At 53.8% G+C, this 57,671-nt stretch carries 49 protein-coding genes and 1 other annotated feature (2 of these 50 cut by a window edge); of the genes, 16 read left to right on the top strand and 33 right to left on the bottom strand.

The genetic code is table 11. The annotated features are described in order from the left end of the window. Positions 1–2,161, top strand: the 3' portion of a protein-coding gene (gene pflB / locus AB1500_04790) for a formate C-acetyltransferase (protein MEW6182481.1). The gene continues 68 nt to the left of window position 1, outside the view; the window shows 2,161 of its 2,229 coding nt (coding positions 69–2,229); its start codon lies beyond the left edge, outside the window; the stop codon is at positions 2,159–2,161. Between the two features lie 151 nt (positions 2,162–2,312). Here the strand turns inward: pflB and AB1500_04785 are convergent, their stop codons facing one another. Next, a complete protein-coding gene (locus AB1500_04785) occupies positions 2,313–5,657 on the bottom strand; it encodes a cytochrome c3 family protein (GenBank protein MEW6182480.1) in 3,345 nt (1,114 codons plus the stop codon). Positions 5,658–5,831: 174 nt separating this feature from the next. Beyond that, entirely contained in the window at positions 5,832–9,458 is a 3,627-nt protein-coding gene (locus AB1500_04780) for a cytochrome c3 family protein (GenBank protein ID MEW6182479.1), read from the bottom strand. Between the two features lie 288 nt (positions 9,459–9,746). On the opposite strand from AB1500_04780, the gene pflA reads away from it, so the two are divergent. Next, entirely contained in the window at positions 9,747–10,508 is a 762-nt protein-coding gene (gene pflA / locus AB1500_04775; protein ID MEW6182478.1) for a pyruvate formate-lyase-activating protein, read from the top strand. A 370-nt stretch (positions 10,509–10,878) separates the two neighbouring features. Here the strand turns inward: pflA and AB1500_04770 are convergent, their stop codons facing one another. Together AB1500_04770 and AB1500_04765 are read right to left on the bottom strand one after the other, a co-directional pair. Next, a complete protein-coding gene (locus AB1500_04770; protein MEW6182477.1) occupies positions 10,879–12,297 on the bottom strand; it encodes an FMN-binding glutamate synthase family protein in 1,419 nt (472 codons plus the stop codon). Positions 12,298–12,317: 20 nt separating this feature from the next. Continuing rightward, on the bottom strand, positions 12,318–13,415 hold the full coding sequence (locus AB1500_04765) for a Gfo/Idh/MocA family oxidoreductase (GenBank protein ID MEW6182476.1): 1,098 nt from the start codon (positions 13,413–13,415) through the stop codon (positions 12,318–12,320). Positions 13,416–13,637: 222 nt separating this feature from the next. Here AB1500_04765 and AB1500_04760 point away from each other — a divergent pair, with 222 nt between their 5' ends. Further along, a complete protein-coding gene (locus tag AB1500_04760; GenBank protein ID MEW6182475.1) occupies positions 13,638–15,245 on the top strand; it encodes a thiamine pyrophosphate-binding protein in 1,608 nt (535 codons plus the stop codon). A gap of 17 nt (positions 15,246–15,262) precedes the next feature. On the opposite strand, the gene AB1500_04755 is transcribed toward AB1500_04760, so the two are convergent. Beyond that, a complete protein-coding gene (locus tag AB1500_04755; GenBank protein ID MEW6182474.1) occupies positions 15,263–15,457 on the bottom strand; it encodes a hypothetical protein in 195 nt (64 codons plus the stop codon). A gap of 392 nt (positions 15,458–15,849) precedes the next feature. Further along, the gene (locus tag AB1500_04750) at positions 15,850–18,258 is read right to left on the bottom strand and encodes a heavy metal translocating P-type ATPase (protein ID MEW6182473.1); all 2,409 of its coding nucleotides are present in this window, start codon (positions 18,256–18,258) and stop codon (positions 15,850–15,852) included. Positions 18,259–18,584: 326 nt separating this feature from the next. Between AB1500_04750 and AB1500_04745 the strand changes: the two genes are divergently transcribed. Next, the gene (locus AB1500_04745) at positions 18,585–19,856 is read left to right on the top strand and encodes a stalk domain-containing protein (protein ID MEW6182472.1); all 1,272 of its coding nucleotides are present in this window, start codon (positions 18,585–18,587) and stop codon (positions 19,854–19,856) included. A gap of 44 nt (positions 19,857–19,900) precedes the next feature. On the opposite strand, the gene AB1500_04740 is transcribed toward AB1500_04745, so the two are convergent. Both AB1500_04740 and AB1500_04735 read right to left on the bottom strand, forming a co-directional pair. Next, complete coding sequence (locus AB1500_04740) at positions 19,901–20,236, bottom strand: hypothetical protein (GenBank protein MEW6182471.1); 336 nt, start codon at positions 20,234–20,236, stop codon at positions 19,901–19,903. A 74-nt stretch (positions 20,237–20,310) separates the two neighbouring features. Continuing rightward, entirely contained in the window at positions 20,311–20,604 is a 294-nt protein-coding gene (locus AB1500_04735) for a hypothetical protein (GenBank protein ID MEW6182470.1), read from the bottom strand. A gap of 46 nt (positions 20,605–20,650) precedes the next feature. Between AB1500_04735 and AB1500_04730 the strand changes: the two genes are divergently transcribed. From AB1500_04730 to AB1500_04720, 3 genes are read left to right on the top strand one after another with little or no spacing between them, the layout of a single operon-like run. Then, positions 20,651–21,064 carry a hypothetical protein gene (locus AB1500_04730; GenBank protein ID MEW6182469.1) on the top strand — a complete coding sequence of 138 codons (414 nt, stop codon included), beginning with the start codon at positions 20,651–20,653 and terminating at the stop codon, positions 21,062–21,064. Positions 21,065–21,110: 46 nt separating this feature from the next. Then, positions 21,111–21,596, top strand: coding sequence for a sigma-70 family RNA polymerase sigma factor (locus tag AB1500_04725; protein MEW6182468.1), 486 nt, complete (start codon positions 21,111–21,113; stop codon positions 21,594–21,596). After that, complete coding sequence (locus tag AB1500_04720) at positions 21,568–22,488, top strand: anti sigma factor C-terminal domain-containing protein (protein ID MEW6182467.1); 921 nt, start codon at positions 21,568–21,570, stop codon at positions 22,486–22,488. Before AB1500_04725 ends, AB1500_04720 begins: the two co-directional genes overlap by 29 nt. 290 nt (positions 22,489–22,778) lie before the next feature. Here AB1500_04720 and AB1500_04715 read toward each other — a convergent pair whose 3' ends face one another. The 8 genes from AB1500_04715 to AB1500_04680 all read right to left on the bottom strand — a co-directional run bounded on the left by AB1500_04715 (position 22,779) and on the right by AB1500_04680 (position 29,895). Beyond that, positions 22,779–23,441, bottom strand: a complete 663-nt coding sequence (locus AB1500_04715; protein ID MEW6182466.1) for a hypothetical protein — start codon at positions 23,439–23,441, stop codon at positions 22,779–22,781. After that, positions 23,429–23,764: a helix-turn-helix transcriptional regulator gene (locus AB1500_04710; protein MEW6182465.1), complete on the bottom strand. Its 336-nt coding sequence runs from the start codon at positions 23,762–23,764 to the stop codon at positions 23,429–23,431. Before AB1500_04710 ends, AB1500_04715 begins: the two co-directional genes overlap by 13 nt. A 273-nt stretch (positions 23,765–24,037) precedes the next feature. After that, positions 24,038–24,700, bottom strand: a complete 663-nt coding sequence (locus tag AB1500_04705) for a hypothetical protein (GenBank protein MEW6182464.1) — start codon at positions 24,698–24,700, stop codon at positions 24,038–24,040. Then, a complete protein-coding gene (locus AB1500_04700) occupies positions 24,676–25,524 on the bottom strand; it encodes an ATP-binding cassette domain-containing protein (protein ID MEW6182463.1) in 849 nt (282 codons plus the stop codon). Before AB1500_04700 ends, AB1500_04705 begins: the two co-directional genes overlap by 25 nt. Then, positions 25,511–27,646 (bottom strand): hypothetical protein, encoded by a 2,136-nt coding sequence (locus AB1500_04695; protein MEW6182462.1) that lies wholly within the window; start codon positions 27,644–27,646, stop codon positions 25,511–25,513. Before AB1500_04695 ends, AB1500_04700 begins: the two co-directional genes overlap by 14 nt. 74 nt (positions 27,647–27,720) lie before the next feature. Continuing rightward, positions 27,721–28,104, bottom strand: a complete 384-nt coding sequence (locus AB1500_04690) for a hypothetical protein (GenBank protein MEW6182461.1) — start codon at positions 28,102–28,104, stop codon at positions 27,721–27,723. Positions 28,105–28,645: 541 nt separating this feature from the next. Then, complete coding sequence (locus AB1500_04685) at positions 28,646–29,380, bottom strand: DUF4367 domain-containing protein (protein MEW6182460.1); 735 nt, start codon at positions 29,378–29,380, stop codon at positions 28,646–28,648. 23 nt (positions 29,381–29,403) lie between these two features. Next, positions 29,404–29,895 carry a sigma-70 family RNA polymerase sigma factor gene (locus AB1500_04680; GenBank protein MEW6182459.1) on the bottom strand — a complete coding sequence of 164 codons (492 nt, stop codon included), beginning with the start codon at positions 29,893–29,895 and terminating at the stop codon, positions 29,404–29,406. Between the two features lie 355 nt (positions 29,896–30,250). On the opposite strand from AB1500_04680, the gene AB1500_04675 reads away from it, so the two are divergent. Both AB1500_04675 and AB1500_04670 read left to right on the top strand, forming a co-directional pair. After that, a complete protein-coding gene (locus AB1500_04675; GenBank protein ID MEW6182458.1) occupies positions 30,251–30,802 on the top strand; it encodes a papain-like cysteine protease family protein in 552 nt (183 codons plus the stop codon). 15 nt (positions 30,803–30,817) lie between these two features. Then, the gene (locus tag AB1500_04670) at positions 30,818–31,576 is read left to right on the top strand and encodes a hypothetical protein (protein ID MEW6182457.1); all 759 of its coding nucleotides are present in this window, start codon (positions 30,818–30,820) and stop codon (positions 31,574–31,576) included. 147 nt (positions 31,577–31,723) lie between these two features. Here AB1500_04670 and AB1500_04665 read toward each other — a convergent pair whose 3' ends face one another. The 14 genes from AB1500_04665 to AB1500_04600 form a co-directional block, all read right to left on the bottom strand. Then, complete coding sequence (locus AB1500_04665) at positions 31,724–32,563, bottom strand: M23 family metallopeptidase (protein MEW6182456.1); 840 nt, start codon at positions 32,561–32,563, stop codon at positions 31,724–31,726. Positions 32,564–33,131: 568 nt separating this feature from the next. Next, complete coding sequence (gene rho / locus AB1500_04660; GenBank protein MEW6182455.1) at positions 33,132–34,454, bottom strand: transcription termination factor Rho; 1,323 nt, start codon at positions 34,452–34,454, stop codon at positions 33,132–33,134. A gap of 589 nt (positions 34,455–35,043) precedes the next feature. Beyond that, positions 35,044–35,688, bottom strand: coding sequence for a fructose-6-phosphate aldolase (gene fsa / locus AB1500_04655; GenBank protein MEW6182454.1), 645 nt, complete (start codon positions 35,686–35,688; stop codon positions 35,044–35,046). A 321-nt stretch (positions 35,689–36,009) separates the two neighbouring features. Continuing rightward, positions 36,010–36,873, bottom strand: coding sequence for a class II fructose-1,6-bisphosphate aldolase (locus tag AB1500_04650; GenBank protein MEW6182453.1), 864 nt, complete (start codon positions 36,871–36,873; stop codon positions 36,010–36,012). A gap of 146 nt (positions 36,874–37,019) precedes the next feature. Continuing rightward, complete coding sequence (locus AB1500_04645) at positions 37,020–37,694, bottom strand: hypothetical protein (GenBank protein ID MEW6182452.1); 675 nt, start codon at positions 37,692–37,694, stop codon at positions 37,020–37,022. A 193-nt stretch (positions 37,695–37,887) separates the two neighbouring features. Beyond that, positions 37,888–38,247, bottom strand: a complete 360-nt coding sequence (locus AB1500_04640; GenBank protein ID MEW6182451.1) for a response regulator — start codon at positions 38,245–38,247, stop codon at positions 37,888–37,890. Between the two features lie 155 nt (positions 38,248–38,402). Further along, positions 38,403–39,065 carry a Yip1 family protein gene (locus tag AB1500_04635; GenBank protein ID MEW6182450.1) on the bottom strand — a complete coding sequence of 221 codons (663 nt, stop codon included), beginning with the start codon at positions 39,063–39,065 and terminating at the stop codon, positions 38,403–38,405. 16 nt (positions 39,066–39,081) lie between these two features. After that, entirely contained in the window at positions 39,082–39,999 is a 918-nt protein-coding gene (gene sppA / locus AB1500_04630; protein ID MEW6182449.1) for a signal peptide peptidase SppA, read from the bottom strand. Positions 40,000–40,349: 350 nt separating this feature from the next. Next, positions 40,350–41,963, bottom strand: a complete 1,614-nt coding sequence (locus AB1500_04625; GenBank protein ID MEW6182448.1) for a CTP synthase — start codon at positions 41,961–41,963, stop codon at positions 40,350–40,352. Positions 41,964–42,029: 66 nt separating this feature from the next. Further along, the gene (gene argS / locus AB1500_04620) at positions 42,030–43,721 is read right to left on the bottom strand and encodes an arginine--tRNA ligase (GenBank protein ID MEW6182447.1); all 1,692 of its coding nucleotides are present in this window, start codon (positions 43,719–43,721) and stop codon (positions 42,030–42,032) included. Between the two features lies 1 nt (position 43,722). Next, complete coding sequence (locus AB1500_04615; GenBank protein ID MEW6182446.1) at positions 43,723–44,127, bottom strand: DUF1934 domain-containing protein; 405 nt, start codon at positions 44,125–44,127, stop codon at positions 43,723–43,725. A 163-nt stretch (positions 44,128–44,290) separates the two neighbouring features. After that, entirely contained in the window at positions 44,291–45,520 is a 1,230-nt protein-coding gene (locus AB1500_04610; protein MEW6182445.1) for an aminotransferase class I/II-fold pyridoxal phosphate-dependent enzyme, read from the bottom strand. Further along, complete coding sequence (locus tag AB1500_04605; protein MEW6182444.1) at positions 45,517–46,014, bottom strand: Lrp/AsnC family transcriptional regulator; 498 nt, start codon at positions 46,012–46,014, stop codon at positions 45,517–45,519. Before AB1500_04605 ends, AB1500_04610 begins: the two co-directional genes overlap by 4 nt. A gap of 104 nt (positions 46,015–46,118) precedes the next feature. Further along, positions 46,119–46,339 (bottom strand) — a binding site (T-box leader). A 108-nt stretch (positions 46,340–46,447) separates the two neighbouring features. Next, positions 46,448–47,242: a sulfide-dependent adenosine diphosphate thiazole synthase gene (locus AB1500_04600; protein ID MEW6182443.1), complete on the bottom strand. Its 795-nt coding sequence runs from the start codon at positions 47,240–47,242 to the stop codon at positions 46,448–46,450. A 651-nt stretch (positions 47,243–47,893) separates the two neighbouring features. On the opposite strand from AB1500_04600, the gene AB1500_04595 reads away from it, so the two are divergent. The 3 genes from AB1500_04595 (at position 47,894) to AB1500_04585 (ending at position 50,907) form a co-directional block, all read left to right on the top strand. Further along, on the top strand, positions 47,894–48,961 hold the full coding sequence (locus tag AB1500_04595) for a hypothetical protein (GenBank protein ID MEW6182442.1): 1,068 nt from the start codon (positions 47,894–47,896) through the stop codon (positions 48,959–48,961). Positions 48,962–49,343: 382 nt separating this feature from the next. After that, positions 49,344–49,772, top strand: a complete 429-nt coding sequence (lspA, locus tag AB1500_04590; GenBank protein MEW6182441.1) for a signal peptidase II — start codon at positions 49,344–49,346, stop codon at positions 49,770–49,772. 220 nt (positions 49,773–49,992) lie between these two features. Next, positions 49,993–50,907: an RluA family pseudouridine synthase gene (locus AB1500_04585; protein MEW6182440.1), complete on the top strand. Its 915-nt coding sequence runs from the start codon at positions 49,993–49,995 to the stop codon at positions 50,905–50,907. 269 nt (positions 50,908–51,176) lie between these two features. Here the strand turns inward: AB1500_04585 and AB1500_04580 are convergent, their stop codons facing one another. Further along, complete coding sequence (locus tag AB1500_04580) at positions 51,177–52,058, bottom strand: phosphosulfolactate synthase (GenBank protein MEW6182439.1); 882 nt, start codon at positions 52,056–52,058, stop codon at positions 51,177–51,179. 162 nt (positions 52,059–52,220) lie between these two features. Continuing rightward, positions 52,221–53,450 (bottom strand): MFS transporter, encoded by a 1,230-nt coding sequence (locus tag AB1500_04575; GenBank protein MEW6182438.1) that lies wholly within the window; start codon positions 53,448–53,450, stop codon positions 52,221–52,223. A gap of 366 nt (positions 53,451–53,816) precedes the next feature. On the opposite strand from AB1500_04575, the gene AB1500_04570 reads away from it, so the two are divergent. Beyond that, positions 53,817–54,086, top strand: a complete 270-nt coding sequence (locus AB1500_04570) for a YqhV family protein (protein MEW6182437.1) — start codon at positions 53,817–53,819, stop codon at positions 54,084–54,086. A gap of 171 nt (positions 54,087–54,257) precedes the next feature. On the opposite strand, the gene cdaA is transcribed toward AB1500_04570, so the two are convergent. Continuing rightward, positions 54,258–55,070, bottom strand: coding sequence for a diadenylate cyclase CdaA (gene cdaA / locus AB1500_04565; protein MEW6182436.1), 813 nt, complete (start codon positions 55,068–55,070; stop codon positions 54,258–54,260). Between the two features lie 440 nt (positions 55,071–55,510). Here cdaA and AB1500_04560 point away from each other — a divergent pair, with 440 nt between their 5' ends. The 3 genes in view from AB1500_04560 to AB1500_04550 are tightly spaced (at most 15 nt apart) and all read left to right on the top strand, a layout consistent with a single transcriptional unit that may run on beyond the window. Continuing rightward, positions 55,511–55,945 (top strand): helix-turn-helix transcriptional regulator, encoded by a 435-nt coding sequence (locus tag AB1500_04560; GenBank protein MEW6182435.1) that lies wholly within the window; start codon positions 55,511–55,513, stop codon positions 55,943–55,945. Next, complete coding sequence (locus AB1500_04555; protein ID MEW6182434.1) at positions 55,942–56,760, top strand: extracellular solute-binding protein; 819 nt, start codon at positions 55,942–55,944, stop codon at positions 56,758–56,760. Before AB1500_04560 ends, AB1500_04555 begins: the two co-directional genes overlap by 4 nt. Before the next feature lie 15 nt (positions 56,761–56,775). Beyond that, positions 56,776–57,671, top strand: the 5' portion of a protein-coding gene (locus AB1500_04550; GenBank protein ID MEW6182433.1) for a sulfite exporter TauE/SafE family protein. 73 nt of this gene lie beyond the right edge of the window; the window shows 896 of its 969 coding nt (coding positions 1–896); the start codon lies at positions 56,776–56,778; the stop codon falls past the right edge of the window.

Below are 57,671 nucleotides of genomic sequence, written 5' to 3'. Positions count from 1 at the left end.
CCAGAAAAACTATGAGCCTTACACGGGCGACGGGTCTTTCCTTTTGGGACCGACCGGAAGGACCGAAAAGCTCTGGGCGAAATGTCAATTCCTTCTCGCCGAGGAGTTAAGACGCGGCGGAGTGCTGGCAGTCGACGCCGCCACCGCAGCAGGAATCACAACCCATCCCCCGGGATACCTGGATAAGGAACTGGAGATCATCGTCGGGCTCCAGACGGACGAACCTTTGAAAAGGGCGGTAAACCCCTGGGGCGGTATCCGTATGGCGGAGATGGCCTGCAACGAATACGGGGCGAACCTTGAGCCGAAGGTGTGCGAGATATTCCATAAATATCGCAGAACGCACAATGAAGGGGTATTCTCGGTCTATACCGACGAGATGCGCGCCCTGAGAAAATGCGGCATCATCACCGGTCTGCCCGACGCGTACGGCAGGGGCCGCATCATCGGCGACTACCGGCGCGTGGCGCTTTACGGCGTGGACCACCTGATCGAGGAAAAGCGAAGCGACCTAAGAAGCCCGGAACTAACCACGATAACCGTCGACACCATAAGGCTGCGCGAGGAAGTTCACGACCAGATCGCGGCGCTGGAAGAATTGAAGGAAATGGCCCGCGCGTACGGCTTCGACATCTCGCAGCCCGCCGCGAACGCCCGCGAAGCCTTTCAATGGCTTTATTTCGGCTATCTGGGCGCCATAAAGCAGCAGAACGGCGCCGCCATGTCCCTGGGAAGGACAAGCACCTTCCTCGACATATACATCAGCCGGGACATACGCGACGGAACACTGACCGAGGAAAAGGCGCAGGAACTGGTAGACGACTTCGTGATAAAGTTGAGGCTGGCCAGGCAGTTGCGGACCCGCGCGTACGACGAGCTTTTTGCGGGAGACCCTTTATGGATTACAGAGGCCCTCGGCGGAATGGGGCAGGACGGCCGGACGCTCGTGACCAGGACCAGTTTCAGGTATCTTCAGACGCTTTACAACCTGGGCCCGGCGCCGGAACCCAACCTCTCCGTCCTGTGGGCGCGGGCGTTGCCGGAGCCTTTCAAGCGGTTCGCAGCCGGGGTTTCGTACGATACCAGCTCCATCCAGTACGAGAACGACGACCTTATGCGGCCGATTTTCGGCGACGACTACGCCATCGCCTGCTGCGTCTCCGCGATGAAGGTCGGCCGGGACATGCAGTTTTTCGGCGCCCGTTCCAATTTGCCGAAGGCGCTGTTGCTGACGCTGAACGGGGGCCGGGACGAGATCTCGGGCGCCGGAGTCGCGCCCGAATTCTACCGTGTCCGGGAGGAACCGCTGGCGTTCGAGGCGGTTTGGGACGCGTTTCAAAAGACGCTGACATGGCTTGCGGGCAAGTACGTCGATACCATGAACGTCATCCACTACATGCACGACAGGTACGCTTACGAAAGCCTCCAGATGGCGCTTCACGACACGCACGTCAGGCGGTTTATGGCCTTCGGCATGGCCGGCCTGTCGGTACTGGCGGACTCGCTCTCGGCCATTAAGTACGCGAAGGTGACCCCGAAACTCGACGACCGGGGTATCGCCGCCGAATTCCAGCTCGAGGGGCAAGCCCCGTGGTTCGGCAACAACGACGAGCGGGTGGACTCGATCGCGCGCGAGTGCGTGGTACTCTTCGATGAGAAACTCAAGGAACGCCCGGCATACCGCGACGCCGTCCATACGCTGTCCATTCTCACGATCACCAGCAACGTCGTTTACGGCAAGATGACCGGCGCCACACCCGACGGGCGTCGCCGCGGCGAGCCGTTCGCGCCGGGGGCCAATCCGATGCACGGCAGAGACACCCACGGCGCGGTGGCCTCGCTGGCATCAGTGGCCAAGATCCCTTACGAGCATGCGCTGGACGGCATCTCATACACCTTTTCTATCGCGCCGAAGGCGCTTGGCAAGACCCTGGACGAGGCGATCGGAAATCTTGCCGGTTTGATCGACGGGTACTTCGCCAAGGGCGGACATCACATGAATGTCAACGTCTTCAGCCGCGAAACCCTCCTGGACGCCATGGACCACCCGGAGAAGTACCCGCAACTGACCGTACGCGTCTCCGGCTACGCCGTCAACTTCGTGCGGCTCACACGCGAGCAGCAGGAAGAAGTCGTCGCGCGGACGATTTTCGAGCGGTGAATAAGATAGAAGCCAATAGTCAATAGTCAGAATATAGAAGATAGAAGATAGATGTAGAATTCAGAATTGAAGAAGCAGATACAAAAAGCAGTAACGGAAACCGCTGCGACGGTTAATGCAAAGTTTATTTCAATAATTGTTCTCCGATCAGCTACGGCTGTGGCACCCATTTCACGGCGTCGGCGCATATATTAGTGCCTCCGACGACGTTATTGGAAAGCACCACGGAGTATGAAGAACCCGCGGTAAAACCATATGTCCCCAATAAGCGCCATGTGCCGCCGTTCAGCTGCTGATTGACCGATACTGTCTGAAAACCGCCGTCATAGTAGACCGTGTACGGCACGCTGGTACCTCTGGAAGAATGTGAAGTCCACCTGGCATACACGTCGTAATTCCCGGATGAAGGTATATCCGACACCCAGGTTGTGGTTAGGCTTCCGTCTCTGGCCCCCAGGGCGGTAAGGTAGTGGGCATTGGCACCCCACAACTGGGCCGGCAAGCCGGTCGAAATAATCCAGGCACCGGCAAAGGTTGCCTCAAGGTTGTCGACGATCACCGCCCCGGTCTCATTATGGACAACTATGGTCACCTGCCCCGTATCTGTATGTCCCAGGCTGTCCTCGGCGGTAATAGTCAAGTTATAGTTGCCTATAGCGGCGCCGGTTCCCGAGAAACGGTAGCTGTATGTTCCGTCACCCGCCAACGCGTCCCCGTTCGTCCCGTTGTCGTACATCGTCTGGGTTGCGCTGCCGCCGAGAGACAGTAGGTTAATAGTGACGCCGTTCAGATCCGCGTTGGGATCCGTCGCCAGGGCGGTGAACAGCACGGGGCTTGTACCGTTGTTCAGCACGCTGACGGGTTCTGCCTTTGTGTTTGAAACCTCGGGATTAACCGGCGCTGAAATATCCTTCGGCGTGCGGTAATAGTAAACGTAACCGCCGTGGCAATCACCGCATACGTAGTTACCGTTCGGTCTTTCCGCATAGCCGTTGAATCTCAAATTGCCGCCGACGCTGTCCGGGTACGCGGACGTTATCGTGCTGTCCCGCACGCCCACTTCCCGGGCGTAGGCAAAGTCAAAAGACGGGACCTTGTTCGTGGTGCCCGGGGAACTGATCAACTCGCCGTGGCGGATCATGGTCGGGGTCGGCGAGCCGTGCACATTATGGCAGGTGGTACAGCCGGCCATGGAGTCCAGGCTGTCGCCCCACGTGCTTTGTGTGTCACTTATTACGGCGTCCCAGTCGGAATCCCAAATTTGTTGCTGCATGGAAAGATGGTACCAGTGGAAGTTGCGGTTATATGGGTCAGTGTCACGATGGAAATTCGTATTCTCGGGCGTCGTGGACAGGACGGGCCCGGAAACATGACACTTAAAGCACAGTGCGAACTCATCGGGATCCAGGACGTTGGGGTTCACGACCGACGCTTTGGGAACGACCATCGGTCTCTTGCCCGCCACGTCCGCCAGCCGGTAGCCGTCCTCGTAGCTGGTAACCACCTCGCACGGAGTACCTTCAGTGACCTCGTAGGTCCTGTATTTATGGTCGATATGCCTAATGGCGGGGTCGTGACAGACCGTGCAGCTTTGCTTATGGCCGTTAATGTAATAACCATAGCTGCTGTTATCCCCGATGACGTTGGGAGCGTACGTTCCGCTATAATAGATATTCTCAAACCAAACCGCATCCGCAATGATATTGGTCCCCCCGGTGGCGTTATCAGCCAATACCACGGAACCGGAAGTTCCCGCTGCAAAATTATAAGTGCCCAGCAGGTACCAGGTTCCTCCATTCAACTGTTGATTCACCCATACGGTATGAGCGCCGGCGGCATCGTTGATCGTGTAAGGAACGCTGGTGGCGCGATAACTGTTTGACGTCCACCGGGCGTAAACTCTGTAGTCACCCGGTATCGCAATGTCGGGTACCCAGGTCGCTGTTGCGCTGCCGTCCCCGCCCGCCGAATGGTACTGGCAATCGGCACCATAAAACTGATAAGGTTGGCTGGTTGTATGCACCCAGGCCGCTTCCGACGGGGTAAAGGCGGCGTCTAAATTGTCCACGATGACGTCCGCGATCTTGGGCTTGCTGAAAGATGTCCCATTGTCGTGACACCCGGCGCACCAATGCTCCTTCCCTGACTTCAAGGTCCTGCCGTCCATCTTGTAAACCCCCGCGGCCCAATTGGCCAGGGCGCCGGTATCGGGATCGTTCACGCCGTCAAAGGCGCCGCCGGGACTGTGGCAGGTGTCGCAAGCATTAGCATTCAGGACCGGTATATACGCCGCGTGGCATACGGAGCATCCGGTCTCGTCCTCGGGAATGTCGGGACCCTTGCCGGTGGTATCGAAATGGGTCGCATGACTCTGGTCTAAATGGCAGTCCATGCACCAATCCCCGGGATTGTCTATGGGATGTGCGCCGCCTCCCCCGCCTCCCGAGTGGCACCCGGCGCAGTCCATTCGGGTGTCGTTCCAACAGTTATACTGTCCCGCGCCGTGGCAGTTGTAGCAGATGCCGCGGCTGTCCATCCGCAAAAGCGCCGAGGTATCGCCCACGGCCCCGTTGTCCCGCGGCCAGGCTGTCGCCCAGCCGGTCATTGAGGCCGTGGCGCCGTGCGCCCGGTGGCACGATAAACAGGCCACATGCTGGGAGGTCCCGGGAGTTTCCAAGGGCGTCCCGGTCGCGAGGCTGCCGTCGAAATCGGGCGGCGGCAGGACGTGCGCGTCCATGGGATGACGCCACATGTCCAGGTATTGGCTCGCGTGCCCGTCCCCGTCACTCGGGGGATTAAACTTGTTATGGCAGGCGCCGCACCAGGCGGTGCCGCCATCTTTGTATTCGGTCACCCGGAAGATATCCGAACTCGACCCGCCGTAAGAAGACGTGCCGATATCCTGCACCTTGAACCTAACGTTATCTACGGTTTCGCCGAGGATGGCGGTGCGCAGCAGCCGGGGGTTTCCGGTGATGTAGCCGCTGCCGTCCGGGGTCTTGCCGCCGGCGTGCGGATCGTGGCAGGTACCGCAGGTGAGACCGTTGCCGGTCAGGGTATCGGTGCCCCCCGGTATGGTGAAATACCGGGAGCCCTCGCCGTCCCAAGCCCCGGCGTCGTTAAGGCCGTCGGGAAGGTATCCCCACACGGTATGCCGGGAGGTAACCGTTTGGTAGTCGCCGGCGCCGGGCCCGACCCACAGCTTCTCAAAACCGCCGGCGGTGGAGGTGTAAGCCGCCCCCCAGCCGAAAGTCTTGCCGTATTGAACGTCGTACGGGGCGCTTGTGGTACCCTCCCCATGGCAGAGATAGCAGAACTCGGTCTGGGTGGGCCCGGCCTTTAAAAGCTTCGGCGCCGGGGCGGCGTGCGCTATGTGGCAACCGGCGCAGGCGTCGGTGGTAACGGTGAACTGCCCGTGGGTCCAGGCAAAGGCCGGCGCGGCATAAGCCAGCGCCGATATCACGGTAATTGCAAGAACGCCTAACAGCTTCCTCATATCGTCCGGCCCGGCTCCTTGTGCGTCGCTTGGTTCTGGTGCATTAAGGGTTGGTAAACAAATTATACTATATGGCTGGTTATAAATAGAGTCCTATTTTCAAATACACGGCTATAAGACTATTTGAGGCTGATCATTGACTATGCGGCTCGCCAGGCGTCGTTTTGTCGCCAGCTACGGCTGCGGCTTGAATTTAACGGCATCGGCAATGACATACTCATTGGCGTCATTGCTCAGCACGACAGAACCCGCGGTGCCGGCGGCAAAGGTAAACGTTCCGAGCAGGTTCCACTGGCTGCCGTTAATCTCCTGGTTCACATCGATCGTCTGGGAACCGCCGTCGTAATAGACCGTATAGGGGGCATCCGTGGCCCGGTTGGAATGAGTTTTCCACCAGGCGTAGACACTGTAACTTCCGGAAGTTAGGATTTCGGGGACCCAGGTGGCTGTGGAGGAACCATCCCCCGCGGCCCGGTAACGGTAATCGCTTCGATAAGAAGCCGAATCTCCGGACACCAGGGTCCAACTACCAATAAATGTCGCATCGGCATTGTCTACATAGATACAGCCGGCCTCTACAACGTTTAAATTTATCGACGCCTCACCCTGATTGGCGGCGCCATCGGTCGCCGTGACGGTAAGGGCCTTGGGCGTATCGATAGTGCCTGAGGCGATAGTTGTCATGTAGCTATAAGTACCATCGCCCCCAAGGACATCCCCGTGAGTCCCGTCGTCGTACATTTGCTGATTCGCGCTGCCGCCGATACTGGTGAGGTTCACAATAATATTCCCGTTGAAGTCGCCGTCCGGGTCTTGCACTGAGGCGGTAAGTAGTATCAACTGACCGCTACTGGATACCGTATCGGGAGTAGATTTGGCGTTCGTCACCTTTGGGCTCAAATTGGGTGTCCGGTAATAAGAAACCGCGTTATGGCAAGCCTGGCATACATGGTTGCCGGCAAGTGATCCGGAACTGTAATTCATCATACCGCCGATACTTTCCTCCAGCGTGGCGTTTGGATCAAAGACTCCGCCCGGCTTGGCATGCCACCGGTAGTCGCTGTTGTACGCCGCCGCGTCTCCCGACACATAGGTCCACGCGCTTACATATGTGGCTTGCTCTTCGTCCATGACGATATCGGGCGTGCCGCCGCCGACCTTCTCGATTCTGACGGCGTCAGCTATAACATACTCATTAGCGTCATTGCCCAGCATTATAGACCCCGGGGTGCCGGTATCAAAATAGAACGTTCCCAGAAGGTTCCACTGGCTGCCGTTGATTTCCTGATTCACATCGATGGTCTGCGAGCCGCCGCTGTAGTTGATGGTATAAGGGGCGTCCGTGGCCCGGTTGGTACTTGCTTTCCACCAGGCATAAACGTTATAATCGCCGTCTTCGGCGACAGTGAATGTCCAGGTAGCCGTGGCCGTGGACCCGGGCGGCGGTGATGTCAGGTAAGCGAAATTGAGCGCCGGCACTTTATTCGTGGTTCCGGGCGTGCTGATCAGTTCTCCATGCCGGATCATGGCCCGCGAAGGCGATCCGTGCACATTATGACAAGCGACACAGCTCTCTGAAGAGTCAGTCGTTCCGTCCCAGTCGGAGTCGAAGTGGTTGGTATAGATGCCCAGGTGGATGTTATGGGAATTCGCGGGACTGTCATCGTTGTTCCAAAAATTTGTTTTGTCCGGGGCGCCGGTGGCGCTCAAGACTTGATTCTTATTATGGCAACTGAAACAAAGGGCGAAATCTTCCGGATAGTTAATCGGATTACTAGCGACCGGATGCAGCGGCCGCGGGACTATCATGGCCGGCTGACCGCTTATATTTTTCAGACGATAACTGTTTGAATAGTCGGTCACTCCGGCGTCATAGGTCCTGTGCTCGCCGTCGATATGTCGCTTGGAGGCATCGTGACACGACAAGCAGTCAATGTTGTGTCCGGTGACATAAAAACCATAGGTGGCATTATCACCGGAAACATTAGGCGCGTAGGTTCCGGGGCCGCCCGACTCGAACAGGAGGGCGTCTGCGATAACGTAACCGTTCGGGTTCTCGATAAGCTCTACCTTGTCCCCCGTCCCGTCGAAAGTATATGTGCCGAGCAAGTACCAGGTCCCGCCGTTGGCGCGCTGGTCTACCATAACCACCGCAGTGCCGCCGTCGTGATAAATGGTGTATGCGGCATCGGGAGCGCGGGTGGGATCTTGAGTCCACCGGGCATACACAGTGTAGGTCCCGGGAGTGGAAATCGTCGGCGTCCAGGTGAAGGTATCGCTGCCCGCGCCTGCGCTGTGGTAAGCATAGTCGCTGCCGTAGTACCCAGGGGCCCATGAAGAAGTCGGCCAGTTACCGGTAAACGTTCCGGCCGGATTATCTACGATGATTTCGACAGACTGCTGCTTGCTGAATGCCGGATCGTCATCGTGGCAGCTTGCGCACCACTGCTCCTTCCCGGATTTCAACGCGGCGCCGCCGGACTCGTAAATGCCCTCGGCCCAAGCGGCCTGCGCCATCTGTACGCCGTTGAACGCCCCGCCCGGACTGTGGCAGGTGTCACAGGCATTAGCATTGAGCTCCGGAATCGACGCCGTGTGGCATACGGAACATCCGCTTTCGTCCTCGGGAATGCCGGGACCCTTGCCGGTGGTATCGAAATGGGTCGCATGGCTCTGGTCCAAGTGACAGTCCATGCACCATTCCCCGGGGTTGTCCGCCGCGTGGGCGACGGCGCCGCCCCCGCCGCCGGAGTGGCACCCGGCGCAGTCCAGCCTGGTGTCTTTCCAGCAGTTATACTCTCCCGCCCCGTGACAGTTGTAGCACATCCCCCGGTTGTCCATCCGCAAAAGCGCCGTGGTGTCTCCCACGGCCCCGTTGTCCCGCGGCCAAGCGGACGCCCAGCCGCTTACGGTAACCGTGGCGCCGTGCGCCCGGTGGCACGTAAGACAGGTCACGTGCCCCACGGTGCCGGGCTGCTCCAGGGGCGTCCCGGAGGCGAGGCTGCCGTCGAAGTCGGGCGGCGGCAGGACATGCGCGTCCATGGGATGACGCCACATGTCCAGATATTGGCTTGCGTGCCCGTCCCCGTCGCTCGGGGGATTAAACTTGTCATGGCAGGCGCCGCACCAGGCGGTGCCGCCATCTTTGTATTCGGTAACCCGGAATATGTCCGAACTCGACCCGCCGTAAGATGACGTGCCGATATCCTCCACTTTGAACCTGACGCCGTCAACGGTTTGGCCGAGGATGGCGGTGCGCAGCAACCGGGGGTTCCCGCTGATGTAGCCGCTGCCGTCCGGGGTCTTGCCGCCGGCGTGGGGGTCGTGGCAGGTACCGCAGGTGAGGCCGTTGCCGGTCAGGGTATCGGTGCCCCCCGGTATGGTGAAATACCGGGAGCCCTCGCCGTCCCAAACCCCGGCCACGTTGAGAGCGTCCGGAAGGTATCCCCATACGGTGTGCCGGGAGGTGACGTCTTGGTAGTCGCCGGCCTCAGGCCCGACCCAAAGCTTTTCAAACCCGCCGGCGGTGGAAGGGTAAACCTCACTCTGGCCGAAGGTCTTGCCGTACTGGACGTCGTAAGGGGCACTGGTGGTGCCCTGTCCGTGGCAGAGATAGCAGAACTCGGTCTGAACGGGCCCGGACTTCAACAGCTTCGGCGCCGGGGCGGCGTGCGCGACGTGGCAACCGGCGCAGGCGTCGGTGGTTATGGTGAATTGCCCGTGGGTCCAGGCGAAGGCCGGCGCGGCAAAGGCCAGTGCTGATAATACGGCTATTGCAAGAACGATAAATAATTTTAGCATAAAAGTTCCCGTATCCGGCTGTTTATACTTCCGTCGGTTGCCTGGTTGTGGAACTTTACGGACGGGTAACTAGATTATACTATATGGTGAATTCTTTTAAAGTCCTATTTTAAATACACGGGCTGGGCAACTGTTTGGTACTGATGACGTCTTTAACGTCCTACCGAGGACCACCGTAAAATCGTTACGGCAGCAGGTATTGGAGGTAGTTACCTATGGAGAATATAGAGAAGGAGTCAACAATCACCAAGCAACGGAATGCGATACAAAGAAGGTCAGCCTATCACGATGCTAAATCAACAAACACCTGTGAAGAATACGGGGTATATTCATTCCGTGGAGACCATGGGGACGGTGGACAACGGGGGCATCAGGTATGTGCTCTTCATGCAGGGATGTGCCATGCGCTGCGTTTTTTGCCACAACCCGGACACCTGGCTGCGCGAAGGAACAGAGGTCTCCGTAGACGAGATCCTGAGGCAGGTCCTCGACTATAAAGTTTTTTTCGAAAGCTCTGGGGGCGGTCTGACCGTGTCGGGCGGCGAACCGCTGCTGCAGCACCTTTTCGTCCGGTCGCTGTTCGAGGAATGCGGTAAAAACGGCGTTCACCGCGCCCTGGATACTTCCGGTTACTGCAGGCATGGAGACTTTATATCGCTCCTGGACTGTACCGACCTGCTCCTTTTCAGCATAAAGGTCGTAAACCTGGAAAAACACGCCCGGCTGACGGGGGTGAAAAACGGCGTAATCCTTGCCAACTTGCGGTCAGCGGCGGCTGCCGGGATGGAAATCGTGGTAAGGTACGTCTTTATTCCCACCGTGAACGACTCCGAAAGCGACCTCAGGGACCTTGCGGAACTTGTGGCCACAATCAACGACCGCGGCCGGATCAAGGTCGATATCCTACCTTACAACCGGATGGGCCTGGTCAAGTGGAAACAACTCGGCCTTAATTGCGAGCTTCGGGAGTTCCCGGAACCTACCCCCGAAGAACTCCGTCATACCCGGCAGATCCTGCGAGAACGGGGTATCTCCCTTCGCACCGAATAGAATGGAAGTCCGAAGTCCAACGTCGACAGTCCTAAGTCAAAATTACAATAAAGAATACAGAATTCAGAAGTCAGAAGGTTGAAGGTTGAAGGTTGAAAGGTTGAAGGGTTAAAGTCACGAGTCACGGGTCACGAGTCACGGGTCGGATACGGAAGACAGAATTCAGAAGTTATAAGGATTCGGAATTCAAAGTCTTTTTATTCTGTATTCTGTGTGCTGTATTCTGCCCCTAAAGTCCTATCCGTCTAAGCTTAACTTCGAACCGACCCGATTTCATGCTACATTAGCTTTAACATCGCACGTTGAACGTTGCACGTCGAACGTAGAACGGACTGTCAAGGTCCATCAGCATGAGCATAAATGTTGAACCTTATTGAACCATCGGGGCCTCTTCCCGGCCTGCCTGGTTCCACCGCGCTGCGTTGAGGTCCTGGTAGTAGCTTTCCTGCTCGGAAGGCGCCACCCCGCCGTAAACCACGCGCAACGCCCGGGCCAGCCACGGGTCCAGGCAGCAAAGGTCGTCGGTGTCCAGTTGAGCGATCGCTGGCTTGCCGATAGCGTACATGACCGCCGTGATTTCATCCATGGAAACCTTGAGAAAGTTAACCAGCGACTTCGCACCCAGGTCGGCGTCGAACTTCTCGCGAAACCGGCCCGTGTGCAAAACAAGCTGGGTGGGCGGTTCCGTGGGAGCCACCTTGACCATCTGTTGAGAAACGATCGCCATGACGGCCGTGGTCCCGATGTAAACCGCATCCGCCCCGAGCGCCAGGGCTTTCAAGAAATGCCCCGGTGTGAAAAGCCCGCCGCCCGCCAGCAGCGAAATGCGGCCCTTCTGGCCCTCCCCGTTAAGGTAACGTCTCGCGCGCGCAATAGCGTAAATGGTAGGGAGACCAAGATGGTCTTCCGCTGTCGGGGAAGCGGCATGCGTAGCGCCTTCCCCTCCGTCGACCGTGATAAAGTCCACGCCGGCGCGGACCGCGACGGCCAGTTCGTGCTCCAGGTAGTGCGAAGCGGCGATTTTTACGCCCACCGGGACAACGGTGTCCTCCTTCAACTTTCTAACAACGCTGCAAAAGTCCTCCACGCTGTTCACCCCGGGGATGCGGGTGTGAAGCACTGCATCCTGGCCTTTTTCCAGTCCGAAGACCTCCCGCATCTCTTCATCGATAAACCTGGCCTGGGTACGCTGTGGAGAAGCGCCCTGCGCCCCCTGCCCCAGCTGGATCTCAATCGCGTCAAGTTGTTTGTATTTGTCCGGGGTGTTCAAATAGCCGCCCCGATTGTACTGCCCAATGAGCTTGTCCGCGGCCTCACGCTCGGCGGGCAGCAGCCCCGCCTCTCCGGTGTTGGTGGCGGTGCCCATCGCACTGGCCGCCTTGGCCAGCGCCACCTTGGCGGCCTTGCTGAGCGCGCTGCCGTAAGACATCCCCGTAATATAGACAGGTATTTTCAGTTCCAGGGGTTTTTCGGCCAGGGGTCCGATGGTGACACCGGTATCGATTTTTTTGCTGTCCTCAACCGGGAAACGGTACAGGTGCACCGGGTTGAGGACCAACAACTCCCAAGGAGAAAGGCGCAGGTGAGTGCCCAGCGGTCTTTCAAGGACCTGCCCCTGGGTCGCCCGCATCCAGATTTCCATGGCGTTGAAAAATGACGTTCTTTTCATAACGGACAACACCATCAGCATGTTATCCGTATACTTATCTTTCATCATTTTAAAAACCATATCGTCCGCGGCTTCATTCCCGACGCCGCGCACCAGTTTGTTCATCCATTCCCACACCATTTTCTAACCCCCTTATTTCGCTATTGCAGCGTCGGCTCGCGCCAGGCGTAGGTTTCCTGGACAACCGGACGCCGCCCGGCTTCTTCGTCGACGGTCACGATTTTCTCGTCGCGGATGGAAACCAGGATTTGTTCTACGGATACTAGGTCGCCGTATTCCACTTCCGGGGTGACGCTGACGGCTTCGGTCCCGGTAAGCGCGTTGTGGAAGTTGAGCAGTTCGTTATAAAAACCCTGCTGCGGTTGGTAGGCGATTTGCTCCGTCCGGCCGTCGTTGAAGGCCAGGTTGATCGTTCCCGCGTCCCGCTCTTCCAGATAAATCATCCCTTGGGCGCCGAAGATGCGCAGTCCGATCAGGGGACGCTGCATCTCCTTCCCGGCGCAGAAAAAGGTAAACTGTCCGTTAACGCCGCTTCTAAAGAGCAGGTTTACATTGACTACGGCGTACGGCGCAAAGTCGGCGGTCTGGGGCCGGCCGAAGGCCTGCAGGCGGTCAATCGGGCCGAAAATATGCCGCAACCCACCGAGGTCGTGTACAGCGGTGTCGGTGATCGCGCCCCCGGGGAAATCGGGGTGCTGTCGCCATTCCTTTGCCGGGAATTTATCCTGGAGCATATCGGCCGGAAAGTCCACCACGCGGTTCTGGATAAAATAAAATATTTCACCCACGCGTCTTGTGCGCACCAGGTCCCTGATGATGTCGATTTCCTGATTGTACCGGTAGTTTTCGGCGATCATGATCGGCAGGCCGTATTCCTCGGCCAGGCGCCGGGCTTTTCCGGCTTGGGAAAGGGTCGCAGCCAGAGGTTTTTCGCAGATAATGCCTTTACGCCGCCCCGCGAGACGTTCGGCCACCGCTTTAGTGACTTCGAAGTTCTGGGGAATAGGCACCATGATGTCGATGACGTCCAGATCATCCCTTTTTATCATCTCGCGATAATCGGTGAAGACGTCCGCCTGGTTAAGATTTAATCGCTTAACCCAGCTGTCCGCTTTCCATTTGTCGACATCGCAAAGAGCAGCAATACGGTACCTGTCCGCCAACCGCTGAAAGGCCGGGTAGTGGAGACGCTCGAAAGCCATCCCCGTACCGATTACCCCCACTTTTAGCTGCCGCAAGCCAACCACCTCCTGTAAATTCCTCGGTCGCGAGTCGCGAGTTACGAGTCCCAAGTCCGAAATCGGAAGTTACCATTATTTTTTAAAAAACCCGGGGTTTTTCTATTCACACGCCTGGTGGCGGACGGCGTAACTCCGCCCCAACAAATCAGGATGTGGTTAGTATTAGCCGGGGGGTTAAGGATATTCTAAACTTAAATACTTGGGTCAGGAGCAATCGGCATGGCACAACAGAACCTCGCCGCGGCCATGGTCCGTCAGTTGGCCGCCTGGAACGTAAAGGTGATTTTCGGCGTCGCGGGCAACGACGTGCTGCCTTTTCTTGATGCGGTAGCCCGTGAAGGATCCATACGGTACATCGGCGCCGTTCACGAAGCGGGGGCCGCGTTTATGGCCTCGTACTGGGCGAAGCTGACCGGCGAACTCGGGGTATGTCTCGCCAGCGCGGCAGGGACGATAAACCTTGCCGAAGGCCTTATGGACGCGTACATGGACCATGCACCCGTCCTCGCCGTTACCGGGCAGGTGGCCACGGCCAAAATCGGCACCAGGGTGAAACAGTACTTTGATCAGCAGAGCCTGATAAAAAACTGCGCCTTCCTTTCGGAACCGGTCACAGACGCTCCTTCTGCTCAACTGCTGTTGGTCCGCGCCATGTCCCAAGCCCTGCTCAGACGGACTGTGACGCACCTCTCAGTCCCCTTTAACCTTTGGAACGAGAAGGTGGACACCAAACCGGGCTTTTTCCCGGCCCTTATCAGGAACGGGGCACGGTTAAACGGTCAAATCACGGGCGACCTGGCCCGGACCGCGGCCCTAATGCGACAGGCGCGAAAACCGATCGTCGTGGTCGGGCGCAGGGGAAAAGACGCCGGTCAGGCCATCAGGCGGCTGGTCACTACATGGGGCGCGGCCGTGGTAGTCGCCCAGGAAGCAAAAGGGGTGATCCCGGACGAATGGCCCGAGGTGTTGGGCGGGATAGGCGAGGCATGGACGCCGTCGTTACTCCACGAATGCGACTGTGTGCTGATGATCGGTTCGGCCGGTTACGAAGAGAAGTTCCTGCCGAAGGCGCCCGTCATTCAGATCGAGAACGAACCGTGGCAGATTAACGAAGCTTACCTCTGGGACTCCCTCGCCGGAGACGTGCCGCATATTATCGAAACTCTTATGAAGTATCTTGGGGACTACGAGGGGGACCCCTTTTGGAAGGACAGTATATCAGCAGCAAGAAAAGAGCGGTGCAACCTCATCGCGGCGGATGCCGCGAACGGCGACCGTCCGGTCCATCCTGCCCGACTGATGGCGGCGCTCAACGGAGTAATTACCGGGGACGCCGTCATTACTGTTGATGAGGGAGCTTTTATGCACTGGTTCGACCGCGACTTTCAAGCCGCCGGGCAGACCGTCCTCATGCCTTCCCGGTGGCGAAGCATGGGCTCAGGTTTACCTGCCGCACTCGCGGCTAAAATACGTTATCCGGACAGACAGGTGGTAGCGCTGGTGGGGGATGGAGGCATGTTGATGTCCATGGGTGAACTGTCCACAGCCGTCAAGTGCAACATCCCCGTAACCGTGATCGTGGTCAATAACCGCCTGCTCGCGCTTGAAAAAGACAAAATGTTGGCATCGGGTCTTGTGCCGCTGGGGGTCGAGGTCAGGTCCCCGGATTTTAGCGCGTACGCCTGGGCGTCGGGCGCGAAGGGGTTCCTGGTCGAAGACGCCGCTCAACTTGAAGGCTCACTGCGCGCGGCCTTGAATCTGCAAGCGCCGGCCGTCGTGGACGTGGTATGCCGCGACGTGAAGCTGCCGACGGTCAATCTGTCTTGAATTTACCGTTTTCAATGTCATCGATTTTCGGGCGCAAACAGGTGGACCACCGCATCCCTTTCGACAGGTACCAATACCCGTGTTGCCCGCGGTGACCGCGACTGTGTCGCCCAGAGGACGATGAAAACGGTGAAGAAAATGGCCGTTACGAGCAATACAACGAGCCAGCGGTTGCCTAGCCGCGAATAGACCCCGTTCTTCAATCGGGCCAATTCAAGACACCTCCTTCGTGTAAAAGTTCTAAGTTCAAAGTTCTAAGTTATGTTGGACGGATAGACCTTTGGGGTCCGTTCACAGTTCACAGTTCACGGTTCGGGTTTATGCTGATGACTTTCAGGGTCCGTTCGAAGTTCGACTGTTTTGGTCCTGAGTCCTTAGTCCTCTGTCCTCAGTTAAGCTCAGGCGGCCAGGACTTCAGGACCAGAATACAGCACACAGAATACAGAATGTAATTATGATCCCCCAATCCTTCTTACTCCCAACCTTCTACATTCTGATTCTGAATTCTGTATTCTAATTTTGACTTAGAACTGTCGACGTTGGACTTCGGACTTAATTCTGACTCGCGACTCGCGACTTTAGACTTCTGAATTCTGAATTCTGACTATTGTCCATACGGATCGTACCTCTTAAGCAGTAACGAGTTGCCGACCACGGAGACCGAGCTCAGGGACATCGCCGCGGCGGCGATTATCGGGTTCAGAAAACCTAGGGCCGCCAGGGGAATACCCAGGGTGTTGTAGATCAGCGCCCAGAAAAGGTTCTGCCTGATCTTGCGGATCGTCCGGCGGCTCAACCTGATTGCGGCAACGATCTCACGCAGGTCTCCCCGCATGAGCACAATGTCCGCCGTTTCCACAGCTACATCGGTGCCCGTCCCTATGGCCATGCCGAGGTCCGCAACGGCCAAGGCGGGGGCGTCGTTAATCCCGTCGCCGACCATGCCGACGCGGGCCCCCCCGTCCCGTAGTTTTTGCACCTCGCGGGCCTTGTCCTCCGGCAGTACCTCGGCCAAAACATGGTCTATGCCTACCTGACCGGCAACGGCCCCGGCGGTGCGCGCGTTGTCTCCCGTAATCATCACGACCCGCAAGCCCATAGCTTTAAGACGGCGCACCGCTTCCGCCGAATGCTCTTTAACGGTGTCGGCGATGGCGATCATCCCGATCAACCGGTTGTGCTCAGCCACGAGGACGACCGTCTTCCCCTGCCCCTCAAGGTCCTCCAGCCGGGCCTGAGCGCCCGTCGGGTCAACGCCGCCGTCACGCAATAGTTTCGGATTGCCGATGAGGACCGCCTTCCCTTCAATTACCGCTCTGATTCCGCGGCCCGGCAACGCCTCGAACCTTTCCGCCTCGGGGACGGTAAGTCCTTCCTCCTCCGCAGCCTTTACGACGGCCCGGGCGAGAGGATGTTCCGAGCGTCTCTCGGCCGCCGCCGCCAGCCGCAAGACGTCAGTTTTTTCACGCTCGCCGAAGGGAACGACATCCGTAACCGAAGGCTCTCCCTTGGTTATCGTCCCGGTCTTGTCCAAGACGATGGTATCGAGTTTGTAGGCCTGCTCGAGGTGCTCGCCCCCCTTGATCAGGATTCCGTTCTCCGCCCCCCGCCCGGTACCTACCATAATGGCTGTCGGTGTCGCCAAACCCAGCGCGCAGGGACAAGCGATCACCAGGACGGCCGTCATGTTGAGCAGCGCGGTCTGCACCTGCGCGGTACTTAAATACCAGCCCATAAACGTAACCAGGCCGATAGCGACAACCGCCGGCACAAAATAAGAGGAGACAACGTCGGCAAGGCGCTGTATCGGGGCCTTCGAGCCCTGCGCCTCCTCCACGATGCGGATGATCTTTGCCAGTGCGGTGTCCTTGCCGACCTTAACGGCTTCAAAGGTAAAACTCCCGTGACGGTTGATGGTCGCGCCCACCACCTCGTCGCCGACATTTTTATCTTGCGGCAGGCTTTCCCCGGTCAACATAGACTCGTCCACCGTTGACGAGCCCTCACGGATTATGCCGTCGACGGGGATGCTCTCTCCCGGACGCACAATCACCAGGTCCCCCACGGCAACCTCCTCCACGGGGATGTCCGTCTCCCGGCCGCCGCGCAGTACGCGGGCGGTGCTCGGTTTAAGGGCGATCAGTTTTTTAATTGCTTCGGAAGTGCGCCCTTTGGCGAGCGCTTCGAGTAAACGGCCAAGGAGCACCAGGGTAATGATGACCGCCGCCGTTTCGTAATATACAAAACCGTCCAGGAAGAAGGTGTTGACCACGCTGTAGAAGTAAGCCGACGACGTTCCGAGGGCTATCAGCACATCCATGTTGGCCGCGCCGTGGCGCAAATTCAGGTAACCGCGACGATAGTATTGAAAGCCGGGACCGAACTGCACGACGCTTGCGAAACCGAATTGGACGTATTTGCTCATCAGGAACGGGACGTGAGGCGCCAGACCGAGGTCGGCGCCCATAACAAAGAGGAGCGGAAGGGTCGCCGCTACCGCGAGGACAAACATATTTCGCTGGCGCACGATCTCACGGGCGCGCTCCTCTTTGTCGACCCGCGTATACGTCGCCTCAGGCAGGTCTTTGACACCATATCCGAGGTTGAGAATAGCCCTTTTGACCTCTTCGGCGCTGATCGTTTCCGGCAGGTATTCCACCAACGACCTTTCGGCGGCAAGATTTACGGCGGCGCCGGTTACTCCGTCCAACGATCTCAGCCGTTTTTCCACGCGCGCGGCGCAGCTCGCGCAAGTCATGCCCTCGACGGCGACCTCCAGGCGCTGGGTCCTAACGCCGTAACCAAGGTTTCTGACGTGTCCGATGACCTCACTGGCGCTGGTGCGCGCCGGGTCATAGAATACCGTGGCCTTCTCCGCGGCGAAGTTGACGGACGCGTCCTGTACGCCTTCGATTTCATTGAGTGCCTTGCCGACGCGGGCGGCGCAGCCCGCACAGCTCATGCCTTCGATTTTGAAAGAAACCTTGTTCTGACCGGGCCGGTCAACAGCCATAATTTTCACGGCTTCCTTTCTCGATCATTCAGTGAGAACTCATTTTGACGTAAGCGCCGGCATCGTCTTAAAACCGGCGGCCGGGACGATTAATCACAGTATACCCGTTTACAGGCCGAGTGAAAGAGTTTTGTACCGCCGTCCATCATCGGCCGCGGCGAACGTGACGCAGATTTTTTTCCGGACTCATTCGGGCACGCTCTAAAATCTTTGGGTTGAGTCGAATATATACATTGGACTAAACTTTTTAAAGGAATTGCGGAACCTGTCTAAAAAGTTAATAATAGTAAAAAGAATTGAATTATTCCCGACTGGAGGGCAAGCTTTTGCATATAAAACGGACGGCATTAGTCCTGTTTATTTTTATTTTATCATTATTCGACGCCCAGGCCATCGCCGCGTCCGTCGGCCTTGTGGTCAACGGACGGCAGGTCGTGCCCGCAACCCCGCCCTGCCTTCAAAACGGTCGCGTCCTGGTTCCCCTTCGGACGGCGGCGGAATCATTAAACGCTTCGGTTTATTACGACTCACAAACAGGACAGATAACTGTATCGAGGGACGGGGTCGATCTTGTGTTAACCGTGAATTCGACCCGGGCCACAGTCGGCGACCGCACCTTGATCCTTGATGTACCGCCCCGTGTGGTGGAGGGACATACCCTTGTACCGCTCCGCTTTGTGGGTGAAGCCCTGGGTGTCAACGTGGCCTGGGAGAGCGGTACCGCCTACCTAAGCGAGAACCTCCTTCATCTTCCCGGACCCACGCGACCGCTCAGCAAATATCCCGCAACCCTTTACCGCGACGGGATCCTGGCGGGGGCCAAACTCACCCGGCCGGTGTTTAATTATGTAGAAGCCGATACCAGGGTCGATATCAGGGGCAAATGCAGAAGCATGACGCCGGAATTGATAGTGATAGTGGAAAAAGGGGAGATGCGCAGCGATCAACCCCTGACGCTTGTAAACGGCGGTTTCGGCGGGCAGGTCTGGCTTCCTTTCGGGCCGGGCGAATACACGGTGACGGTATGCAGCCCGCCCCATAACAGCACCCTGTCGGGGCTACTCGGGTTCAAGGCGCGAAACACCGGTAAGGAGGACGTCTCCAATCTGGCGCCGATCGACTGGATGGACTGGGACCACCCGGATATCCTGGCTCTCGCCGGAGAACTTAAAAGGGAGAACCCAATGGAAACCGCCGCGGCTATCCATGATTGGGTAGCCCGGAACATCGAGTACGATTTGGAACAATATAAGCTTATTGCCTCAAATCAGGGTGACTTCTCGCCGGAACGAGCCTCGGCTATTTTACGCGCTCGAAGCGGTGTTTGCGAGCACTTCAGCCGGCTGCTGGCCGCCCTCTGCCGGGCGGACGAAATCCCCGCGACGATCGTCCGGGGATGGGTCCGCAGGAGAGACGGCTCAGAGGAAAAGCACGCCTGGAACAAGGTTTTTGTGGACGGCCGGTGGGTGGCAATCGACGCCACCTGGGACGCCGGTTACATCGACGGCTCCCGCTTCGTTAAGGATTACAGCCGCAACTACTTCGACCCCGAACCGTCGTTTTTCAACGCCACGCACCGTGAAGATCCGACGCTGTAAACCGGCTTCCTCGGTTCAACTGGATTTCTGACAAGCATCAATAACTACGGCCCCGTGCCAATCGAAGTGATCCGCCATTCGGTAGGCGCCAAGGGGTTTACTGGCGCCAGGATGACAAAGTATACGTTTCGGCCGCTCGAGCGGGGATGCGGTTGGCCGGTAAGGAGTCCGGAAGGATAACGGGCGTTAGCGGTGACGGCATACTCGAGCAGGGGTACCTGGCCGGCTTGTTGGACAACAGGTCCTTCGATAGAAAGGAGCCGCAGCTTGCGGATGGCCCTATCCGGAGATGCGCTTCCATCATTCCAGAGGGGATGGACCCACCTGGTGGCTGCAGCGAAATCCCGCCGCCCGAGGGCCTCAAAATACCGGCGTACCACCTTTTTAGCATCTTCACATTGTGCTTTTCCAACGGCTTTCCCTTTGTTTCCAAAGGGATTTACGAGGTTCTTGCTTACTCCGGCCACTTTAAAGGTTTTGTCTTCCGGTCCCTGGCCAGTACGAAAAAGACGGTTTCCTCGCCGCGCCTTTCTTCAGGTGTTGCGCCGGTTTCCGTTAACTTTGCCTGAAAGACCACCATTGTGAGCCCGGATCCGAAACCGCCCTGCGCTTCGACTTCTGCAACCTGCGCTTTCTTCACGGTAAGGGGTGGGGGTTCCAACGTGCTTTCAGCAGCGTAGCGCCAGACGTAGTTTCCAAGGGCAACGGTATCTCCTTCTGTGAGGGTCTGCACGTAAGCTGTAATCACCCGTTCGGCTTCTTTTTCCCAATCAAACGGTTCAACTACTGAGGGATTGGGAGCCACCGGTTCAAGCGGTTTACTCCTCTCCGTCCGGCAGCAGGCAATCAGCAACACCAGCCAGGCTGCCAGAAGCCCTATCACCAATAAGAAACGGTGGGGATTACGTCAACCTCCTTATGGTAAATTAATGATGCCGCAGGACTTCAGCGGAGTTCAGAATACTTATAGCCCAAAATTAGCCCAAAATCAACCTGTGAAACACATAATACCACAAATTGAAGCATTTAGTTATGCTAAGCGACAAACCGATTTCATGAAACCGCGTATACCTTTTTGCCCTTTTGGCGTTTTATCTTATGAGAGTAAAATATACGGGATGGTGAATTACAATCCTAATGATCTGCCCGGCGTCATTCCTGGAAGATTTCATGATCGCCAGGGCTTTAGACGATTATCTGCCCATTAATAAGCTTAAGGGGTAAGCCTTATTGTGGTAAAAACTGTACCGTTTAGTGTATAGCTATTTATCTAATCTGGGACTGACATGTGAGGAAGCAGAAGACCTTGCCCAGGAAACTCTTGTGGCGGCTTATATTCATTTAGACGGTGTCCCGCAAGGAAAATTGAAAGCCTGGCTCTTCACCGTAGCCCGCCACAAATATGTGGATTGGCTGCGACGGAATAAAAGGAAAGACGTTTTAGTTGACTTTCTTGAAGAACTTCCGGATGAAGCGGAGGGCCCGGATGAGGCCCTGTTTACAAAGGAAAATAAGGAACTGATTCTTGCCGCCATGCGTTGTTTAAGCTTTCATGAACGTAATTTATTGATTATGAAGTACCATTTGGACTTCTCATACAAGAAGATCGCCAAATGTCTTAACGTAAAACCAGAAACTGTAAAGACATGCCTGTACCGGGCCAGGCAGAAGTTTAAAAAAGAATACCAGGCTATAAAGGAGGATTCAGACAATGGAAGGGCTGACACCCGGTCAAAATAACCTTGACGAAAAGCGTTTTTTGCAGCGCGTACGCCGGCGGAGTACCTTTCGTATAGTGCTCTTATCTTTGGCGGTATTTGCGGTAAGTTTTATTTCGGTGAATGTTGTAAGCATCTACCTTCTTAATCGCCAGCATGACCGGATTTCCACATATTATAGCGGGCTTATAAGGCTCAGCGAACCCAATACCATTCTGCTGAGCGGAATCAGCTACAAAAATACCTGGTTCGGGCAACACAAACAGTATCATTTTATCCGCATAGTAGGTGCCAGGCCGGTGCCCGCGGGTACGGTGACGGTTGATTTTCAAGTGTGGGGCGGGGAACAATTTCTATGGCCTTCAACCCCGATTTTTAAAGCCAAAGACGGAAGGGAATACCTAGTGCCCAGTATGGTCCCGGTTTTAAAATTCTTTCACCCGGCAGCGCCCGGCGAAAGGGTGCAGCGGGACTTTGGCCTGTTAAAATGCGTACCCAAGGATGCCACGGTGGAAATGGCCCTTTCATTTAAGCGCTTACTCACAAAAGAGGAAATGGAGAAGGTGCTTCCTAATGGTGTAAAGCCGTTGTGGGGCGCCATATCGGCATACAGCGATAAGGAAATCAGAAACAAACCTTATCTGGGCCGGCGGTTAGTCGGTATTCCCCTGGGGGGCTTCCAGGAAGGTGAACCCAAAATAACAGAAGCCGACTTTCTTAAACAAATAAAGGCTTTGAGTCAACTGCCCAGTTATTCCTCAAAGCTACTGGCACGCACCGCCGGTTACCTCGAGAAGAACGGCGTCCTTTATTACGGAGTAGTCGTCGAAGGTAAACCGGAAGTCCTGCTCGGTCTTGAAGACGACCCCATTTTTTCTGGAGCGGTCATGGGGATTGTCGTGCAACCGTATTAGGCAGTACTTAATGTAGATAGTCGCTGCTCCATTACCACCAAGGTAATAATGGTACTTAGCAAATCAGAAAGAACCATTTTCCCCACCAACCTTTAGCTACATTTGCCGGCGCCGCGCCCGCATCCTACTTCAACAGGTACGCCCGACGGGTGAAGAGCATTTGTCCGCAGGAGAGGAGAAAAACAGCGGCGATAAACAAGACAACAGATACGAGCAAGGGGTCCATCCCCGACGCAGGCTGGGCCAATTGAAAGGGATTGAATACCGCCGCTTCACGGCAAAGCCCCCTTCTAAGCAATTTTTTCTTTGGGTTCGTCGGATATCCAACCCTTCGCCACAGGTATCCAGGCCAAACCACCCATTAATGGAATACTTACTATAAGCATCGGCAAATAAACCCGCAGAAATTCAATCACCTCGGGGTGAAAAATATTCTTCCATGGTTCCCCGCCAACATAATGCGCCACCACAGCAGGAATACCAACCACAAAGACCCTTTCCAACGTCAGGGTTAACACGGGCAACCATTTCACCATGGTTCGCAATTCCTTACGGTCATCAGCCCGTAGGGCCATATAAAAAGCCCCAATGGCCACCATCCCCAATTCAGAACTCAACACTATCTCTTGAAAATCCCAAGGGTCGACGCCAGCCGTTATAACCCAGGCCAAGAAGACAAAAGCCGCCCCACAGAGAAACAGACCTATTAAAACCTTGGCCCAGGTACAAACATACCACGGAAACATTTTTTTTACATCAACGGCAATATTCTGATTACCAAAGACCTTTATGGCCATGTTAATACTGTCATCCTCATTTTCACCTTTTCTCTTAAACTCTGCTACCAAAGACAGCAAATGGTCCTTAAACTCTGTTTTTATCTTATTCCGTTTACTGTGACTGACAGGGCACTGACCCACCAACTGTGCCAAATACTCTTCTATTCGTTGCATAACCCACCTCCGATAAACATATCAATAACTTGCCTCAAACACTGCCATTCTCGCCTACACCCTACCAGGTGTTTCCTCCCCGCTTCTGTAAGCCGATAATATTTACGTCGGCCGCCTTCCGAGGTCTCTCCCCAGGTAGTGTCGACATATCCATTACGCTCCAACCGTTGTAATGCCGGGTATAAGGTCCCTTCCTTCAACTCGAAGAGGTTACCCGTCCTGTCCCGGATTTCCTTGGCGATCTGGTAGCCATATTTGGCTTCGTCCTTGAGCAGCGAAAGCAACAAAATGTCTGTATAGCCCTTAAGAAGCTCCTTATTCAAAATCCTCCCACTTTTCATTTTAGATTTACGGGTTATATTATAACATGTAGTACCTTGCATTGCAAGGTACTTGTTCCGCACGCGGGAAATCAAGAGAAGAGAGTTTAAAAAACTGGAGACAGTTGGGGGAAGTAGATTACCTATTCTTTAGCACAGGTGGATCACATTCAATTTTAGCAAGTGGATCACTTTTGTATTGTCAAACGTATTATTAACTGGGAAAAACTCTCCTTCTGTGGCTCTTGTTATGCTCTCTCCGCCAAAAGCAAATTCCTATCCATCTTTGTACAAGCGTTTTTCAATTTGATAGCCACCATAAAAAAGAATAAACGAGATAATAGCTACAACTATAGATTTACTTAAGCTGCCAGCATTATTAAAGGAGCCAATTTCAAAAATGCTTAGCGGAGAATAAAATAAGACCAACATAAAAATCGAACTGTAGGCAAAATTTATTATCAGAGGGATAAAGGTATTTTGAAATAATAAAGAAAGGAAATATCCTAAGGCAATCATAAACATGCTTTGAATTATTATAGCAATAAACAAAAACCAAACAAAATCAAATAAAGAAGTAAAATAAATAAACACAATCGTTACATGCAGGACAAAAAATACCCATAAGATAATCATCTTTAAAAAAAGGCTATCTCTGCCGAATTTATAGACAAAAAGTAATTCCTTTCCGGGTGAATTAAGGTACTCCTTTAAAATAAACAGCGGCCACCAGGCGGCAAAACCGGGGATAAACAATTGAGATATTGTAGCGCATTCCGGGAAATTGCTACCGCCTCCGCCGCCTCCAGCTTTTATGGTAGCAAGAACTGTAAGAGGAACCAATATAAAAAGAATAACGGGCGGCACAAAAAAGTACAACCGCTGATTCTTAAGTTCAAGATACAACCTGCGCATTATGCCAACCCCTTTACCAGACACATGTATCCATCCTCGAGGCTGGGCTTTTCGCTTTGATAATCCTGGTTCTCCTTTACCAGTATCCGGTGATAAATCTTGCCCTCTATCTCGCTGATCTTAAGTGTAAATTTTTCGCCGACAATGCTATCAGAATCAGCTTCATTGATTTGATATACTTTGTTTATCGCAACATTTCTTAATTCTTCACAAGATCCGTTAAACAAAACACTGCCCTCGTTAATAACGATAACACTATTGCAACAGGCATCCACATCCTCCACAATGTGCGTGGAAATAAGGATCATTCTGTCTTTCTTAAGCTCACCCACGGTGTTTTTGAACCTGACTCGCTCGCTGGGATCAAGCCCTGCTGTCGGCTCATCCAATAGCATTACCTTAGGGTCCCCCAAGATCGCTTGGGCGATTCCGGCCCTTCTTACCATACCTCCCGACAATGTTTTGATCCTGTCCTTGGCCTTATCTTCTATATTAACAAACGTAAGCGCCTTTGTTATCTCATTGGCGCATTTGCTTTTTGCTATGCCCTTTAGAGAACAGATGTAGTCCATCATTTCATATAAAGTGAGCTCCTGGAACATGCCAAAGGCTTGTGGCAGGTAACCCAGGTCTTGATGAAAACTTTTGGATTTATGTATTGGCTCATCGTTATAGAATATCTCACCTTGCTGGGGTTCATATAGCCCCGCCATGCAGCGTATAAGCGTGGTTTTGCCGGCGCCGTTGGCGCCTAATAACCCGTAAACCTTGGCGTCTAAGCGCAGGTTTACGGAATGAAGCGCCTCTTTTCTTCTAAAGCTCTTGCTCAGATCTTTAACCGCGATCATCTTCCAGTTCCTCCCGTATAATATTTTCCACCAATTCCAAGTAGTCTCCCTGGCTTTCCGAAGTAAAATAATCGAAGAAGATGCGCAAGTTTTCTTCTTTGCGGGGTGATTCATAGAACAGATATTTTGCCGCCTTTTCATTGACAATGGTGTCCAAGTCAGACTTTCGTCTTTCATGAGTATAAAGTGCTTTTCTTTCCTGCGCATTCATATTCAGATATTTCTCTCGATTCATATCTGAATACTTTTCGGCAAGAAATCGTAATTCGTCTATCTCTTTCAGCAGGAGATTAAGGTCGACTGCGCTTTGAAACAGCGGTTCGGTCTCATCTTGTCTGCTAAAAAGATATTTTACATAGTCAGTCATAAAACTAAGACAATGAACTGATTTGGGTTTAAGGATCGATCTCATGGTAATCTCGGCTAATTGCGGCCCATTGTTGCAACAAGTAGCCGTAATGTGGTCGCTCATGACTACAACATCTTCAGTGTTAGAGTTAAGCGCAAAACTTCCGGGTACTTGAAAGAATTGCTTGTCTGTAAGGACGACCGGTTTCTTTCGCTCCAATCGACTGAATAAGTCTGTTAAGATCTCCTCCGCTTCACGAATATATTCTCTTTTCGGCAAGTTCCTGCGCATCGGCTCTGCATATATATTTTCAGCAACCTCATCATACATACCGGCAAACAGCGACACCCCGTTCGACTTGCCACGGAAAGAATTATTACTGCCGGGAAGATTGCAGAATACCTTTAAATTGGACCGGACATTCACCGAATATTTGCTTTCATTCGGCGAGGTGTTAATCACATAGCCGTACCGATCTTGATCCCATATCTTTAGTCTGCCGGCTTTAGGGTAATAGGCAAAATACCCGGGTAAGGCTATCGCTTGCCGGTTGGCATAATATTTCGGCGATTTACCGTAATACTTAAAGATGAGCCTGTCCGCCCCGTTTAATCTGCCAACTCTGATGTAATCGCCCTCGCGGGTAAAAGGTATCTCTCCGTCTTCTGTGCGAACGCTGGTCAGGATGTACCCGTGATAAAGGGTGAAATCATAACTATCCAAATCATGATCATCGATGGTGACTTCCACTTCAGCGTGCAGTTCATTGCTAATCGTCAAATCCATCTCATACTCTTCAATCATGAATCCGGCTTCATATTTACTGTAATCTTCTCTCGGTCTATCCATATAATAAATGGGATCGGCAAAGGCAAAAGAATCAACTCGCATGTCCATTAATAAGGTCGACCCCCTGACGGAAAACAAACCGACGCCCAGCAGCACAATCAGGCAACCGGTGGCTATCAGTGCTTTTTTAGTCTTCCGGTTAAAACATTCGGTCAAAATCAGGGTTAAGGGAAATAAAACCCAAAACCCGGCCAAAATCCACCGGATCGGCTCCATCGGAAATCCGTATAAAGGATAGATTGCAGAGTGACTCCCTAATTGCTGGGGTACGACAGTAAGAAAATGCTTGAAGTAGTAAAGCATTCTCTCGGTCAGGTAAGAGTTGAAAAGCAAATACGGCATTCTGAAAGGGACATCGGTGAAAGTGGTGTTTAACAACATAAATATAACCGTAAGGCTATATACCGCCAGCCTTTTGGTTTTCAGTTTGGCGGCCATTGCTGTTCCCAGCATGATACCAATTAGGAATGATAATCCGAAATACAGTATGGACAGTTTCATCAAATGAAGCAAAAAAGGGAGATAATATTGAACATCGAAATAATAATACATGAATAGGATAAAGGAAAAAAACATTATGGAAGGTATCGCAACGATAGTTAATAAACACAAGATGATCGCCGCATAAGCCTTCAATAATCCCTGCTGGTATGTTTTAAGGTACTCCGCCATGTTGTTGTCGTACATTCCGACCGCAAGCTCGTAGCCGCAATAAATGAAAAAGGCAATTACAAAAATGCAGGGGCGCACCCAAAGCGTAGCATTGGAAAATATATCTACGGAAAATATATCACGATACTGTAAATAATTAATGAGGCAAAATCCAAAATATGCCACGATTGAAGCCAGCAGAACAAAATACGGCAGGCTCAGATTTTTACTGCGTAAGAATACTGATAGCGAAGCTTTATATAATTTCCTCAAACCAAGTCCCCCTTACAGAAAGGCAGATTATAGGGGTATACCAAATACCCCTATAATCTGGCAATTAAGGTTTGCTAGAGATTTCGTACTACACCTTTACCATCACAATCCGTAAACCACAACTCGGGATTCAATTGCACTCTGTAGCCCGAGGTTTCTTGAATAGAATACGTACTGTAGTAATAATCATCAATATTTATTAGGTAGTCTTCTAAGGTCCACCAGTTACCATAGGCGCAGCAACCTTGTAAAGATATCCAAAACCTATGCCCAGAAGTATCGTAGTTCCAGCCTTCATACCCTACATCAGTGCCGCTGATAGAAGCAGATAATTGAGGACCCTCACCTTGACTAATGTAAACCCATGCTTCACCAGCATAGGCGCTAGTCACCAGAACACTGATTAACATTATCAGCGTGAGACTTGCTAAAAGAAGTCTGGATGTCCTTTTAGACATTTCTCTTCCTCCTTGTAAGATAAAGATAGAGTTAAGGTAAAAACCCGCCCGACGTTCTTTGAAAACTACAAAGCGAATTTATTAATTCTACACTGTGAATACCTCCTTCCTTCTCAAATTTAGAGTAGAAGGTGGCACCATTTACAAAATCCCCTCCTCAAGGATATAATTAACGAGGAGGGTACGGGATTTGGTTGACCTCTCATGATACTTTGACGGTTGAAGAGGGTGATGCCACCGTACTCTCTTTTTATTCCCAATCAACTAGTACCATAAATTGTAATTTAGCTTGACTGTCTTTGTGCGCTTCTCACCTCCTCGTCCTAAATTCCGAAACCACATTCCACATTATTTAAGCTCCTACTTATATAACGCACATAAGGAGGGGTTTGGATTAAAATTTTTTAAAAAATTTTCCTAAACGACAAAAGCCCCTGATTGCGCTCGCCGGCGCGACCAGGGGCTTATAAAGCTGATGGAAAGGTAATCCTTGTTCTTTTGCTAATATGATAACAGAAGTATCATTTATTGAACTGAAATCCTATATCTCTTTCATTGACTCGGCCATCTTAAGCGCTTCCTTTGGTAACATGCAGCCGGAAATTCTATAGAACACTTCCCCCTGATTCCAAGACAGGCTGAGCCAGTCGTCTTTTTTTCGTTCGACCAGGGTTCCCTTTGCGCCACAAATCTTCAGCTCTGTTATTTTGTAATCACCCGGATCAAACGCCCGATCACCGCCCGGCGTTTCGGAACCGCACTGCTCGACGGTAATAAACTTCCCGTTAGCTTCGTAACGGCTGGTTATTCTTACGAGAGAGCCGGATACGTCTTCGCCGGTATGCCCTACCAGCCTGTATCCCTTGGGAATGCAAGCGGGCAGGCGAACGGAGAAAGGAGCCTTCTCTTTGAGCTGCTTAAGGGTATAAGGCTTTTGGTTGGTCAACGGCGGTAAGACGTTCTTACCTTTACCCGTTAAGGTAAGTTTATCTCCGCTTTCCGTAAGGGTAGTTTTAAAAGCTACCACCTTATCGGTTATGGCTCGAAGTTGCGCCGGGAAAACCGAAAAGCCGATGAGAACCAGAATAAGCAGCGCCGCGGTTCCCGCCATAGCGAACCCGAGAAGCAGCCTGCCGGAAAGGCGCGTCCGGCGGCGCTCTTCCAGACGGGCCTTAAACCTTTCCCATAGCTCTTCAGTGCTGGGAGGATCGCAACCTTTCATGCGCTCCTCTATAATTTGTTTTAAACGATCGGAATGCTGATTCTCTCGCATCATTGTTTACAACAGCTCCCTCAGTTTCATTCCAACCAAGGCTTCATCAGTTTGTAGGCCCTCCGGAGGCGTGATTTCACGGTGCCTTCCGGAAGGTCTAATGCCTGAGCGATCTGTTTGGTGGTCATGTTCCTATGATACATTAAATAAAGGACCAATTGATATTTTGCAGGAAGTGCTTCCACCGCTACTTGCACCTGTTTTTTCTCTTCTTTCGTGATAAAACCCTCTTCAGTAAGATTAGCGACGACCGGAAACAGCAAAGGGATTTTCTTTTTTCGTTTTCTCAACTCGCTGCGCGCCTTGTTCATGGCCACCCGTATCAGCCAGGCCTCGATTTTTAACGGATCCTGAGGATTTCGCAATTTGGTCATGGCGGTCAAAAAGGTTTCCTGCATCACATCCTCCGCCATGGTTCGGTCTTGCAGGACAAAATAAGCGGCCTCGAACACCCTCCGGGCAAATCGTTCGAAAAGAGACTTGATTTCGTTTCCGTCAAATGGTTTTAAATCTGCCATAACGTTGATTTCCTCTCCGGAAACGTCTTTTCCTCCCGCGTGGTAAATATTACACCGCTCGCCAGGTATTTACGAGCTTCCGTAAACTTACCCGGCTTCTGCACTCTTTAAGATATACGCGCTGAGTAAAAATTTTTTAGCCTTAAACATAATCCAAGACCCCTCCTCCGGCGTTATATAGGTAGAAGCACTCAATATTTGGCGAAAGGGGTGAGCGGCTTGAGTTGATGTTCCGGAAGCAAAAAGCGCAAGAAACCCGACGGTTTAGCGATTCGCGGAAGTGTTGCCCGACTACCGGTTTTTTAGAGAGCGCCATTGGTGATAAATTAACCTATCGCTGGGAGGGATGGTTTTGGTGACAGGGAAAAGGAACTTCTTTTCTTTGAAATCGTTGCTATGTTTGTTTATCGCCTTCGGTTTATTAACGGGGATAGCTTACGCTGCCAGTAAGACCCTTCTCGTGCCCCAACAGGAACAACAATACACTTACACCTGTTGGGCTTCCGTAGGCTCTATGATCAGCGCTTTTTTCAAAGGCAATACCACCAATTACGAGACCAGTATACTTAACTACGTGAAGCCCGGCGTAAACGGCAACGATCCGGCAGCAATGGGAACGGTTCAAGACACCAAAACCGGCGTTCAGTATATCACAGGAATAGCCGGCTCGGTTCAAGCCAGCGCACTTTCCTATACGGCGGTTAAATACCAGATAAACGGTAACGGCCCGATATCAGCGGCGTGCGTATACCTTTACGGCGGACATATGCTGGCTTTGAAGGGTTATAATGACGACGTGACTCAAGACGTGCTGTATAACGACCCGGCTGACGGACTGGGTCACCGTTGCAGTTATTCTTACATGATCAACACCTTCGGCTGGAATAATTCGGCATTTTGGAAGTAAAAGGGAGGTATTACTTTGAAAACCAAGTTGTTTTGGGTAATTGTGAGCTTGATCACGGTTCTTGCGCTCGGGATAGGTGGTGCACGGATGACAACAAGTTACGCCATAGATAAACTCACAGGTATATTGAATAACGATTCTTTTGAATCCGCCCGTGAGCAGTCAGAAGTTAACGATGTTTTTAACGCCGACTTTCCGCGTGCCCAAGAAATAATTAAACAGGATCCGAGCTTTCTTCCTAAAGAATATCGCCAAAATGCTTCAGAAGCCCAACCCGGCAAAATGAGAACTCCTTATAAGGTTTATCTGGCATCGAACGACTTCATCCAACGTTATCAGACAGACCACTGTTTCGGAAGCGTTCTTTCCGGACAGCACTTATGGGAAGCGCCTTTGCTTGACGATACAAATAGAGTGGTCGGCGCTTCCACCGCCTGGCAGAACAACGGCAAGTGGGAGATTGCGGCAACCGGGTTAAACATCCCGGCAGTCATGGTCAAGTTAAGCTCCGACACGGAAGCTATCGCCAAATTGTTGGCCGACAACGGGCTGACCGGACTTAAGGAGATTAAGCACGTAAGGATTCACGGAGCGGGAATGGACGCGTTTTACCTGGTCTCGGAAACGGGGAAGGAATACGTGGTTCCTATGTCACATCGTCCGGACATAGCAGGATTGGAGAATCTAAAGGTTTACCCGGTTGCAGAAGCGATGGATGTGTTAAGCGCAAGATTTTCACCTACTATACGTGATAATATAATCCTCACCCGTTAGGCACACGACGCTGAACCCCGGCAAGCCGGGGTTCTTTCTTTGTCATATGCGAAGAATAACCGCCCTTCGCGTTAGGTTTTGTTTTTGTGTCTCTTCGTCCCTTGTATCCTTAACGCTGGACGTTGCACGTTGAACTTTGGCCTTATTTTACTGCAGGAAAGACGCCGGGTCTTCGGGCACGCCGTTATAACGCACCTCGAAATGTAGGTGCGGACCTGTCGAATGCCCGGTACTGCCCACCGCGGCGATGATCTCCCCCGCCGTCACGTTTTGCCCCACGGCGGCTTCAATCCGGTCGCAGTGCGCGTAATAGGTCGACCAACCACCCGCGTGCGAAATAATCACCAGGTTACCGTAAGTGCCGGCGGGAGAGGCGTATATCACCTGACCGTCCGCCGCCGCCGTTACCGGGGTACCGGTATCCGCCGCGATATCCATCCCCTCATGAAGCCGTCCTTCACGCGTGCCGAAGGGTGAGGAGACAAGCCCCGAAACCGGCCGGGCGAACTCTACACGCTCACCGCGCCCTTCAGAAGCCGGTAATCCCGATAAGGGAGTGGGTATTATCAGCTCCGCCCCCACGGTAAGGACGTCATCCGGACCCAGGTTGTTCACGCCGAGGATTTCATCAATAGTAACCCCGTAATATGCGGCGATATTCCAGAGGGTATCCCCCGGAACAATGCTGTGGACAAGTCCCCCGGCCGGAACGACAAGATACTGCCCCCCGTAGATAAGGTCGTACCGGGAAAGATTGTTGGCCTGCGCAATAACCTCGGGACCAACCCCGTAGCGCCGGGCGATACCGCAAAGGGTATCACCCTCATTGACGAGGTAATAAGTGGGCAAAACCTCCTCCCCGGTTTCCACCGGTTCCGCCTCAAACAACCGTTCGTCCCACTGAGCCTCCGCCGGGCAGTTTAACATCCCGAAAAGTACCATGATGGCCCCGAGCCCAAACAACAGCTTTTTAATTATGAGACACATAACCTCCCAATCCTTAATATAACTCATTTGTATCTATTCAGGGTCAGAATTCAGAATCCAGTAGTCAGTAGTCAGAGTAAAAAAACTGCAACGACTTCTAAATTAGAATCTGAAACCCGTGCTGGAATAGTTACTTTTAATAAAACTTTAAATATTATTGCCTATTATCGGGTTTGTTATGCCCTCCGTTAATCCGGCAGCCCGCGTCAGGTAACCGGACAAAAAAAGGCGGGTAAAACCCGCCCAAAGCAACTTACGGCTAAGGCGCAGGAAGCCGAAAATATCACCGTTTTTTAAAATACGGGCAGAACCGGACTCATCCATACGAGCAAAAGCATATTACCCTATACAAATAAAAAAACGGCCTGCCGCCGTTTTTCTTTTACCGGGCTCAGTCTGTAAAAAAGCACAATGTATTATCGGGCTGAAATCACCGCAGTCAATGCTTTTAAGTGCTTCGGTACAGAACCCCGACTTTAATACGACCGTAAGCCGCTGTTTGGGCCCGACTCAAGCATTCACTTCCTTTACGCCGTCACTGAACCGGTAACGCGCGGCCACAGCCGGTTTATCCTCCCATGTTTACACCGCGGCGCGGGGGTGGAGGGACGGTTCCTCCGTTAACCTGGTTGGCGCTCGCCTGTTTGAACGCCTGGAAGTTGCGGATAAGATCCTCGTTATATTTTGTGCGGCGTATTTCTTCAAGGAGGTGCTCCATCGCGTCCCAGGGGGTCATCTGGTTGGTGGCCTTTCTGAAGTACCATATCAGTTCCAGCTCTTCACGTGACAACAGCAGCTCCTCTTTACGCGTCCCGGAACGCTGGACATCAATCGCCGGGAAAATCCGGCGCTCCGCCAGCCGCCGGTCAAGGATCAACTCCGCGTTGCCCGTGCCCTTAAACTCCTCGAAGATCACGTCGTCCATCCTGCTCCCGGTTTCGATCAAAGCCGTGGCAAGGACCGTGAGGCTGCCGCCCTCCTCCAGTTTCCGCGCCGCCCCGAAGAAACGTTTGGGTTTGTGCAGCGCGGCCGGGTCGACCCCGCCCGAAAGCGTCCGGCCGCTTGGCGGGACCACCAGATTGTGCGCCCGTGCCAGGCGGGTGATGCTGTCGAGCAGGATGGCGACATCGCGTTTGTGTTCCACCAGGCGCTTCGCGCGTTCCAGAACCATTTCGGCCACTTTAACATGGTTGTCCGGCGGTTCGTCGAAGGTCGAGCTGACCACCTCGCCCTGGACCGAGCGTTCGATATCCGTAACCTCTTCCGGACGTTCGTCGATCAGAAGCACGATAAGATAGATCTCCGGGTGATTGGCGGTGATGCTGTTGGCAATCTCCTTCAGAAGCGTTGTTTTACCGGCCTTCGGCGGCGCTACGATAAGACCCCGCTGACCCTTCCCCAGGGGAGAAACCAGGTCGATTATCCGGGTTGAAATTTTATTCGGTCCGGTTTCAAGCCGGATGCGTTCCTGAGGGTACAGCGGTGTCAAGCCGTCGAAATGGATTCGCTCGGTAAGCAGGGGATCAGTGTCGTTGATCTTTTCTACGCGCAGAAGCGCGAGATACCTTTCGCTTTCCTTAGGCCGTCTTACCTGTCCGGCCACCATATCGCCCGTACGCAGGTCGAACTTGCGTATCTGGGAAGCTGAGACGTAAATATCGTCTCCCGAAGGAAGGTACTTGAACGGCCTGAGGAAACCATAGCCGTCAGGAAGTATCTCCAGAATCCCCTGGGCATACATCAACCCCTCTTTTTCCAGACGGTGTTTCCGGATTTCATAAACCAACTCCTGCTTTCGCATCCGGTAGTAACTGGGGATGTCAAGTTCTTTCGCAAGCTTATAAAGCTCTGTTACATTCTTTGACTCAAGGTCGTTGCCCGCAAACAACACCGCTCACTCCTTATATAAGTGTTTGCCTGAGAGGCTGCTCCAAAACGGCTTCACTTTCGCAACCTCCGGGATATTTACCGCATTTAACCGCCGAAAGCCTTCGGGCTATTAATATATTGTTTATTTGTTTTGCACACTCTCCTAAACGGAAGATTTATAATGGTCGGAATATGCTTCCGATTTAAGTCTTAAAACTGAATTATAGAGGTACAATCGAAAAGTTGGAAGTTAGAGGGGACACTATCGCATGACCGGAAGGAATCCTACATCCAAGCTTCCGGGTTGATTTCTGGTCATTCCCTGTACACAGCCGATGAATGAGTGAATTCGTTAAAGAGGTTCGGGAGTTTACGCTTTATCAACCATGTCCTCCATTTTTTATGGGAAAGGAACAGCCGAACAGGGTCCTCTTTTCAACCCCTAATTCACTATATCGTAAGAAATATCTGAAACTTCATAGATTATTCAGAGGAAATGCTTCGGGGGATCAGAAACTCCTGCGTCTTCCTTCGTATAATCTATTGGTACCTATAAAATTTTATCCTGCCGGCCTAAAATTCATAACCTCAAACGGTAATCCTCTCCTCATTTATTTACCTATCTTTGCCCAGTCCGCCAGAAACTGTTCTATGCCCTTGTCGGTCTGGGGATGTCTTATCATCTGGAAAAGAACCTTATAAGGGATTGTGGCGATATGCGCCCCGGCCCGGGCGGCGGCCACTACATGCAGGGGATTGCGGACACTGGCGGCGATTATTTCGGCGGGTAAATCATAATACGAAAAGATTTCGGCTATGTCCGCAACGACTTCCATTCCATCGTGCCCCACGTCGTCCAGACGCCCTACAAACGGACTCACGAAACTGGCTCCCGCAAGCGCCGCTAACAGTGCCTGGTTCGCGGAAAAAATAAGGGTGACGTTCGTCCTGATCCCCAAAGCCTTCAACGCCTTAACCGCCCGCAAACCCTCGGCGGTAATGGGAACCTTGATGACTACGTTTGCGTGAATCGCAGCCAATTCCCTAGCCTCGGCGATCATACCCTCCGATTCAAGGCTAATAACCTCCGCGCTGACCGGTCCGTCGACAATAGACGTTATTTCGTAAACGACCTGTTTAAAATCACGACCCTCCCTGGCAATAAGGGACGGGTTGGTGGTTACACCGTGGATCACGCCGAGGGACGCCGCCTGGCGGATCTCTTCAATGTTGGCGGTATCGAGGAAGAGTTTGATTGCTTGTCACCTCTCTTAAAATATTTCTTCTTTCGGTGGGCGCCGCGATAAGCAACGCATTGCCACAACGCGGCATGGGCAGCTCACTTGAAAGAATATATAATCGTTGCGCGGACATTTATAAGAAACCGCCGTTAGAACCGGCGTCCCCGCAAGCAACTGCCTTTCTCATGTCCTATAATATGGTGCCCGGGATTAAATTAAAGTTTGTACTGTGAAGGAAGCGTTCCTTTCTGCAGCTAAAATTATTAACACCTTTTTGGGATAGATAAAGGAAGTTATCTAAAGTTCTATTATCTATAACCAAACACCTTTAGTAAATTATACCTCATCCGCCTTACCGGTGCTACCAAAAATCTTAATTTTCCGCCTGATTATTTCCACCGCCGCTTCGCGCGCCGGTCCAAGCACCTTTCGCGGGTCGATCTCGTCCGGATCCGCCTCAAGGACCCTTCTTGCAGCTTTGACGAAGTTTTCCCGTATGTCGGTATCGATGTTAACCTTGCGGATACCGCGCCGCACCGCCTCCCGGACGGCATCCTCCGGAACCCCTGAGGAGCCGTGCAGCACCAGCGGCACATCCACCCGTGCAGCGATTTCGCTCAACCTGTTGAAATCCAGCCGCGGTTCTCCCTTGTAACGTCCGTGGGCGGTGCCTATCGATACGGCCAGTGAGTCAATGCCGGTTTGGGCAACAAAGCTCGCGGCCTCTTCAGGGTCCGTAAAAAAAGCTTCCGCTTCGCTTACGGAGATATCGTCCTCGGTGCCGCCGATCTTCCCCAGTTCCGCTTCAACGGAAACACCGACCGGTTTGGCCACTGCCGCCACCTGTTGGACCAGGGCGATATTCTCGGTGAAAGGAAGGCGGGACCCGTCGACCATCACGGAACTAAAACCGGCCACTATGCAACGCACGGCCTGTTCGAAACTTGTTCCATGGTCAAGGTGTAACGCCACCGGTATGTTGGTTCGAGCAATGGCAGTCTTAGCGAGAATTGAGATGTACTCCAGGCCGGCATACTTAATCGCCCCCTGGCTTGCCTGAAGGATTACCGGAGCATTTTCCGCTTCGGCGGCGGCGATAATCGCCTGGACGATCTCCATGTTATTGCAGTTGAAAGCCCCTACGGCATAACCGCCCGCCGCAGCAGCCTTAAGCAGACGAGCCACCGGCACCAAGGGCACACGCATTCCCCCGATCAGGGCACCGTTGCAAAACTTCATCCGGCGTTTCAGAAGTGAGAACCGGGATGTCGGATGTCAGACGTCGACAAAGATGCGGAAAAACAAATGCAACAGTCACCCGGGATTATTAAAAGGGTAAAACCCTTTTATTTATTATCCCTTTTAAAGCCCTTTTTCTTACTCCGCGCAGCCCGGTCGAGGTTGCAGAACCCGTGTCTGGCGAGTTCGATGGCCGGAAGTTCTTGAAGGTGGAGAAGATCCTGCTCCGAATCCGCATATACGGTACTCATACGGTCACAATTCTTGCACCGCAATTCGAGGCGATCCGGCAAAACCTCAAGTTCGATCCTGTTTTTCCCGCAGGGGCAAAAGATACCGCCTTCGTCGGCCATTTCCTGTAAGTAATTTAAGACATCGAACATCACATCCGGATTCGAGAAATAGTTGGGGCCCCCGAGTTCCTCGATCAGGGCTTCAAGCTCTTCCTGATAAGTCTGGATAGCGGCGCGAACCTTGTCCCTCGGGCCGATGCTTCCCAATTCCAACCCTGTTTCGAGGCACAAAAGCGGGGTTACCTCCGTCGAATACAGCTTCCGACCGGATAACCGATATGTATGGCGTAAATCGCATATGGTACAGCTAAGCTCAAAGGTATACGTTGCGTGATCCCGCGTCAATACCTTGGCCTTTTCCACGCCGCAGGAGCAGATGACCCTTCCGGGTCTTTTCTTGGAAATAGCAAAGCGTGAAAGATGGAAAAGCTCCAATCTGCCGCATTCGGGACAGCGGATTGCGATTACGGTGTCCGTCTGAACAAGCATACCTTAAACCCTCCTTAGGGCAACACCCGAAACTCCTAAGTTCGGCGTTTAAGAAAACCACCGGGCGTCCCCAAAAGGTTAGAACCTTAGGCAAAAGGTTCGCACCAAAAGGAACTCGTTTTGATGTTACTTCGCCGTTAGATAGCGAACTCCTGCTGTCAAAAGCATCTTTTGCGTGTCATATATAAGTAATTTATGGCCCCTGTGGAAAAAGCGGTACCGTATCCTTCACTATTCGGCGCAAATCCGCAAGATCAAACGGCTTTGCCAGGCAGCAGGTGACTTCCAGGCCTTCTGCGGCTTCTGTCTCTCCCGTCATGACTAACACCTTGCTCTGGGGCGCCAGTCGCCTGATCTCGCGCAACAACGTCGCCCCGCTTACGCCCGGCAGTTTCAAATCGAGTAATATCAGCGCCGGTGCCTCTTCTTTTACGATTTCCAAGGCTTTTTCCCAACCGGTAGCCGTTTTTACCGTATAACCCTCGCCGGTCAGCGCCTCTTCAACCAACCAGCAGATATGCCGCTCGTCGTCAACAACCAGGATATAAGACATCTTTACCCTCCCTATTGAGAAGTGAGAGGTATGAGGTTAGAGGTGAGAATTCTTAGGGAATTCGCACACGAAATACCCGATTTTCTCACTTCCAACTTCCAACTTCCAACTTCCAACTTCCAACTTCCAACTTCCAACTTCCCACGTCCCACCTCTCACAAACCGGTTGCCGCAGCGAAAGCTCCCGCAAAAACCGCTATAATCACAAAGAATATAATCATCAGAAAGATAAGAGCCGCCGGCGGTGTGAACACCGTTAAAGCCGCCTCATCGGTTCGAAAATGGTGTACCTCCCGCAGGCCCACCACCAGCAGGACCACACCCCATACCAGAACCGCAAGTCCGGTGATAAGGCCAAGGACCGCTACGGCAGCCTCCGGAAAATTAAACAACTTCATTATTAATTCGAAAGGTATCAGGAAAATTCCCGGCAAAGCAGCCAGGGCGTACACGGTGAGGGTTCCCTTCGGTGTGCCCCTGCCGCCCCATGACTCCGCCAGTAAATGGAGCACCGCTCCGTAAAGAAAGTACTTCAGACTTGTGAAAATCAAAGCAAGAAGCACCACCGGTATGAGTAACCAGGGACCGGGGTCAGGAACACCGTAGCCAAAACCGGGAAAATCAGCCAGTGTGGCGCGAAAGAATATAAAACCTGTGAGAGCGTTGGCGATGGTAAGGATAAGGAGAATGGCAACAGAGTCCCTAAAAGGAGGCGAATCCGCAAGACCTCTGAAAGTAGAGGCGGGATCAAACAAAACACCGTATATCAATTCAAACAGGTTTCGACTTCCGGTCTTGCTGTCCATTTCCATTTCCATATCAATGACCTTCCCCTTATCGTTGGGTCAACGGATAGCAAAGCAGCCATCCGGGTTTTATCTCGGAAGGAAACGGCGCCCGGCTGGCGACGCTGTTTGTTAACATGCTCCAAAAGCCGGTTGGGCCAAAATCGACTATTTCAGGCTCGCCCGGTATTTTTGCAAGCCTCCCGGCCTCCCCGACAGCGTCATGAAAGTCTCCCAGTTTATCCACCAGCCCGGCAGCCTTGGCCTGACGGCCGGTGAAAACCCGCCCGTCCGCAAGCTGTAAAACCTTACTCCGCGGCATATTCCGTCCCTTAGCCACCTGGTCTACAAACTGGTTGTATATGTCGTCCACCATCGTCTGGAAAATAACCCGCTCTTGAGCGGTCATCGGCCGGCTTTCGGACCCCATATCCTTATACGGCCCGCTTTTAACAACCTCTTTTTTAACCCCGATCTTGCCGTAAAGACCCTCAAGCTCGACGGTTTCCAATATTACCCCTATACTTCCGGTCAACGTCGCCGGATCGGCCAAGATCCGGTCGGCGTCCACGGCGATCCAGTAAGCTCCGGAAGCAGCCACGTCGCCCATGGATACTACGACCTTTTTACCGGCGTTTTTAACCCTTTTGACCGCGCAGGCAACCTCCTGTGAAGCCGCCGCGCTGCCCCCGGGGCTATCCAACCGCAAGACCACCGCCTTAATCGACGAGTCGTCTTCCGCACAGCGGAGGGCATCGACTACCCCACGCACGCCGTCCGTACCGCCGCCGAAAAGACCGCCGCTGACATCCTGGGTCGTTATCACCCCCTGGATGTAAACCACACCGATCCTGTCGCCGCCGGACAACGTACGCTTCTTCCCCGGCGCCCTTTCATCGACCGCGGCCGCTACTATCACCGAAACTATTAACAAAACCAGAATCAGGGCGCCGATGACTTTACGCACTGCCGAACCACTTCCTCGCGATTATTCCTAACCCGGAAAAGCCGGAACCACCCAGCACTCAACGTTACGTTAAAACTACTTTGCATCGTTATATAGACAATGCGACTTAGAACACCACGTTTTAAGATCAGCAAGTTGAGTGCTGGGTCACCACAGAGGCACTGAGTTCACAGAGAACAGAAATATTGGGTCAGAATTTAGTATTCAGTATCCAGTAGCCGGATTATATGGGAAATACTCTGAATCGTATCGGATACGGTCTTTCAATTCATTTCATACACTAATATATTTTAGTAAAATAAATAAAATATTTCCGTCTTTCCCTCTCCGTGCGCTCTGTGTCTCTGTGGTCAATTTTCCTTGTTATCTTCCGCAACCAAAGCGGCTCCCACAAAATCGCGGAAAAGCGGGTGCGGGCGTGAAGGCCGGGACTTGAATTCCGGGTGAAACTGCGTCGCCACAAACCACGGGTGTCCGAGCAACTCCACTATCTCCACCAACCGCTCATCGGGAGAAAGGCCGCTGAAACAAAAGCCGGACTTGACGAACGCCTCCCGGTAAACGTTGTTGAACTCGTAGCGGTGGCGGTGGCGCTCGTAAACCTCTGCAGCCTGGTAAGCCTTTTGGGCCGCCGTACCCTGAAGAATACGGCAGGGGTAACGCCCGAGGCGCATCGTCCCTCCCAGGTCGACAACCTCCTTCTGGTCCGGTAGAAGGTTTATGACCGGGTGCGGTGTCACCGGGTCGAACTCCGCGCTGTGGGCCTTTTCCAGTCCGAGCACCGTGCGGGCGAACTCTACAACCGCCAGTTGCATACCCAGGCAGATACCGAGATAAGGCACCTTATTCTCGCGGGCGTAACGGATCGCCTGGATCTTTCCTTCCGTCCCCCGCTCACCAAACCCACCCGGGACAAGGATACCGCCGGCTCCCTTCAGAAGAGAGCCCGGGGTGTTGGTCTCAACGTCTTCCGCCTTCACCCACCTGATTTTTACCCGGGCATTATGTGCGATCCCCGCGTGAGACAGCGCTTCAATTATGCTAAAGTACGCGTCTCTCAGATCTACGTACTTTCCGACAATGGCGATGGTCGCTTCCTGGTGCGGGTTTTTCAGACGCTGTACGATTTCTTCCCACACCTTGAGTTCCGGGGGACTGCAGACCAACCCCAGTCTTTCAATGATGACTGCGCCGATATCCTGGGATTCCAGCAGCAGCGGAACCTCGTAGATGGTTTCCGCGTCCACCGCCTGTATTACCGCCCGGGGTTCAACGTCACAAAACAGGGCGAGCTTTCGTACCATATCGGTTGAAAGCGGAACCTCCGACCGGCAGACGATGATATCCGGCTGGATGCCGATCCCCCGCAGTTCTTTAACGCTGTGCTGCGTCGGTTTGGTTTTCTGTTCATTAGCTCCGTGCAGGTAAGGAACCAGGGTGACATGAACATAAAGAGTGCTCTCCCGGCCAAGATCAATCCTCAACTGACGAATGGCTTCGAGAAACGGCTGCGACTCGATGTCACCGACGGTGCCACCTATCTCTACGATAACTATATCGGCACCGGTTTCCTTTCCTAAAGTGAGGATCCGGTTTTTAATCTCATTGGTTATGTGGGGGATAACTTGAACCGTACTTCCTAAATACTCACCCCGCCGTTCTTTTGTGATAACTGACCAGTAAATGCTCCCCGTGGTCACATTACAAAGACGGTTGAGGTCCGTATCGATAAAACGCTCGTAATGTCCGAGATCCAGGTCGGTTTCCGCCCCGTCTTCGGTAACGAACACCTCGCCATGCTGAAAAGGGCTCATAGTCCCCGGATCGACGTTGATATACGGGTCGAGTTTCTGAATTGTGACGCTGAGCCCGCGGCTCTTCAAAAGACAACCGATGGAAGCCGCGGTTACCCCTTTGCCCAAAGACGAAACGACACCGCCGGTTACAAAAATAAACTTGGCCATACTCCCCTCCGTTAGCTACATTTATGGTTGTGCGTATTGCGGTCCGAACGCGAGTAACTATTCCAATTACATCTTTTCCGGGGCGCTGATTCCCAGAAGACCCAACCCCTGACGAAGGACGATCCCGGTCGCCTGCACCAGTGCCAGGCGCGCCTCTTCGAGGCCTGCACCGGCGTCTATCACCCGGTGGACATTATAAAAGGCATGGAAGAGCCCCGCCACTTCGTAAATATATCCTGTCAACCGGTGCGGCGCAAGGTCAAGAGCTGCGTCTGCAACCTCCTCCGGAAAATCGGCCAATTTCTTGATCAGACGTTTTTCTTCTTCGGTAGACAGTACGTCAAGTTTTACGTTCGAAAACTGTGGAAGCTCCCTGCCTTTGACGGCAAGCTGCCGGTAAAGGCTGCTGATGCGGGCATGAGCATACTGCACGTAGTAGACCGGGTTTTCCATGCTTTGTGACTTTGCCAGGTCCAGGTCAAAATCAAGGTGGCTGTCGGAACTCCGGAGCACAAAAAAATACCGGGCGGCGTCCCGGCCTACCTCTTCCAGCAGCTCATCGAGGGAAACATATTCTCCCGTCCGCTTGGACATCCGGACAACCTCCCCGCCGCTTAAAAGGCGGACCAACTGCATAATCACCACCTGCAAGCAATCGGGATCATGGCCCAGCGCCTTGAGCGCCGCCTTCACCCTGGGCACGTGACCGTGATGGTCGGCCCCCCAAACGTTTATCAGCCAGGCAAATCCCCGGTCGAGTTTGTTTACATGGTATGCGATGTCCGCGGCAAAGTAAGTCGCCACGCCGTTGGAGCGAACCAGGACCTCATCCTTGTCGGCCCCGTAGTCCTTCGCCCTAAACCACAGCGCGCCTTCATTCTCGTAGGTTGCCCCTCTTCCCGCAAGCTCCCGTATCACCTTCTCCACGGCGCCCTCTCTATGAAGCGCTTGCTCCGAAAACCAGACATCGTAATTCACCCCGAAGCTTCCGAGTGACTCGCGTATAGCGCCTATCTTGTCCGCGATTGCGAAATGCGCAAGCGCGTCCCGGCGCTTCGGTGCAGGCACCTTCCGGTAAGCATCCGCTGTTTCCGCAATGAAACGCCTTACCGTCGTTATGAGGTCCGCCCCGTGATACCCGTCTTCCGGAACCGGCGCGTCCTCACCGAATACCTGAAGGTAGCGCGCCTCAAGGGAAGCGGCAAACCGTTCAATCTGATGCCCGGAATCATTAATATAAAACTCCCTGGTAACCTCGAAACCGCAAAAATTCAACAACGCGGCGATGCCGTCCCCGAGCGCGGCGCCGCGGGCGTTACCCATATGCAGGAGGCCGGTAGGATTAGCGCTTACGAATTCGACGTTGACCTTCCGCCCGCCGCCGATTCTGACGCGCCCGTATCCCTCTCCCTGGCCTACCACTCTTTGAAGCGCTTCATACAACCAGCCGGTATTCAAAAAAAAATTAAGAAAGCCCGGTCCCGCAATCTCTACCTTCTGCACCCAGGAGCACCTATTCAGGTCAATACGCTCTCGGATCGTGGCGGCAACATCACGTGGCGGGCGGCGGGCAAGCTTTGCCATTAACATCGCGATATTCGTGCTAAAATCACCAAATTGTTCTTCACGCGGCGAGTTGACGGCATAAACAGGAATCTCGGCGTTCTTCGGAAAACCAAGCGCCACCCGGGAGGCCGCCGCCGCTTCATAAAGCGTACTGCTGATCGCCGCCCGGATCTCGCTTTTTAGGGAATCCATCTCAAACCTCCCTGACAGTAATGTTCAGCTCCCGGCTGCCGATGGGCTGGCGGTCCAGGGCCAATTCATATTCAAGATTAATACTCCCTCCCGTGTCTGTCAAATCGACCTCCACCTTCCGCGGGAACACGTCGCAGAACATACTCCCGAAGGGAGTAACGTAATTACCCCTGTTGGGAATCCCGACCTCAAAAATCTGTTTGAGTTCCTGTTCTCCCATCCGGTTAAGGGTAACGCGGCTCGGTTCCGCCTTAAGCGTGGTGACGGTCCCGGCCATCCCCGACAATTCAGACTCGTGATAAACGATATAGAAATCGGCGCTGCGACAGAAATATCTCGCCGGGGTGACCAGCTCGATCGTCTCCTGATCGCCCAAATCGTCGGTTAGAGTCCCCTTTACGGTCACCAGTACCTCCTTCTTCATCGTCCACCCATATTACAGCAATGAATAAGGGCAGGGCAACTCCCGCCCTTATTCTAAGACAAAATTTCTACGCAATCACCCAATATTCCTGCCGTAAAACCCGTGGCGTTAATTATTTTACGACCGTTATAGCAGGGGTAAATTCTCACCCCTTGTGCGGTACCGCCCCGTGGGGTAAGGGATCCGGGGTCGTCACCTTTTTCTTAAGCTTAACCCGGCGGATAAAGCCGGCCATCCGTTTAAAGGCCTCATTTAAGTTCGTTACCGAAGCTGCGTAGGAACAACGCACGAAACCCTCTCCGCTGGGTCCGAAAGCGGTACCCGGAACAACCGCTACCTTTTCCTCAAAAAGCAACCGCTCACAGAATTCCTCCGAACTTAGTCCCGTATCCGCGATATACGGAAAGGCGTAGAACGCTCCTCCCGGTTCGGAGCAGGGCAGCCCCATTTCTCTAAAGGCGTTGATCACCAGTCTTCGCCGGTGATTATACTGCGCCACCATCTGGCGCATGTCCTTCTGTCCGTTTCTGAGCGCTTCGACCGCCGCCATCTGGGCGGTGACCGGAGCGCAGAGCATCGTGTACTGGTGTATCTTGGTCATAGCCCCCACAAACGCCGGGTTTCCGGCGGCGTAGCCCAACCGCCAGCCTGTCATGGCGAAGGCCTTGGAAAACCCCTGCAGCACAATGGTTCTGTCCCGCATACCGGACAACCTGGCGATTGACGTGTACTCGCCCTCGTACGTCAACTGGGCGTATATCTCGTCGGAGATGACCACCAGGTCGTGTTCTTTGGCCACCGCGGCGATGTTCTCGAGCTCGGCGCGCGGTAAAACGGCTCCGGTTGGATTGTTCGGATAAGCCAGAAGGAGTATCCTGGTCCTGGGAGTTATCGCCTGCTCCACCTGCGCGGCCGTAATCCGGAAGTTGTTTTCCATCCGTGTGGGCATAGGGACAGGCACGCCGCCGGCCATGGCGGTACACGGGATGTACGAGACGTAAGTCGGCTCCGGTATTAGAACCTCGTCCCCGGGCGCGATTAACGCCCGCAGCGCTAAGTCGAGCGCTTCGCTGACCCCGACGGTAACCAGAATCTCATCACGCGGTTCGTAGCGGAGTTGGAAGGCCTGGTTCAGATAACGGGCGATCTCTTCGCGCAGTTCCTTAAGCCCCTGGTTTGAGGTGTACATAGTGTAGCCCTTCTCGAGAGCGTAAATACATGCCTCGCGGATCCGCCAAGGTGTTACAAAATCCGGCTCGCCGACACCCAGTGAAATCACGCCCTTAATCTCCGCCGCCAAGTCAAAAAAGCGCCGGATTCCCGATGGCGGCATTTCGCGCACAACCGGGTTCAACCGTTCATCCCAATTCGTCATGGCGAAACCACCAGCCTTGACGCAGTTTCCTCACTGGTCTCTACAAGAATCCCGTATTCCTTATAACCCTTTAACACAAAGTGGGTGGTAGAGCTTACCACACCTTCAATCGGCGCCAGACGTGTGGCCACAAAGAAAGCGACTTCCTGCATCGAACCTCCCTCCACCTCAACAGCAAGGTCATAAGTTCCGGACATAAGCCGCATCGTCCGCACCTCGGGAAAACGGGCGATCCTCTCGGCTACCGCGTCAAATCCTACGTCGCGCTGCGGCGTTACCTTCACCTCAATCAAAGCGGTTACCTTTTCCAACCCGATCTTACTCCAGTTAACGATCGTCCGATAACCTAAAACAACACCTCGCTGCTCCAGGTCATGAACGATCTCTTCCACCGCCGCCACGTCCATGTTCAGCATCGCGGCAAGATCCTGGGGCGTGTACCGTGCATCGGCCTCCAAGAGCTCAAGGATTTCCTTCTCCCGCTTATGGCCCATAAAAACCCCTCCTATCTGAAAATAGTGTTTCTTTCGTGGTGCCGCCATGACGGCATGGGCGACTCAGCAATTTGCCACCGCGCTTAAAAAGAAAAACCCGCCCGGCTAAGGACGAGTTTTATCTCTCGCGGTACCACCTTAGTTGACGCCCCAAAAGGTAACGCCCCCTCTGCCCTTTAACGGCGGGGACCGGGAAGGCATAATCGGCGTAGAACGCCTTTCCGCTTCCAGCTCCGGGGTGGCTCGGGAGGTATCCACCGGGCTTTCACCTTTCCCGGCTCGCTGAGTGAGAACGACCACCCTTTTTCCCCTTCAAAGCCTTTTCTGTTTCTTTTAAATCCTTTCTATCATAAAACCCTTATCAAAGTCAATCATTCTTTGTAACGCGTAATAAACCAGGGCCAGCGGCCCCCATTGCCGCTGCAAACCGGCCTTATTTCGGCTTTCCGAGGGCCTCGGCGATCTGGGCGGCGACCTTTTTTCCGGAAAGGACCATGCCTCCGAAAACCGGACCCATCCGATAGCCGCCGGCCACCGCGTTGGCTGCCATGCCCGCGACATAAAGACCGGGATAGACCTCGCCCGTATGCTCCAGGGTTTGCTGTTCAGCTACTTCCGCCCACAGGGACTTCTCCCCTTGAATACATCCGCCCGGCACCTTCAACGTCACACCGTCTTTTTCTGTCAGGATGTGCACCACACGCGCGTCGTGCCCGGTGGCGTCCAGCACGCACCGGCACCGCACAGCGAGAGGATCGATGTGCAGACGGGCCATTTCCACCGCGGTCCAGTTCAGCACCACGCCTGAAACGACATCCTTACGCAGGACGACATCCTCCACCGTCATCAGGTTCATTACCTGAACTCCAGCGCGGCAAGCGGCGTAGGCAAACCCGCTTACCGATTCAACCGCGTGTGCGGTATAATAGCCGGGCTCGAATTCCTCGAACCGAACGCCCACGTCCTCAAATATGTCACGCGCCGATTCTTGAAAGACAATCCGGTTAAACATCATCGCGCCGCCCCACATACCGCCGCCCACACTGAGACGGCGTTCAAAGACCACCGTCTTTAACCCGCTGCGGGCAAGGTAAAAGGCCGCGGAAAGCCCGGAAGGTCCGGCTCCCACAACCGCCACATCAAATTCTAGAAGGGAAAGCAGGTCCTGATGATAGCGAGTCATAATAGCCCGGGATATAACGCGTTCGTCGAGTTTGGATGCTGCAATGTCCAAAAAGCCAACTCCTCTCTTTAAGCTAATACTGATAAGACTTTGTGGTCAGTTCAAAGTTCAAGGTTCAAAGTTGAGGGTTGAAAGTTCAGGCTCATGCGGATCGATAGTTCCAGACTTATCAATTAATTATACCCCTGGCGGGAAAAGCGTCAAGAGAACATAAACCGGCAAAACCTCAGGAAGCCCCGCAGGCTGATACCATCCGGTGAACGGCCACAATTGCGTAGGACCTTGGACATCAAGATCTACGTAAAATGTCGAGAAAAAATAACCACAGAGACACAGAGCGCACGGAGGGGAACGAATAGAAAGTTAGGAGTCAAGAATGAAGTCCTTAGTCCAAAGTCCTCAGTCCGGGAACGGGAAGAAAACGAAGTTGAAAGACCCCGGTTTCTTTTTCCGGACTTATCACATAGGACTTAGTACTTAGATGTGATATTTCTGTTCTCTGTGAACTCTGTGACTCTGCGGTGACCCAGCACTCAACTTGCTGATCTTAAAACGTGGTGTTCTAAGTCGCATTATCTATATAACGATGCAAAGTAGTTTTAACGTAACGTTGAGTGCTGGGTGGTTCCGGCTTGTCCGGGGATTAGGCCAACACGGATGAAAATTTATTCTGTTTCTGAACATAATGTTATAGGTATGGATACAAGCAGGCGTAACATCTCGGCCCTGACAATCGCCGGCGTATATATCGGCACCGTCGTAGGCGCAGGATTCGCTTCCGGGCAGGAAGTGCTGCAGTTCTTTACCTTCTTCGGCCTCAACAGCCTCTTTGCGCTTTTTATCGCGGGGGTCCTGTTCGTCTTTTTCGGCGGAATAGTCCTCGAACTCGGCCACCGGCTGCGGGCGGGGTCATATCCGGAAATCGTCAGGTATGCCGGCGGACCCTATCTCGGCGCGGTCGTCGACGTCATTATCACCTTTTTCCTTTTCGGTGCTTTAACCACCATGGCCGCGGGTGCGGGAGCCATTTTCAGCGAGCAGTTCGGCTTGCCGAAGGTCGCGGGCAGCTTTTTTATGATCACCGCCTCGCTGGTGACGGTACTCTCCGGTTTCCACGGCGTGGTACTGGCGATAAGTTTCGTGGTTCCGGTCCTTCTCCTCTCCGTACTGGGCCTCTGTACCGCGGCTCTAATAACCCTGCCGCTTGACCTGACGGCCATCAAACTCTGGTCCGCGACGGTGAAACCCGCAATCCCCTTCTGGCCGCTTTCCGCTCTCACCTATGTTTCTTACAACCTGATACTGTCCCTGTGCATCCTTGCGCCGCTGGGTGCCGGAGCGGCAAATCCCGGGGTGGTGAAAAAGGGGGCGCTTCTCGGCGGTCTTGGACTTGTGGTGGGCGCCCTGGCGATCAACCTGGCCATCCTTACCGCTCCCTCCGGAGCCTCCGGGTTTGAGGTACCCATGGTTTACATCGCCGGTCGTTTTGCGCCTTTAATTCAAGCGGGATACGGTCTCGTCCTTCTCGCCGAAATCTATACCACTGCCGTAGCAAACCTTTACGGCTTTACCGCGCGCATAAACACCCCCGGGACGGCGCGCTTCAGACAAGCCGCGCTGATAGTTGCCGCGGTGGCCTTTTCGGCAAGCATGCTGGGTTTCTCAAACCTGGTGCGTTACCTCTATGCCGTCGTGGGCGTGGCAGGCTTCCTGCTCCTCGGCGGTCTGGCCTACGGCTACCTGCGGGAAAGACTGAATATCTAGGAGGCCGCTGCAAAACTAAGCCCGACAATTTTCAAAGCCGTCCCCTGCATCACCCCACGTCAAATGGTTTGCCCTTCAGCGGGTTAATCGGGTATAATCCTGGCATGTAATTGTTTACGGATGCCTTGGGGACAAACGACGACAACCCACAGATATTAGGCCATTTGACGCCAAGATCTACGCAAAAATGGTAGAAAAATTAATCACAGAGACACAGAGCACACGGAGGGATAAAACGGAAATATTCCATGAGACGATTCAAAGGCCGTATCTGATATGATTCAGGGTATTTCGCATTGTCTATATAACGATGCAAAGTAGTTTTAACGTAACGTTGAGTGCTGGGTGGTTCCGGCTTTTACGGGTTAGGAGAGAGATAGCTTTGCGGCGCTTTTGGCTTGTGGGTTTCACCGTTCTCCTGGCGGATCAGTTGTCAAAACTCCTGGTGTTTCGGTCCCTCCTCGGGAAGACCGTGGGTCTGCCAGGTTTGTTAACTTTACACTATGTCCGTAATTCCGGCGCGGCATTCGGTTTTTTTGGAAACTGGACGCCGTTTTTAATTGTCCTGAGCCTGGTTCTGGTGACGTTGGTTTTTGCCGGGTATAACAGAATCAAGGCTGCGCCGGTTTACTGGCAGTGGGGCATCGGTCTGCTTTTGGGCGGGGCCGTAGGCAATCTTATCGACCGGCTGCGCTTCGGTTACGTCATTGATTTCATCGATATCGGCTTCTGGCCGGTTTTCAACCTTGCCGACACTGCGATCGTGTGCGGGGTGGCTGTTATCGCCTGCGGGGTTTTAAGGGAGAAATAATCTCACCGCCAAGATATGTAATAGGTAGTAGACAGTAGGTAGAAGGTAGAAGTAGGAAGTCACGGGTCGCGAGTTACGAGTTGTGAGTTTTGAGCGGTTCCGCGTTCTTATTCTATATTCTACCTTCTGACCTTCTTAGCCACTCAGAAGAGGTTGTTCTGTATTCTGTTTTGAACTTTGAACTTTGAACCTTAAACGATTTAAAGAAGGAGTTGTGGAGTTGGTTCTTATAGATCGGTTGGTGGTCGAAGAAGATGACGCCGGAGTCCGCCTTGACCGCTATCTTGCTTATCAGCTTTCGGACTTCAGCCGGTCACGGATTCAGCATCTGATAGGAGACGGGCAGGTGCTCGTCAACGCGCGGTCCGCCCGTCCAAGCTACTGCGTCCGGACTGCCGACGAGATCCGGGTCAACCTGCCGCCGCCCGAGGCGCCGGCCATCGAGCCCGAGCCTATTCCCCTGGATGTCGCTTACGAGGACAACGACCTGCTTGTGGTCACTAAGCCGAGGGGGATGGTTGTTCATCCGGGAGCCGGTCATTTACGGGGAACGCTTGTCAACGCACTTCTATACCATTGTTCAAACCTGTCCGGGATTAACGGCGTCCTGCGCCCGGGAATCGTGCACCGGCTTGACAAAGATACCTCGGGTCTCCTGATGGTGGCTAAAAACGATACCGCCCACCTCGCGTTGAGCGCCCAACTGAAGGAACGGCGGGTCCTGCGGGAATACGTGGCCCTTGCCTACGGCCGTTTAAAGGAGGACGCGGGAACCATAAACGCGCCTATCGGCCGGCACCAGCGTGACCGTCAGAGGATGGCGGTTACGCCCAAAGGCCGCCCGGCGGTTACCCATTTCGTTGTAATCGAGCGTTTCAGCGGTTACACGTACCTTCGCCTGCACCTGGAGACCGGGCGCACCCATCAGATTCGCGTGCATCTCGCTTTTATGGGGCACCCGGTGGTAGGTGACCTGAAATACGGGCGGGCGCAGCCGCATTTAGGGTTGAGCGGGCAATTCCTGCACGCCGGGGTGCTGGGGTTCGAACACCCGGTGTCCAACGAGTTTTTACGTTTTGAGGCGTCTCTTCCGGCGGAACTCGAAGCCGTTCTTAATAAATGCCGCAATATGTAACAGATTTTTAAAATTTTTCACCACAGAGGCACAGAGTTAACAGAGAACAGAAATATCACATCTAAGTACTAAGTCCTATGTGATAAGTCCGGAAAAAAGGGACCGGGGTCTTTCAACTTCGTTTTCTTCCCGTTCCCGGACTGAGGACTGGGGACTTTGGACTAAGGACTTCATTCTTGACTCCTAACTTTCTATTCGTTTCCCTCCGTGTGCTCTGTGTCTCTGTGGTTTTTTCTTGACATTTGTTGCAGATCCTGACGGCAAAGACCCTACGGGTTATTTTGCAGCGCTGCATACTCGGCGCCGCCCGCAATGGATATCTCGCCGGGGATGAGTTCCTGAACGGCCGTTTTGGAGTCTTCTTCACTGACGATCAATCCTATTGTATCCCCGCGGAGGCCGCGGCGCATGGCCTCCAGGGAAAGCACCTCACCCGGCGGGACGTTACCGAGGTTTACGTCCGGACCGAAACGGTGTATCAGTTTCACCTGCTGTGATTTCTGCGGCGCCTCCCAAATGATTGTCTCCGGACCCTCAACCATCGTCGAAAAAGTCTGAAAAACGGCCTCCTTTACCCTTCCCCGCGCATCGTAAATACCGGTTCCGCATCCGTTTTCCCGCCCTTCAAGAATTACCCACTCCGCACCGGCCTCGCGGTCTAACGCAGCCTGGCGGGCCATTTCCAGGGGACCGAGACAGAAGCGCGGGTTTTTCTTCCCCACCTCCGCAAGAACCACGAAGCCGGCGCTGTGCGCGAGGTGAATGGCGCGGGCTCGGGATTTCTGATCGAAGTTGAGGCTGCCGTCCGAGATTTCCACCGCGGAAAAGCCCGTTTCGCGTAATTGTCTCAAACAGTCCGGAAGCCGCTTCCGCGCCATCGCTATTTCGAGAAATGTCCCCCCCGGATATATCTCTATCCCGAACGAGCGGACAAACCTAACCTTGGCTTCAAGGAGAACAGGATCATAAAGCGCAACGGTACCGAAACCGAGTTTGATGAAATCGATGTAGTCTCCCGCCACTTCGAGAAGGTCCCGCGTTTCGGCCATGCCGAGCCCTTTATCGATAACCATGGTGATACCGGCTTTACGGGGACGGGTCAGGCTGCGGTCGCACGGGGGCAGGCCGATGATCTGCTGCAAAGGCAACACTTTTTCCAACTCCTCCCACAGATTTAGCGTGTAAAACAAATCTTTTGCGCCAGTGTATGCAAAATACGTATACAGTGTTGCAAAAATTGCCTGCCATGACTATATGCGTCCTTTTATGGTCTGTTTTGGTAAATGGGGGAAGCAGCGAGTGAAGCTTTTTATTTACTTCTTTTTGCCGCCCTTAGGCTTCTTTTCTTTCAGTGAAGCCGTAATAATGCTCCCGCGAAGAAAGATAAGCGTGAAAAGGGCGGCGAGGAGCGAGAGCCCCGCGGTGACTCCAAAGGTAAGGCGTGCTGAGGATTCAAGCAGGAAGGCAAAAAGGGGCGGTCCCATGGCGACCCCGAAGAATCGAACACCGCCGTACAGGGCGGTGACGATGCCTCTGGCGCTTGAACCGACGCTGGAGGTGATAAGGGTATTCAGACAGGGCAAAGCCGAACCCGCGCCGATACCGGCCAGGCTGATCCCCGTAAAAAAGAAGAAGGTGCCGCGGAAGAAGATGAAAGAGGCAAGCGCCGCAGCAAGGATAAACAGCCCCCCGGTAACGACGAAGGGCATCAGGTTGATGCGCTTTTTTATCGCCCAGCCGGTCAGATAGGCTGTGGCGCACATGAACCCTACCGGCACCGCGAGGTAGAACCCTTTCTTTATGCCCGCCACCCCCATGGCCGATTCAATGTGTTCCGAAAGAAAAAAAAGAAGTCCGAAAAGAAGCAGAAGAACCGTCGCTCCGGCAAAAAAGGCGCTTCCCAGATTCCATCCTTTTTGAACCGAGGCCGCTTTAAGAATCCTGTAATACTCCCCGAGGGGGGCCGGTTGCGCGCGTGCCGCCGGTTCGGAAACCAGGAACAACACCCCCAGTACGACAGGGATTACAAAGACCGGGAAGACGAAGAAAGGGTAGTGCCAACCGAAGATACCCACCGCGGCCCCTAGGATAGGACTGATTATCTTACCCGTGCCGTTGGCCGCCTCTATGACGCCGAGAGCACTGCTTCTCTGTTTCCCGCCAAAAAGGTCGCCCACGAGGGCCATGGCGATCGGCGCGGTCCCGGCGGCTCCTATCCCCTGAAAAACACGGCTGATTAGGATATAGGTATATGCTTCTTTGTGCAGCAGGAGGTACAGCAGCCCGGCGGCAAGACCGCTCAAGGCGTAAAGCACGAGGGAAGGGATGAGCACCGCCCGCCTTCCGAGACGGTCGGCGAGAAGCCCGGTAAACGGGATACTCAGGCCCGCAGGAACGGAAAAGAGGGTTATTATGAGCCCCGCCTGGAATGCGGATATGTCAAAGGCTTTTTTCATCGCGGGAAGAACCGGAATGAGCATTGAGTTGCCCAGAACCATCACGAGCGGCACGCCGGCCAGGACCCAAAGCGCATTCTTCTTCATGGAGCTTATTTTTTCGCGTCAGCGGAGGTATATACATCACAGAAGGGTCATATCTTTGTGCGGAAGGACGAATACAAACCGTTCACAGTTCTACGTTCTACGTTTAAAAGGCATGACGAGAGGACAGAAGCAAGCCGGTACCGGATTTAAAACTCGCGACTACTCGCAATTCCGGTTTCTGTTCCCGGTTCTTCTGGTTCCCGGTTTCTGTTTCCAGTTCCTGTTCCCGAACTGAGGACTTTCAACTGAGGACAGAGGACTTAACCCGTGACTCGCGACTCGTGACTCGCGACTCGCGACTCGTGACCCGTGACTCGTGACCCGTGACTCGTGACTATCCCATGGAGGGAATTGCCATTGTTCAAGGTGCATGATCCGGTGGTATGGGGGATGGCCGGGATGCGGTTCCTTTCCTCAAGTATCGAATTCACGGCCGCCGTGATGATGCTTTATTTCGGCCGGGTCGAAAGCGCCTTTAAGATTAACGCCGTGCTCAGCCTGATCGGCCCCGTCATCCTTTTCACCGTCGCATTCCTGGGGATCTGGGGGATGGCCGGTCGGCTTTCCCCTGCGGGTTTTATCTACGTTCTCATCGGAGTAGGGTTTATCTTTTACGGTGTGCTAAAACTGCGATAAGGAAAACAAACCTTTCATTCCGCCTTGTTTATTCGTGGGCTTGGTGGTTTTTAGCTCCCGGCTCCCGGCTTCTGACTTCTATATTCTATATTCTACTACCTTCTCTCTTCCCGCCCCCAGTCTCTCACTTCTCACAATTCTACTTCTACATTCTATATTCTAATTCTATATTCACCTCACAGACCGCCGGCGAGCCCCCGCCGGACGGCGTTTCCCGGAGCCCTCCGGCAACAGGCGCTCCTTCAAAACGCTTTCCGTTTTCTTCGATTCAGACAGACGCAGCAACCGGCCCTCTTCCGCGATGCTTACGCCGCCGTTCTCTTCCGAAACCACCACCACCAGCGCGTCGGTCTGCTCGCTCAGCCCCACCGCCGCCCGGTGTCTCGTACCCAGATCCGGCGAAACACCGTGCTGCGCCGCCAGCGGCAGGTAGCACCCGGCCGCCGTCAGCCTTTCTCCCCGTATGATCACCGCCCCGTCGTGCAGCGGCGCGTGACGGTCAAATAAGGTCAGCAACAGCTTCTGGGACACTGCCGCGTCGAGAATCGTGCCTGTCTCCGTGTACTCCCTCAACCCCGCCTGCCGCTCGAAGACGAGTAGCGCCCCGGTGCGCGCGCGTGAAAGCTCAACCACCGCGGCCGCTGTTTCCCTGATCACCCTTTTAGCCCCGCTGCCGCCCACCAGCCGCGAGAAAGGAGCCCCTTGACCTAATTTCTCAAGCATCCTCCTTATCTCCGGCTGAAACACGATGGGTACCGCCACAAAGGCCATCGTCCAGACCTTATCGAGCGTCCAGTTCAAGAGCCGGAGATCAAGCTTGTAACCGACACCGGTCAACACCGCCAGGACGAACAACCCTTTCAGCAACTGAACGGCTCTGGTTCCCCGGATCAGCGTAAAAACCCCGTAGGCGATCACAACCACTAAACCCACATCGAGAACGAGCTTTAGAACAACACCTGGAGAAACCTCAAATACAGCCATGTACTCCCTCTTTGACGCGAATATCTATACTTCAATTCTTCCTTCGCTATAAATCACCCGTTTCCTCCTCAGAAAATAAATCAACCGCCAAGACGCCAAGAACGCTATTTATCAAGAAAAAGATTATATGATAACACTTAACTCGCAGGTTCCACGTAAATTTTCATCGTTCGTGGTGCCGCCTAAGGCGGCATGGGGCACTCCTTTGGGAAAACGGTTGATTCATCCATCGGCTTTGATTTGCTAAAAGCGGTCCGGCGTTTCCGCGAGCGTACATACCGGCTGTTTTGTCCCGGAGCATCCAAAAAAAGCCTCCTGTAGACGTGCGGCATATCTTAACATCGACCCCAATCTGTGCTATAGTTATTCCGGTATATGCATCATGCAAATAGGAAGCTTTTAAGCTTTTTACAATACACCTGTAGGAGTTTTTTACTACGATGTCAGATAAAAATTCAGCAGACGGCGAACCTGCCGCCTATGCCCAGTACCTCCGGGGTGAGCAGTTGCTGCAGCCGGGTCTTTTGTTACTCCTTGCTAAACGCCCCATGCACGGCTACGAGCTCATCCAATCGCTGAACCGGCTTTCCTTCAACTCCGAGGAATGTGATCCGGCTACAGTCTACCGCAATCTGAGGCGGATGGAGAACGACTGTCTCGTAAACTCCGAATGGCAGGCGGGTGAATCGGGCCCGGCGCGCCGCGTCTATCACCTGACTGCCGAAGGCGACCGTCTTCTTAATATGATGACTGCCAATGCACAGAGCCGCCGCGAGCAGCTCGAGGCGTTCCTGATGCTGCATGCGGAGGTCCGCCGGAACGGTTCCGCCGCGGGAAGCCTTACGAAACAAAAGCAGGGAGACAAAGAAAAATGAACAAAGAACCGCTTTGCATCCTGCACGCCGGAGCGCTGCGCGGGCCTTTAGCGGAATGCGCCCGGGTTTTTCGACAGTCTTGTCCGGACGCGGCTGTCCGGTTGGAAGCGGCCGGCTCCCGCGAGTGCGCCCACCGCCTGCGCCGCGGGGAGGAAGCCGACGTTGTCGCCCTGGCCGATCCCGCGGTTTTCGCGGAACTTCTGGAGCCGGAAATTGTAACGCGTTACTTTATCTTCGCCACGGACCGGATCGTTATTGCCTTTGACGAATACTCCCGGCAGCAGAAAGGGGTCAATCATCAAAACTGGTTTGACGCTCTCTTTGCGGACGGCGTCACCTTCGCCCGATCCGATGAGAACCTCGACCCCTGCGGTTACCGGACGCTTATGGTGTGGCAGCTCGCCGGGAATTTTTACAACCGGTCCGCCCTTTGCCAGCGGCTCCTTAACTGCGACCCTCCGGCCGTCGTCATGCCCAAGTCCATCGATCTGGTGGAACTGATCGCCCAGGGCCGTGCGGACTTCGCCTTCGTTTATTCTTCCGTGGCAGTGCAGTTTGGACTCAACCACATCGTCCTGCCGCGGGAGATCGACCTTTCCAGTCCCGCTTTCGCCGACCGTTATCGATTAGCGGAAGTCACGGTCGACGGGCGGCAGCCCGGCGAAAAGGTGTTACTCCGGGGAGCGCCGATCGAGTTTGCCATCGGCATTCACCGCCAAACCAGACATTCCGACTTGGCCCGGTCCTTTCTCGGCTTCGTGCACGGCCGCGCCGGTCAGGAAATCCTGGAAAACCACGGCTTAATCGCCTGTTAAAAAGGAGCAAGCAGGATGCACTTTCCGGTTTCGGGCGTCGAAGTCTTCCCGTTAATCCCTCCGCTGGTGGCCTTTATCGTTTCCTCGATAACGGCTTCGGCCGGTGTCTCAGGGGCCTTTCTCCTTCTACCCTTCCAGATGAGCTTCCTCGGTTTCGTCAGCCCGGCGGTAAGCCCGACCAACCTTATTTACAACATCGTGGCTATTCCCGGCGGGCTCTACCGCTACATAAAAGAAGGACGCATGGCGTGGCCGCTGACCTGGGTGGTGATCGTCGGCACCCTCCCCGGTGTTTTTGCCGGGGCGCTGATCCGCATCAGGTATCTTCCAGACCCCCGGGCCTTCAAGTTGTTCGTGGGGCTGGTCCTTCTATATCTCGGCGGTCGCATCCTCTACGAGGCGACTGGACGCTACCGCAAAGGACGGCAACAGCAGCGCGCCCTCGAAAAGAAATTCAGAGAGAGGGTACAGCAGCAAAAAAACCTGTCGCGTGGACGCCTTAAGGCCGGATTGCCGCCGGAGGCGGTGGTGCGGACAAAATCCGTTTCCCTCAAAAGCATCGAGTACGAGTTCTGGGGGGAAACCTTCTCCTTCAGTACCGCCATTATCTTCACCCTCGCCCTCGCTGTCGGACTGGTCGGCGGTATTTACGGCATCGGCGGCGGAGCCATTATAGCGCCCTTCGTGGTGGCCGTTTTCGGCTTGCCGGTATATACCGTAGCCGGCGCCGCGCTGGCCGGTACATTTTTAACGTCTATCGCCGGGGTGGGTTTCTTCGAAATCCTGGCGCAGACCTCGTTCGGTGCGGGAAAGGTAATCCGGCCGGACTGGGCGCTGGGAGCCCTCTTCGGCGTCGGAGGACTGGCGGGCACTTACATCGGCGCCCGCTTTCAGAAGTACCTGCCGGAAAA

Source organism: Bacillota bacterium, assembly GCA_040755295.1.
GTDB lineage: Bacteria > Bacillota > Desulfotomaculia > Desulfotomaculales > Ammonificaceae > SURF-55.
The sequence above is the reverse complement of the archived record's forward strand: the minus strand, read 5'-3'. Positions and strand labels throughout refer to the sequence as shown.

Excerpts from the sequence above, each read along its gene's own strand:
- AB1500_04715 (MEW6182466.1), bottom strand. The coding sequence starts at position 23,441 with ATGCAACGAATAGAAGAGTATTTGGCACAGTTGGTGGGTCAGTGCCCT.
- AB1500_04750 (MEW6182473.1), bottom strand. The coding sequence starts at position 18,258 with ATGGCTGTTGACCGGCCCGGTCAGAACAAGGTTTCTTTCAAAATCGAA.
- AB1500_04760 (MEW6182475.1), top strand. The coding sequence starts at position 13,638 with ATGGCACAACAGAACCTCGCCGCGGCCATGGTCCGTCAGTTGGCCGCC.
- AB1500_04560 (MEW6182435.1), top strand. The coding sequence starts at position 55,511 with ATGTCAGATAAAAATTCAGCAGACGGCGAACCTGCCGCCTATGCCCAG.
- AB1500_04595 (MEW6182442.1), top strand. The coding sequence starts at position 47,894 with ATGGATACAAGCAGGCGTAACATCTCGGCCCTGACAATCGCCGGCGTA.
- AB1500_04700 (MEW6182463.1), bottom strand. The coding sequence starts at position 25,524 with ATGATCGCGGTTAAAGATCTGAGCAAGAGCTTTAGAAGAAAAGAGGCG.
- AB1500_04785 (MEW6182480.1), bottom strand. The coding sequence starts at position 5,657 with ATGAGGAAGCTGTTAGGCGTTCTTGCAATTACCGTGATATCGGCGCTG.
- AB1500_04680 (MEW6182459.1), bottom strand. The coding sequence starts at position 29,895 with ATGGCAGATTTAAAACCATTTGACGGAAACGAAATCAAGTCTCTTTTC.
- AB1500_04685 (MEW6182460.1), bottom strand. The coding sequence starts at position 29,380 with ATGATGCGAGAGAATCAGCATTCCGATCGTTTAAAACAAATTATAGAG.
- argS (MEW6182447.1), bottom strand. The coding sequence starts at position 43,721 with ATGGATTCCCTAAAAAGCGAGATCCGGGCGGCGATCAGCAGTACGCTT.
- AB1500_04665 (MEW6182456.1), bottom strand. The coding sequence starts at position 32,563 with ATGTGTCTCATAATTAAAAAGCTGTTGTTTGGGCTCGGGGCCATCATG.
- AB1500_04780 (MEW6182479.1), bottom strand. The coding sequence starts at position 9,458 with ATGCTAAAATTATTTATCGTTCTTGCAATAGCCGTATTATCAGCACTG.
- AB1500_04640 (MEW6182451.1), bottom strand. The coding sequence starts at position 38,247 with ATGTCTTATATCCTGGTTGTTGACGACGAGCGGCATATCTGCTGGTTG.
- AB1500_04770 (MEW6182477.1), bottom strand. The coding sequence starts at position 12,297 with ATGGTGTGGGAATGGATGAACAAACTGGTGCGCGGCGTCGGGAATGAA.
- AB1500_04690 (MEW6182461.1), bottom strand. The coding sequence starts at position 28,104 with ATGTCTAAAAGGACATCCAGACTTCTTTTAGCAAGTCTCACGCTGATA.
- AB1500_04625 (MEW6182448.1), bottom strand. The coding sequence starts at position 41,963 with ATGGCCAAGTTTATTTTTGTAACCGGCGGTGTCGTTTCGTCTTTGGGC.
- AB1500_04575 (MEW6182438.1), bottom strand. The coding sequence starts at position 53,450 with ATGAAGAAGAATGCGCTTTGGGTCCTGGCCGGCGTGCCGCTCGTGATG.
- AB1500_04610 (MEW6182445.1), bottom strand. The coding sequence starts at position 45,520 with ATGACGAATTGGGATGAACGGTTGAACCCGGTTGTGCGCGAAATGCCG.
- AB1500_04635 (MEW6182450.1), bottom strand. The coding sequence starts at position 39,065 with ATGGAAATGGAAATGGACAGCAAGACCGGAAGTCGAAACCTGTTTGAA.
- pflA (MEW6182478.1), top strand. The coding sequence starts at position 9,747 with ATGCTAAATCAACAAACACCTGTGAAGAATACGGGGTATATTCATTCC.
- AB1500_04645 (MEW6182452.1), bottom strand. The coding sequence starts at position 37,694 with ATGCTTGTTCAGACGGACACCGTAATCGCAATCCGCTGTCCCGAATGC.
- AB1500_04605 (MEW6182444.1), bottom strand. The coding sequence starts at position 46,014 with ATGGGCCATAAGCGGGAGAAGGAAATCCTTGAGCTCTTGGAGGCCGAT.
- AB1500_04720 (MEW6182467.1), top strand. The coding sequence starts at position 21,568 with ATGGAAGGGCTGACACCCGGTCAAAATAACCTTGACGAAAAGCGTTTT.
- AB1500_04555 (MEW6182434.1), top strand. The coding sequence starts at position 55,942 with ATGAACAAAGAACCGCTTTGCATCCTGCACGCCGGAGCGCTGCGCGGG.
- cdaA (MEW6182436.1), bottom strand. The coding sequence starts at position 55,070 with ATGGCTGTATTTGAGGTTTCTCCAGGTGTTGTTCTAAAGCTCGTTCTC.